General features: G+C 68.4%; 55 protein-coding genes (2 of these 55 cut by a window edge). 23 read left to right on the forward strand and 32 right to left on the reverse strand.

What is annotated here, in order from left to right; genetic code table 11:
• The 3 genes in view from NVV32_RS00825 to NVV32_RS00835 are tightly spaced (at most 8 nt apart) and all read left to right on the forward strand, a layout consistent with a single transcriptional unit that may run on beyond the window.
• On the forward strand, window positions 1-79 hold the end of the coding sequence (locus NVV32_RS00825; RefSeq protein ID WP_200914762.1) for a FecCD family ABC transporter permease. Its footprint begins 980 nt before the window's first position; 79 of the gene's 1,059 nt are visible here — the last part of the coding sequence; its start codon lies beyond the left edge, outside the window; the stop codon is at window positions 77-79.
• A complete protein-coding gene (locus tag NVV32_RS00830) occupies window positions 76-885 on the forward strand; it encodes an ABC transporter ATP-binding protein (protein ID WP_422391030.1) in 810 nt (269 codons plus the stop codon). Before NVV32_RS00825 ends, NVV32_RS00830 begins: the two co-directional genes overlap by 4 nt.
• 8 nt (window positions 886-893) lie before the next feature.
• Complete coding sequence (locus NVV32_RS00835; protein ID WP_422391031.1) at window positions 894-1,190, forward strand: hypothetical protein; 297 nt, start codon at window positions 894-896, stop codon at window positions 1,188-1,190.
• A gap of 98 nt (window positions 1,191-1,288) precedes the next feature.
• Here NVV32_RS00835 and NVV32_RS00840 read toward each other — a convergent pair whose 3' ends face one another.
• Window positions 1,289-2,242: a manganese catalase family protein gene (locus tag NVV32_RS00840; RefSeq protein ID WP_422391032.1), complete on the reverse strand. Its 954-nt coding sequence runs from the start codon at window positions 2,240-2,242 to the stop codon at window positions 1,289-1,291.
• Window positions 2,243-2,463: 221 nt separating this feature from the next.
• On the opposite strand from NVV32_RS00840, the gene NVV32_RS00845 reads away from it, so the two are divergent.
• Together NVV32_RS00845 and NVV32_RS00850 are read left to right on the forward strand one after the other, a co-directional pair.
• Window positions 2,464-2,709: a hypothetical protein gene (locus NVV32_RS00845; protein ID WP_152817054.1), complete on the forward strand. Its 246-nt coding sequence runs from the start codon at window positions 2,464-2,466 to the stop codon at window positions 2,707-2,709.
• A complete protein-coding gene (locus NVV32_RS00850; protein WP_422391033.1) occupies window positions 2,706-3,479 on the forward strand; it encodes a CPBP family intramembrane glutamic endopeptidase in 774 nt (257 codons plus the stop codon). Before NVV32_RS00845 ends, NVV32_RS00850 begins: the two co-directional genes overlap by 4 nt.
• A 33-nt stretch (window positions 3,480-3,512) precedes the next feature.
• On the opposite strand, the gene NVV32_RS00855 is transcribed toward NVV32_RS00850, so the two are convergent.
• From NVV32_RS00855 to NVV32_RS00880, 6 genes are all read right to left on the reverse strand, one after another.
• A complete protein-coding gene (locus tag NVV32_RS00855; RefSeq protein WP_152817056.1) occupies window positions 3,513-3,749 on the reverse strand; it encodes a hypothetical protein in 237 nt (78 codons plus the stop codon).
• Between the two features lie 88 nt (window positions 3,750-3,837).
• A complete protein-coding gene (locus NVV32_RS00860; protein ID WP_422391034.1) occupies window positions 3,838-4,674 on the reverse strand; it encodes a sigma factor in 837 nt (278 codons plus the stop codon).
• Between the two features lie 47 nt (window positions 4,675-4,721).
• Entirely contained in the window at window positions 4,722-6,098 is a 1,377-nt protein-coding gene (locus tag NVV32_RS00865) for an ABC transporter permease (RefSeq protein WP_422391035.1), read from the reverse strand.
• Entirely contained in the window at window positions 6,095-6,772 is a 678-nt protein-coding gene (locus NVV32_RS00870) for an ABC transporter ATP-binding protein (RefSeq protein WP_152817058.1), read from the reverse strand. The genes NVV32_RS00865 and NVV32_RS00870 overlap by 4 nt, the downstream gene beginning before the upstream one ends.
• The gene (locus tag NVV32_RS00875) at window positions 6,769-8,367 is read right to left on the reverse strand and encodes a hypothetical protein (RefSeq protein WP_422391036.1); all 1,599 of its coding nucleotides are present in this window, start codon (window positions 8,365-8,367) and stop codon (window positions 6,769-6,771) included. Before NVV32_RS00875 ends, NVV32_RS00870 begins: the two co-directional genes overlap by 4 nt.
• Entirely contained in the window at window positions 8,368-9,393 is a 1,026-nt protein-coding gene (locus NVV32_RS00880) for a hypothetical protein (protein WP_422391037.1), read from the reverse strand.
• Window positions 9,394-9,668: 275 nt separating this feature from the next.
• Here NVV32_RS00880 and NVV32_RS00885 point away from each other — a divergent pair, with 275 nt between their 5' ends.
• Window positions 9,669-10,016 (forward strand): cytoplasmic protein, encoded by a 348-nt coding sequence (locus NVV32_RS00885; protein WP_422391038.1) that lies wholly within the window; start codon window positions 9,669-9,671, stop codon window positions 10,014-10,016.
• 78 nt (window positions 10,017-10,094) lie between these two features.
• On the opposite strand, the gene NVV32_RS00890 is transcribed toward NVV32_RS00885, so the two are convergent.
• From NVV32_RS00890 to NVV32_RS00910, 5 genes are all read right to left on the reverse strand, one after another.
• Window positions 10,095-13,283, reverse strand: coding sequence for an RICIN domain-containing protein (locus NVV32_RS00890; RefSeq protein WP_422391039.1), 3,189 nt, complete (start codon window positions 13,281-13,283; stop codon window positions 10,095-10,097).
• A gap of 37 nt (window positions 13,284-13,320) precedes the next feature.
• Window positions 13,321-15,363, reverse strand: coding sequence for a beta-galactosidase (locus NVV32_RS00895; RefSeq protein ID WP_422391040.1), 2,043 nt, complete (start codon window positions 15,361-15,363; stop codon window positions 13,321-13,323).
• 187 nt (window positions 15,364-15,550) lie between these two features.
• Window positions 15,551-16,903 (reverse strand): ABC transporter substrate-binding protein, encoded by a 1,353-nt coding sequence (locus tag NVV32_RS00900; RefSeq protein WP_055765736.1) that lies wholly within the window; start codon window positions 16,901-16,903, stop codon window positions 15,551-15,553.
• A 51-nt stretch (window positions 16,904-16,954) separates the two neighbouring features.
• Window positions 16,955-17,893 (reverse strand): carbohydrate ABC transporter permease, encoded by a 939-nt coding sequence (locus NVV32_RS00905; RefSeq protein ID WP_422391041.1) that lies wholly within the window; start codon window positions 17,891-17,893, stop codon window positions 16,955-16,957.
• 2 nt (window positions 17,894-17,895) lie between these two features.
• Window positions 17,896-18,834, reverse strand: a complete 939-nt coding sequence (locus NVV32_RS00910) for a carbohydrate ABC transporter permease (RefSeq protein ID WP_055765734.1) — start codon at window positions 18,832-18,834, stop codon at window positions 17,896-17,898.
• A gap of 89 nt (window positions 18,835-18,923) precedes the next feature.
• On the opposite strand from NVV32_RS00910, the gene NVV32_RS00915 reads away from it, so the two are divergent.
• Window positions 18,924-19,958: a LacI family DNA-binding transcriptional regulator gene (locus NVV32_RS00915; protein WP_422391042.1), complete on the forward strand. Its 1,035-nt coding sequence runs from the start codon at window positions 18,924-18,926 to the stop codon at window positions 19,956-19,958.
• 94 nt (window positions 19,959-20,052) lie between these two features.
• On the opposite strand, the gene NVV32_RS00920 is transcribed toward NVV32_RS00915, so the two are convergent.
• Entirely contained in the window at window positions 20,053-20,928 is an 876-nt protein-coding gene (locus NVV32_RS00920; RefSeq protein ID WP_422391043.1) for a TPM domain-containing protein, read from the reverse strand.
• 292 nt (window positions 20,929-21,220) lie between these two features.
• On the opposite strand from NVV32_RS00920, the gene NVV32_RS00925 reads away from it, so the two are divergent.
• Entirely contained in the window at window positions 21,221-21,604 is a 384-nt protein-coding gene (locus tag NVV32_RS00925; RefSeq protein ID WP_422391044.1) for a hypothetical protein, read from the forward strand.
• Between the two features lie 58 nt (window positions 21,605-21,662).
• On the opposite strand, the gene NVV32_RS00930 is transcribed toward NVV32_RS00925, so the two are convergent.
• The gene (locus tag NVV32_RS00930; RefSeq protein WP_422391045.1) at window positions 21,663-21,998 is read right to left on the reverse strand and encodes a hypothetical protein; all 336 of its coding nucleotides are present in this window, start codon (window positions 21,996-21,998) and stop codon (window positions 21,663-21,665) included.
• A 145-nt stretch (window positions 21,999-22,143) separates the two neighbouring features.
• Between NVV32_RS00930 and NVV32_RS00935 the strand changes: the two genes are divergently transcribed.
• From NVV32_RS00935 to NVV32_RS00945, 3 genes are all read left to right on the forward strand, one after another.
• Window positions 22,144-22,752, forward strand: coding sequence for a DUF1349 domain-containing protein (locus NVV32_RS00935; RefSeq protein WP_422391046.1), 609 nt, complete (start codon window positions 22,144-22,146; stop codon window positions 22,750-22,752).
• Between the two features lie 540 nt (window positions 22,753-23,292).
• Complete coding sequence (locus NVV32_RS00940) at window positions 23,293-23,601, forward strand: hypothetical protein (protein ID WP_422391047.1); 309 nt, start codon at window positions 23,293-23,295, stop codon at window positions 23,599-23,601.
• A 346-nt stretch (window positions 23,602-23,947) separates the two neighbouring features.
• A complete protein-coding gene (locus tag NVV32_RS00945) occupies window positions 23,948-24,247 on the forward strand; it encodes a hypothetical protein (RefSeq protein WP_422391048.1) in 300 nt (99 codons plus the stop codon).
• Window positions 24,248-24,309: 62 nt separating this feature from the next.
• Here the strand turns inward: NVV32_RS00945 and NVV32_RS00950 are convergent, their stop codons facing one another.
• The 3 genes from NVV32_RS00950 to NVV32_RS00960 form a co-directional block, all read right to left on the reverse strand.
• Window positions 24,310-24,537, reverse strand: coding sequence for a hypothetical protein (locus NVV32_RS00950; protein WP_422391049.1), 228 nt, complete (start codon window positions 24,535-24,537; stop codon window positions 24,310-24,312).
• Window positions 24,538-25,066: 529 nt separating this feature from the next.
• Complete coding sequence (locus NVV32_RS00955; RefSeq protein ID WP_422391050.1) at window positions 25,067-26,377, reverse strand: nucleotide-binding domain-containing protein; 1,311 nt, start codon at window positions 26,375-26,377, stop codon at window positions 25,067-25,069.
• Between the two features lie 2 nt (window positions 26,378-26,379).
• A complete protein-coding gene (locus NVV32_RS00960; RefSeq protein ID WP_422391051.1) occupies window positions 26,380-26,973 on the reverse strand; it encodes an SLATT domain-containing protein in 594 nt (197 codons plus the stop codon).
• 654 nt (window positions 26,974-27,627) lie between these two features.
• Between NVV32_RS00960 and NVV32_RS00965 the strand changes: the two genes are divergently transcribed.
• From NVV32_RS00965 to NVV32_RS00980, 4 genes are all read left to right on the forward strand, one after another.
• Window positions 27,628-28,707 (forward strand): TerC family protein, encoded by a 1,080-nt coding sequence (locus tag NVV32_RS00965; protein ID WP_055765719.1) that lies wholly within the window; start codon window positions 27,628-27,630, stop codon window positions 28,705-28,707.
• A gap of 285 nt (window positions 28,708-28,992) precedes the next feature.
• Window positions 28,993-29,880 (forward strand): NADP-dependent oxidoreductase, encoded by an 888-nt coding sequence (locus tag NVV32_RS00970; RefSeq protein WP_422392074.1) that lies wholly within the window; start codon window positions 28,993-28,995, stop codon window positions 29,878-29,880.
• 137 nt (window positions 29,881-30,017) lie between these two features.
• Entirely contained in the window at window positions 30,018-31,004 is a 987-nt protein-coding gene (locus NVV32_RS00975; RefSeq protein ID WP_422391052.1) for an alpha/beta hydrolase family esterase, read from the forward strand.
• Between the two features lie 195 nt (window positions 31,005-31,199).
• The gene (locus NVV32_RS00980; protein ID WP_422391053.1) at window positions 31,200-31,406 is read left to right on the forward strand and encodes a hypothetical protein; all 207 of its coding nucleotides are present in this window, start codon (window positions 31,200-31,202) and stop codon (window positions 31,404-31,406) included.
• Window positions 31,407-31,480: 74 nt separating this feature from the next.
• Here the strand turns inward: NVV32_RS00980 and NVV32_RS00985 are convergent, their stop codons facing one another.
• The 6 genes from NVV32_RS00985 to NVV32_RS01010 form a co-directional block, all read right to left on the reverse strand.
• Window positions 31,481-32,455 (reverse strand): class I mannose-6-phosphate isomerase, encoded by a 975-nt coding sequence (locus NVV32_RS00985; RefSeq protein WP_422391054.1) that lies wholly within the window; start codon window positions 32,453-32,455, stop codon window positions 31,481-31,483.
• Window positions 32,452-33,651 (reverse strand): ADP-dependent glucokinase/phosphofructokinase, encoded by a 1,200-nt coding sequence (locus NVV32_RS00990; RefSeq protein WP_422391055.1) that lies wholly within the window; start codon window positions 33,649-33,651, stop codon window positions 32,452-32,454. Before NVV32_RS00990 ends, NVV32_RS00985 begins: the two co-directional genes overlap by 4 nt.
• A 93-nt stretch (window positions 33,652-33,744) precedes the next feature.
• Window positions 33,745-34,608, reverse strand: coding sequence for a ketose-bisphosphate aldolase (locus tag NVV32_RS00995; protein ID WP_055765696.1), 864 nt, complete (start codon window positions 34,606-34,608; stop codon window positions 33,745-33,747).
• A gap of 44 nt (window positions 34,609-34,652) precedes the next feature.
• Complete coding sequence (locus NVV32_RS01000; protein ID WP_055765693.1) at window positions 34,653-35,498, reverse strand: carbohydrate ABC transporter permease; 846 nt, start codon at window positions 35,496-35,498, stop codon at window positions 34,653-34,655.
• Window position 35,499: 1 nt separating this feature from the next.
• The gene (locus NVV32_RS01005) at window positions 35,500-36,426 is read right to left on the reverse strand and encodes a carbohydrate ABC transporter permease (protein ID WP_152816012.1); all 927 of its coding nucleotides are present in this window, start codon (window positions 36,424-36,426) and stop codon (window positions 35,500-35,502) included.
• Between the two features lie 70 nt (window positions 36,427-36,496).
• Window positions 36,497-37,792, reverse strand: coding sequence for an ABC transporter substrate-binding protein (locus NVV32_RS01010; protein WP_422391056.1), 1,296 nt, complete (start codon window positions 37,790-37,792; stop codon window positions 36,497-36,499).
• A gap of 215 nt (window positions 37,793-38,007) precedes the next feature.
• Here NVV32_RS01010 and NVV32_RS01015 point away from each other — a divergent pair, with 215 nt between their 5' ends.
• Window positions 38,008-38,823, forward strand: coding sequence for a DeoR/GlpR family DNA-binding transcription regulator (locus NVV32_RS01015; RefSeq protein ID WP_055765682.1), 816 nt, complete (start codon window positions 38,008-38,010; stop codon window positions 38,821-38,823).
• A 13-nt stretch (window positions 38,824-38,836) separates the two neighbouring features.
• Here the strand turns inward: NVV32_RS01015 and NVV32_RS01020 are convergent, their stop codons facing one another.
• From NVV32_RS01020 to NVV32_RS01055, 8 genes are all read right to left on the reverse strand, one after another.
• Window positions 38,837-39,760, reverse strand: a complete 924-nt coding sequence (locus NVV32_RS01020; RefSeq protein WP_422391057.1) for an alpha/beta hydrolase — start codon at window positions 39,758-39,760, stop codon at window positions 38,837-38,839.
• Window positions 39,761-39,930: 170 nt separating this feature from the next.
• Window positions 39,931-41,331: an MFS transporter gene (locus NVV32_RS01025; protein ID WP_422391058.1), complete on the reverse strand. Its 1,401-nt coding sequence runs from the start codon at window positions 41,329-41,331 to the stop codon at window positions 39,931-39,933.
• Between the two features lie 59 nt (window positions 41,332-41,390).
• Entirely contained in the window at window positions 41,391-42,548 is a 1,158-nt protein-coding gene (locus tag NVV32_RS01030; RefSeq protein ID WP_422391059.1) for an ABC transporter ATP-binding protein, read from the reverse strand.
• Window positions 42,549-42,583: 35 nt separating this feature from the next.
• Window positions 42,584-44,323 (reverse strand): ABC transporter permease, encoded by a 1,740-nt coding sequence (locus NVV32_RS01035; protein WP_422391060.1) that lies wholly within the window; start codon window positions 44,321-44,323, stop codon window positions 42,584-42,586.
• Between the two features lie 50 nt (window positions 44,324-44,373).
• The gene (locus NVV32_RS01040) at window positions 44,374-45,432 is read right to left on the reverse strand and encodes an ABC transporter substrate-binding protein (RefSeq protein ID WP_422391061.1); all 1,059 of its coding nucleotides are present in this window, start codon (window positions 45,430-45,432) and stop codon (window positions 44,374-44,376) included.
• Window positions 45,433-45,590: 158 nt separating this feature from the next.
• A complete protein-coding gene (locus tag NVV32_RS01045; RefSeq protein WP_422391062.1) occupies window positions 45,591-46,280 on the reverse strand; it encodes a response regulator transcription factor in 690 nt (229 codons plus the stop codon).
• Window positions 46,280-47,260: a sensor histidine kinase gene (locus tag NVV32_RS01050; RefSeq protein ID WP_422391063.1), complete on the reverse strand. Its 981-nt coding sequence runs from the start codon at window positions 47,258-47,260 to the stop codon at window positions 46,280-46,282. The genes NVV32_RS01045 and NVV32_RS01050 overlap by 1 nt, the downstream gene beginning before the upstream one ends.
• A 42-nt stretch (window positions 47,261-47,302) precedes the next feature.
• Window positions 47,303-48,766: a protein adenylyltransferase SelO gene (locus NVV32_RS01055; RefSeq protein ID WP_422391064.1), complete on the reverse strand. Its 1,464-nt coding sequence runs from the start codon at window positions 48,764-48,766 to the stop codon at window positions 47,303-47,305.
• A gap of 160 nt (window positions 48,767-48,926) precedes the next feature.
• Between NVV32_RS01055 and NVV32_RS01060 the strand changes: the two genes are divergently transcribed.
• Together NVV32_RS01060 and NVV32_RS01065 are read left to right on the forward strand one after the other, a co-directional pair.
• Window positions 48,927-49,568: an HAD family hydrolase gene (locus NVV32_RS01060; RefSeq protein ID WP_422391065.1), complete on the forward strand. Its 642-nt coding sequence runs from the start codon at window positions 48,927-48,929 to the stop codon at window positions 49,566-49,568.
• 39 nt (window positions 49,569-49,607) lie between these two features.
• Entirely contained in the window at window positions 49,608-50,630 is a 1,023-nt protein-coding gene (locus NVV32_RS01065) for an NAD(P)-dependent oxidoreductase (protein WP_422391066.1), read from the forward strand.
• Here the strand turns inward: NVV32_RS01065 and NVV32_RS01070 are convergent.
• Window positions 50,623-51,636 carry a sugar-binding transcriptional regulator gene (locus NVV32_RS01070; protein ID WP_055765653.1) on the reverse strand — a complete coding sequence of 338 codons (1,014 nt, stop codon included), beginning with the start codon at window positions 51,634-51,636 and terminating at the stop codon, window positions 50,623-50,625. The two genes, NVV32_RS01065 and NVV32_RS01070, sit on opposite strands and share 8 nt — an antisense overlap.
• A gap of 238 nt (window positions 51,637-51,874) precedes the next feature.
• Here NVV32_RS01070 and NVV32_RS01075 point away from each other — a divergent pair, with 238 nt between their 5' ends.
• The 5 genes in view from NVV32_RS01075 to NVV32_RS01095 are tightly spaced (at most 44 nt apart) and all read left to right on the forward strand, a layout consistent with a single transcriptional unit that may run on beyond the window.
• Window positions 51,875-52,966 carry a substrate-binding domain-containing protein gene (locus NVV32_RS01075; protein WP_422391067.1) on the forward strand — a complete coding sequence of 364 codons (1,092 nt, stop codon included), beginning with the start codon at window positions 51,875-51,877 and terminating at the stop codon, window positions 52,964-52,966.
• 44 nt (window positions 52,967-53,010) lie between these two features.
• Window positions 53,011-54,033, forward strand: a complete 1,023-nt coding sequence (locus NVV32_RS01080) for an ABC transporter permease (protein ID WP_422391068.1) — start codon at window positions 53,011-53,013, stop codon at window positions 54,031-54,033.
• An 8-nt stretch (window positions 54,034-54,041) separates the two neighbouring features.
• Entirely contained in the window at window positions 54,042-55,019 is a 978-nt protein-coding gene (locus NVV32_RS01085; protein ID WP_422391069.1) for a sugar phosphate isomerase/epimerase family protein, read from the forward strand.
• Window positions 54,995-55,951: a PfkB family carbohydrate kinase gene (locus NVV32_RS01090; protein WP_422391070.1), complete on the forward strand. Its 957-nt coding sequence runs from the start codon at window positions 54,995-54,997 to the stop codon at window positions 55,949-55,951. The genes NVV32_RS01085 and NVV32_RS01090 overlap by 25 nt, the downstream gene beginning before the upstream one ends.
• A gap of 4 nt (window positions 55,952-55,955) precedes the next feature.
• Window positions 55,956-56,297, forward strand: partial view of an ATP-binding cassette domain-containing protein gene (locus NVV32_RS01095; RefSeq protein WP_235498615.1) — the start only. The gene runs 399 nt beyond the window's last position; only the first 342 of its 741 coding nucleotides appear in the window; its start codon is at window positions 55,956-55,958; its stop codon lies off the right edge, out of view.

Genomic DNA, 56,297 nt, shown 5'->3' on the forward strand with positions numbered 1-56,297 from the left:
CGTCATCACCGGTGTGCTGGGCGCGCCCTACCTCGTCTATCTGATCGTGCGGACCAACCGCTCGGGAGGCTCGCTGTGACCACTGCCCATACGCTGAACGCCCTGGACCTGACGGTCGGGTACGGGGACCGGACCGTCGTGGAGGGCCTCGATCTGCAGGTGCCCATGGGCGGCATCTCGGTGATCGTCGGGGCCAACGCCTGCGGGAAGTCCACCCTGCTGCGCGCCATGTCCCGGCTCCTCGCACCCCGCGGAGGGCAGGTGGTCCTCGATGGGCGGGCGGTGCACCAGACACCGGCCAAGGAGCTGGCACGGACACTGGGGCTCCTGCCGCAGTCGCCCACCGCACCCGAGGGCATCACGGTCGCGGACCTCGTGGGCCGCGGGCGGCATCCGCACCAGGGCCTGTTCTCCCGGTGGACGCCAGCCGACGACCAGGCCGTGGCGGACGCCCTCACCGCCACCGAGACGGCTGCGCTCGCGGACCGGCCGGTGGACGAGCTCTCCGGCGGGCAGCGGCAGCGCGTGTGGATCGCGATGGCCCTGGCGCAGCAGACGGACATCCTGCTGTTGGACGAACCCACCACGTTCCTCGACGTCAGCCACCAGCTCGAGGTGCTCGATCTCCTCACGGACCTCAACCGGTCCCGCGGGACCACCATCGTGATCGTGCTCCACGACCTGAATCTCGCCGCGCGCTACGCGGACCACCTCATCGCCCTCACCGACGGACGGGTCCATGCGCTCGGCACCCCGGCCGAGGTGCTGACCGAGGACACCATCCGGGCGGTGTTCGGGCTGGACAGCCGCGTGGTCGTGGATCCGACGTCGAACAGGCCGCTCATGCTCCCGCTCGGCCGGCACCACACGACCACGGAGCGCTGACCCGCCGGATGCGGGGCGGGGGCGCCGCCGTCGCGCCGCCGTCGGAGGATACCAAGCCTGCTGATGATAGGCGTAGGCTGACGGGACGACGTCGGACGAGCACCGCTGCCGCGTCGGACCGACCAGGCACCATCCCACCGGAAGGACGTCCCATCAGTACTCACGACGAGAAGCCCCAGCACGATCCGAGCGCCGACCAGCAGCTGTCCGAGTCCCTGGAGGGACATAAGGAACTGGCCGACGAGGCCGAGGAGGGCTCACCCCTCGAGGAGACCGACAGCCCGGTGCGCACCGAGAACAGCTGACCCGCTCCGGCCGGGCCGACGTAGCGGCACGGCTGGACGGGGTAGACGCAGAAGGGGCGCCCGCAGCAGCGGGCGCCCCTTCCGTCGTTCGGGCAGGACTACTTCTCGACCGGTCCGAACATCGCATCGATGTCCGCCATCTCCAGGTCCGCCGTCGCCTGGATGAGCTCGAGCAGCGCGGGGTCCAGCCCGGGGGCGAACTCCTCCAGGCGCTCGGGCGCGATCTCCGACGGCACACCCTGCGGGGCCTGCTCGCTGGCGTCCAGCTGGGTGCCGTCGTTCGACGGGGACAGCCCCTGGTAGATCTTCCCGGCCTCCGACTGCCCCTTGAGGTCGAAGGTGTACTGCTTGCTCTGCAGCCCGAGGTCGAGGAGCTTCTTGACCTCCGGGAACTGCTCGGCGTTGGTCTTGGGGATGGGCAGCAGTGATTGCCACTTCACACCGAGCGTCTCGAGCGCCTTCGCGTAGCCGTTCTCGTGCGCCTGGTCGCGGACGATCAGGTAGGCGATGGTGGAGCGGGCGGTCTTGTTGTCCGTCATCTCGTACATACGGCACTTCTGGAGCCGGCCGGTCGCCTCGAGCATCAGGTTGTACAGGAGGTCCAGCGGCAGGTTGCCCGAGTTGTAGACGTAGCTTCCGCTCCAGGGATTGCCGGCCGAGTCCACCGGCATGGCACCCTGCGCTCCCACGAGGTAGTGGTGGATGTTGCCCTGGGACAGGGCGAGGTTCAGCGGGATCGCGCCGCCGGCGCCGGGGGTGTCCAGCGGATCGTCGAGCGTGCCCTGGTAGCGGGGTGAGCCATCGAGGAGCCGGGAGATGGTCGTGCCGATCAGTTCGACATGGCTGATCTCCTCCGTGCCAATGCCCTGGATCAGGTCGCGGTAGGGCTTAGCGGCCGCGCCGCGGAAGTTCATGCTCTGGAACAGGTACTGCATCATGGTGCGCATCTCGCCGAATTGTCCGCCGAGGCCCTCCTGCAGGGCGTTGGCTGCGGCGGGATCCGGCTCGTCGGGGATGATCTCGTTGATGAGCTGCTGGACGTGGAAGAACATGGGACCTCCTCAGGGAGCGGCAGAATGCCACTCAATTTCCACACTCGTCCCGAAAAGTCGACCCCACAACCACCCTTGCTTTTCTGCGGTGGGGGTTGCCATAACCACGCTGATCGGCGGCACCGGCGGAATCATCACGACGGCGGCAGCCCGCGGCTCCGTCGGGATCGGTCCATCCCGCCGCGCCCCGTAGGCTGGGAGCTCACCATGCTGGGGGGTCCATGATGTCCGGGAAGAAGTACGTCTGGTTCGTCGTCGCGGGAGGATGCTTCGTGGCGGCGGCACTGGTCTTCGGGGGGCGGTCGCTGCTGCTCGACTGGCTGGGCACGTCCCCGGCGTACCGCACGGTGATCGCCGCCGGCTGGGTCCTCCTCGCCGCGGGGGCGGGCGCGGTGGCGAGGGGATGTACCGCCGAGGCGCCCGACGGCGATGCGTCCCGTGGGGCGACCGAGGGCAGCACGCCGTGAGCCCGTTCCCCGGCGGTGTCGGGCCGGCCCCCTACGTCCCCCAGAACCATCGCATGTATGGCGCCGATGCCGGGCCGGTGGTGACACTGCAGCAGGCGGGCTGGGCCCTGATGTTCGTGGTGCTGTACGTGGCGGCGGCGTGCGGGGTCATTCTGGTCCTCGGGCTCACAGGCCTCGTCGACTTCACGCTGGAACTCCTCGTGCCCGTGCTGCTGGGAACCGTCACCGCGGCGGCGCTCGCAGCGCTGTCCGTCCACCTCGTCCGCCGCAACCACCTCACGCCGGCCCAGCTGGGCTTCCGCCGCCCGGGCCCACGGATGGCCCACCTCCTCTGGCAGATCCCCGCGGCCATCCTGGGCGCCCTCGTGCTCCAGGGCGTGTTCCTCGCCGTCCTCGGTCTGACGGGGTTCGACATCGGCGCTGCCCCCACGACCAACGATCCGCTGGCGGACCTGGCCGGTCTCCCCGTCCCGGTCGTCCTGTTCGTGGCGCTCGTGGTCGCGGTCCTCACGCCGCTCTGGGAGGAGGCTCTCTTCCGCGGCGCGTTCCTCGACGGGCTCGGCCGCCGCTTCCGCCCCGCGCTCGCCGTGCTGCTGTCCGCCGCCCTGTTCGCCGCCGTGCACCTCGTGGTGGTCGGGTTCGCCTATCTCTTCGCGCTCGGCGTCGCGCTGGCCCTTCTGCGACGGTTCCACGGGAACCTCTGGGCGCCGATCCTCCTGCACGCCGTGAACAACGGCCTCGCCGTGCTGATCGTGCTTTCGGGTATCTGACCGCGAAGGTGCGGACCCCGAAGGCGCCCCCCTTCAGTCCTCCGGGAGCGCCGCGAACGTCTTCTTGGTGCCGTTGTACCAGCCGAGCCCCTTGATCGGGTTCTTCCAGCGGCCCTTCATGGCGTCGCGCGCCGGCTGGTGTGCGGTGTCACCGGCGGCGACGGCGTCCTTCAGGTGCTGGTCCTGGGCCTGGATGATGATGTCCGCGGAGTCACCGGTGAGGGCGAGGTCGCAGGGGCCGCCGAGCTGCTTGCAGGTCATGGTCTTCATGGGGTGTTCCTCCTGTGATTGCGGGCGACCCGGAGCGGTGCCCTACCTGTACGACGACGGCGAGCAGCCGGATGTGACATTTGCCGCGTCATTTCTGCTCCGCACCCGTCCGACGCACGAGGGAGGCGAGGACCTGCGGCTCCGCCCGGAAGGTGATGGCCTGCACCAGGCCGTCCTCCACGGTGAAGTCGAAGAGGACGCGGGCCTCACCCCGGTGGTACCAGGCAGCTCCGGGACGGCCGTCGACGACGACGGGCAAGGCGGCTTTCGCGGCGCCGTCGAACATCGAGGCGACGGCCTCGCGTCCGGAGAGCATCTCGGGGGTCCCGGCGGCGATCGCGGCGGCATCGGCGCGGACGACGGCGTCCGGCGCCAGCAGGTGCAGCAGACGTGCGAAGCTGCCGCCGCGGGAGGCCTCGAGGAAGGCATCGACCACCTCCCAGTCGGCGGGCGCTTCCGCCGGCACCGCCACCGCGACCTTAGAGCGGGCGCGTGACGCGAGTTTCCGTGCGGCATCGGCTGACACATCGAGGACGGCCGCCACGGTGCGGAACTCCACGCCGAAGGTGTCGTGCAGCACGAAGGCGACGCGCTCGGTCGGCGTGAGCCGGTCGAGGACGATCCGCAGCGCGACCCCGACCGCTGCCGCCCGGATCACGCCGTCCGCCGGATCGGGGGAGGAGGGGCCGACGTCGACCCGGGTCTCGACCGGTTCGGGGACCCGTGCGCGCAGCCGGTCGAGGCACAGGCGCGTGGTGACGACCGTGAGCCAGGCCGGCAGGTTCCCGATGACGGCCGTGGTGCCGTGCAGGCGGAGCCAGGCCTGCTGCACCATGTCCTCGCCCTCCGCGCGGTCGTCGAGCACCCCGGCGGCGATCCGCACGAGGCGCGGCCGCTCCGCCTCGAACTGCCCGGTCAGGTCCATACCGCCACCCTAGGCGGCGGAAGCCGTCCGGCGAAGGGACGGCGGCATCAGGTGCCGCGGAGGGCTACGACGGGCTCGATGCGCGTCGCCCTCCGTGCGGGCAGGCTCCCCGCTGCGAGACCGACGATCGCGCCGAGGAGGGCGCCGCCGACGGCGACCAGTGGATGCGTGACGGGTGTCCACTGCTGCGCCATCGAGATGGCGATCACGGCGAACACCCCTGTGGTGGCACCGAGCAGCCCGCCGAGCAGTCCGATGATCACGGACTCCGTGACGAACTGCGCAGCGATCTGCCGCCGCGTCGCCCCGATGGCACGTCGCAGGCCGATCTCACCTGTTCGTTCCATCACCGAGAGCATGGTGACATTCGCGATCCCCACGCCGCCGGCGAGCAGCACGACGACGGACAGGACGACGAAGATCAGGTTCACGTCCGCCTGGACGGACTCCGCGAGATCCGAGCGTCCCTGCGGCGCTGCGACGGTGACGGCCTCGGGAGCATCGGGTGAGAGCGCGAGGGCCGCCTGCTCCGCGACCTGCGGACCGGCGCCGATGACGATCCGTGCCTGCACCTCCCCGGGGGCGGTCAGGCCGAAGTCCTTCCGGGCCGCACCGGTCGGGATGACCACGCTGTCGAGGAGTTCGGCGCGTTGCTGCACGTCGCCGAAGACACCGACCACCGCGTAGGGGATGCCGTTGACGAAGATGGAGGGTTGCGAGTCCACGCGGGTGATGCCGAGGCGTCCGGCGAGCCGCTCGCCGAGGACGGCCACGCGGTCCTGGCGCTGGTCGTGGCCGGCATCGAACAGGCGGCCGTAGCGGACGGTGCCCTCCAGCGCGTCGACGAGGCCTGCGGACGCCGCGAAGATCCGCGGTGGCACGGTCCCGGGAGCCGAGGGATCGTTGACGGGAACCGCCGTGACGGTGCCCTCGGGCAGGCTCACCTCGCTGATGAGCGCTGCCTGCTCGATCCCGGCGAGGCGCTCCATGCGCTGCACCGCGTCCCAGGGCAGTGCGCTGGTGTTCACGCTGTCGCCGTCGGCGGTATGCGCCTGGGCGGGTGAGGCCACGATCTGCGTGGCGGCGAAGGCGTCGAACTGCTTGCTGAGCTGCCCCGCCGTCGTCTGGGCGAAGCCGATCGTGGCCACGAGGGCGCCGATGCCGAGGATGGTCCCCGCGAGGGTCATCAGGAGGCGGCCGGGGCGGGTCCCGAGATCCGACGTCGCCTCGATGAGGAGATCGGTGACGCCGAAGCGGTCCGCGGCGGGCACGGGGTGGAGCAGGTCCGGCAGGCCGTCGGCGGACTCGTCGCTGATGCCATCCGCTATGCCATCGGTCGTTCCATCCGTCGTGTCATCTGTCGTGTCATCTGTGGCGTCGTCCGGTGTGGCAGGCGGGAGGTCGGGGGCGAGGTGTCGTGTCACGGGGCGCTCGTCACCCGCCCGTCGGCGATGCCGACGCTGCGGGGTGCGCGGCGGGCCACCGCGGCGTCGTGGGTGATGATGACGAGCGCCAGGCCGTCGGAGACCAGCTCCTCGAAGAGTTCCATGACGTCCGTGGACGTCACCCCGTCGAGGTTGCCCGTGGGCTCGTCCGCGAGGAGCAGGCTGGGCCTGGTGACGACGGCGCGGGCGACGGCCACGCGCTGGCGTTCACCGCCGGAGAGCGTGCCGGGCAGGAACCCGAGGCGGTGCCCGAGCCCCACGCGTTCGAGGGCCTGCCTCGCCCGGTCCTCCCGTTCGTCCCGCGGTGTCCCGCTGTACAGCATGGGCATCATGACGTTCTCCAGCACCGAGCGTCGTGGCATGAGGTGGAAGGCCTGGAACACGAACCCGATGCGCTGGGCCCGGACCGCGGCGCGCGTGTCCTCGTCGAGGGCGCCCGTGAGGTGGCCGGCCAGCCGGTACTCGCCGACGCTGGGCCGGTCGAGCAGGCCCAGGATGTTCAGCATGGTGGACTTGCCGGACCCGCTGGGACCGACGATCGAGACGTAGTCGCCGTCGTGCACGGTCAGGTTGATGCCCTTCAGGGCCTGCACCTCCGGCGGGCCGGGAAAGGACCGGGTGACGTCCCGCAGCTCGACGAGCGGTGTGCTCATCGCCCCACCACCACGAGATCGCCCTGCTCCAGCTCGCCCTCGAGGGGCGTCACCTCCACGGCGCCCGGCGTCGCCAGCCCGCTGCGGACCACCACCAGGCGCGTCGTCGTCTCCTCACCCGCCCGCGGGTCACCCTCGGTGACCTCCACGCGCGTCTCGCCGCCGGGCCCTGCCGTCAGAGCGGCGTACGGGACCGAGAGGACGTCGCCGTCGGTGGCGCCCACCGCGATGGAGACCCGGACGTTCGAGCCCTGCAGCTCCCTGATCTGCTCCGGGCTGAGCGGGTCGGGCGTCAGCTCGATGGTCCACCGCTGGGAATCGCCCTCGCCCGGCGTCACCGCCGTGATGGTGGCCGGGTGGGGCGTGCCGTCCGGCAGTTCGAAGGACGCCGTGTCCTCGACCTTCAGGAGCCGGGCGTCGCCCTCGGCGGCGGATCCGGACAGGCCGACGGTCGCACCCGAGACGGTCATGGCAGGGCCGTCGAGGACGCTGCCGCGCTGTGCGGCCACGGCATCGACGCGGCGGGGCAGTTCGGTGAGGTAGAGCACCTCGCCCGCGGGCAGCGCGGGCAGGGCGGCCACGTCGGCGCGCGCCAGCTCCTCCTGCGCCGCGATCAGCTGCGCGGTCGCTGCGTCGACGGCGGCACGCTGCGGTGCGTCGGTGCGGTCGGACCCGACCTGCTGCCGTCGCAGTTCCGCGAGCTTCAGTGCATCGGCCGCGGTGCCGATCTGCAGGGGATCCTGCGGGTCCGCCTCCTGGGCGGCGGCGAGTTCACGGCGGGCGCCCGCCACGGCGTTGTCGGCTTCGAGGATCTCGACGGCGGTGGCTCCGACCGGCGTGGCCGCGAGGTCGTTCTGGGCCGTGATGAGGCCCTGCTCCGCGGAACGGACGGCCTCCTGGGCGGCCCGGAGGCTCTCCTCGCTGCCCTCCTCCGAGGCGGGGGCGCTGTAGCCGGCGTCCGTGTAGAGGGTCGCGACGGCGTTGGCCGCCTCGACGCCGAAGACCGGGTCCGCGGGATCGCCGGCGTCGATGCCGATCGTCCGGAGCGCGGTCTTGAACTGCACGACGTCGGGACCGGACACCCCGATCTGCAGGGTCCGGTACGCCGGCAGCTCACCGGGCAGGACGATCACCGGACGTCCGGCCACCTCGAGGGCGATCGAGAGCGCCTTCAGTTCCGCCCCCTCCTCCGGTACCTGACCCGTGACGACCGCCGCACCAGAGATGGACGACGTGTCGATGCGGACCTCCACCGGATCGGCGTACGCCACCTCGCCCCGGATGGTCACGTCGTTGCTGAGGCGCCCGAACTCGACGGGGACGGTCACGAGGCCGGGTGCCGGCGGCTCCGCCGTCGACGCGGCGTCGGCGGGGGAGACGAGGAACCGGCCGAGCAGTAGCCCGGCGACCAGGCTGAGGACGGCGGCGACGGCCACGATCCACAGGGTGCGGTTGCGGCGGAAGACGGCGGCCACCCCGGCCCCGGATGCGCGACGCGGGCCGTCCCCCTCGTCCGGGGCAGGAGTCAGGATCTCGTCGAGGCTCCGGGTCTCCCCCGTGGCTTCAGCGGTTCGGGCTCGCCGGAACCGTGCCACTCAGCTTCCCTGCTCGAGATCGGCGCGGAAGGCCTCGAGCTCGGTCTTGTGGTCGTCCACGAACTGCTGCTCCTGGGCGAACTGCACCTCCTGCTGCTTCTGCCGGTAGTCGGTCTCCTCACGGCAGTCGAGGTCCACCAGGGCGAGCTCGATCTCCTTCTCGCCGAGGGCGTCCATCTCCGCCTGGTTCGGCATGCCCATCCCACCCGTCATCGCCGTGTCATCCGTCGTGCCGATCTCACCGGTGCTCTCGTAGAGCTTGTTCATCTCCTCGTTGATGCTGGTCTGGGCGTCCATCTGGGCGGAGAACCCGGGGTGGCCCGCGTCCGCCATGCAGGAGGACCACTCCGCATCGATCCCGGTGAGCTCCGGCGAGGTCATCATGGTCTCGTAGAACGTGTTCATCGCGTCCATGAGGGGCTTGTGCTCGTCCGAGGTGGAGGGGTCCTCCGCGGTGCCCCGCTCGTTCTCCGCCCACCCGTAGCAGCCGGCCGTGGTCCAGTCCCACTCCATCGGCTCACCCTCGGCGGGCATGTCCTCCGGATCCGGCATGGGCCCGTGCAGGGCCTCGTTGAATGCCTGCTGCTCCGACTCCGAGAGGCTCGCGACATAATCGGCATTGGCGTCGACGTATTCGCCCTCCCCGCCGGACTCCATGTCGTCGCGCCCGGGGTAGTTGATTATCCCGTACCCGTACTGAGCCACCCATTCGCGGGAATCCGGATCCCATTCATCACCGCTCACCGGCATGGACATCGAGGCGGACTGCAGATTCGGTGAATATTCGAATCCCTCCTCCGACATGCATTGCGCCACGAGTTCCTCCCGCTCGCGCTCGTCCTCCGCGAATTTCTTCTCCTGCTCCTCCTGGCTCAGGTCCCCGCCATAGGCGGAGGCGAAGAAAGCGGACAGCGGGGATTCCTTCTCGGCGGCGGGAGCTTCCTCCGGCGACGCGCAACCCGCGAGCAGGGCCGAAGCACACATCGTCGTGGTCAGGGCAGTGATGGCGCGGGATGACAGTCGCACGGGTCCTCTTCCTCCATATGGCAATAGTGAGGATGCTATTGCCTGGAATCGTCCACGGAGTCATACCCAGGGAGGACATCGCGGCCCGTTCGATAACGATTGGGAACCGTGTCCTTTTCGTCCCGTCAATGGTAGGCAATCAGGCGGTCTCCCCTTGATCGGATAACCCCGGACCGAATTCCTGCGGCAGACCCGAGGGGCCGGTATGTCAGCGCAGCCGTGGGCCGGGTCCGGGGCCTCTGGTCATCGAGGCTCCGCGGGCGTACAGTCCGGCCATGGCAGAGGACCCGGTGCAGAGCAATCCAGGCAACTACCGCGTGGTTCTCGAGAATGACAGGGTCCGCGTCCTGGAGTACACGGACGAGCCCGGTCACACGAGCGTCGAGCACCACCACCCCGACAGCGTCATGATCACTGCGAGTTCCTTCCGGCGTCGCCTCCACGCCCGGGGCGCCAGCATGGAGGTGGACCTCCCGGACGGTGCGGTCCGCTGGCTTCCCGCGCAGGACCACCACGGCGAGAACATCGGCGATACGGCGACCCATGCGTACTTCATCGAGTTGAAGGAGACGGGCCCGCAGGCGGAGGAGACGATCGATCAGCTCGGCCCGTCGGCACCCTGAGGCTGCTGCGGGATCCCGCAACGACGACGGGGCGCCCGCTCGTGCGGACGCCCCGTCGGTCGGATGGAGGGAGGGTGCCTAGCGGGTCAGCGTCACCCGGTAGGTGCCCGTCGCCGTGCCGTCCTCGCTCGTCACCGTGATGACGGCGGTCCGGTCACTGCCCTTCGGCTGCGTCACGGAGACCGTGGCGTAGGGATCCGCCGCTGCGGCGGACACGGCGGGCAGCTTGCCCTTGACCGGCACCGCGTAGGTGGTGACCGCCGGGTCGAAGCCGGCGATCGGCGTAGCGCCCACGCTGATCGAGGAGAGCGTGGCGTCCGAGGACACCGCGGGAACGGCCCCGAGCACCTGGATCTCGCTGACCACCATGTGCGTGTTGGGCCGGGCCGTCATGACCACCCGCACGGACTGCGCCGTCACCCCGGTGAGCGGCAGGGTCACCGCGGGAGCCGGAGCGCCCGAGGGGACGGCCACCGGCGCGCCGGCCGAGGTCCAGACGCCGTCGGCGCCCTGCACCTGCAGCTGGAGGTTCTGCGCGTAGCTGTCCGTGGTGCCGTCGCGGAAGAAGTTCACCACGACGCCGCCCAGCGGCCGGGCCGACGGCAGGGTGACCGTCAGGGTGTCCGAGGTGTTCTTCGCGCTGGACTTCCAGTTGGACCAGGCCTTGTCGCGGAGATCGCCGTTGAACAGCCCGGCCGTGCCGTAGCCCGGCTCGGTGAACGTGGCCGTGGCGGTGGTGCCGCCGTCGTCGGCCACGTTGTCGAGCGTGCCTTCGGTGACCTGGATGCGGACGGTCGCCGGGAGCGTGCCGCCCGCGCCGTCGTCCGCCCGGCCGGCGAGCTCGTACACGCCGGGGGCGGGGTAGCTGACGGCGGTGTCCCAGGTGACGTCGCGGTCCACGGTGCCGCCGAGGCGGCCCACGGCCGTGACGGTCGGAGGCAGGGCGGGAACGGCTCCGACGACGGCCTTGGCGCGTGCCGGCTGCGTGGAGACGAGGGTGTCGACCGTGACGGTCAGTTCGGCGGGGAACTGCGCGCCGGTGACGTCCGTCGCGGTGCCCTTGACCTTGACGGTCCCGGCCTTCTTCCAGCGGTTCTCGTTCGGGATCTTCCACTCGACGGGGATGGCTCCGCGGGCGCCGTCGCGGTACACCGGCGTCACGGTGTCCGGCAGCACGGGTGCGGTGCCGGGAACGGTGAAGGCGGTGGCCGGTTCGACGCCGAGGACGGTCTCGTCGACCAGTGTCCAGCGCTGGTTCGCACCCGAGTTCGCGAGGTACAGCGTGACCGCTGCGCCCTCGGCGGTCGATCCGCCACCGACCTCGAGCAGGAGGTCGGTCTCGGCGTTGACGAAGGTGTAGGTGCCGTCCCCGGTCGTGGAGGCGATCCACTCGGCCCGCGGGTTGCCACCGGCGGGAGCGACGACGGCGGCGCCGCCCTCGTCGGCGAGCTGCGCGGCGCCGTCGAGGGTGGTGATCGCATAGCGCTCGCGGTTGGTGTTGTCCTCGCCGAGGCTGGTGACGCGGAACAGCTGCTGCGCGTCGGCGGGGTCGGTGGCGCTGATGACGGCGGTGCCGCCGGCGGTCTCGATGGACTTGCCGCTCTGCACGCCCTGCAGCCGGTACACGTGCCCGTCCTGGAGGGCTGCCGCGTCCCCGGCGATGCCCGAGACGCCGTCGACCACGAAGGTCGTGACGGACTCGGCCGGTGCGGTGACGAGGGCGCTGCCGCCCTCGATCGCGACCGGTTCACCCTCGACGAGGGCGCCGTCCACGTCGCTGACCACGGGGGTCACCGTGGCACCCCTGGCGACGGAACCGAACTTCGAGAAGTCCAGGACCACGGACTTGTCCTCGGCGTCCTCGTTGATGTGCACGACGGCGGCACCGGAGTCGGTGATCGCGGCGGTGGTGTCCTCGTCGTCCACCTGCACCAGGCGGTCCCCGGGCTGGATGTAGTGGGTGTAGTTCCGCACGGTGTTGAATTTGGTGTTCGTGTAGATGGGGCACGTCTCGAGGGTGTCCACGTCGGTGCAGTCGAAGGGCATCTGGATGCTGCCCCAGTTGGCGCCGGCGGCGGACTCGCCGCCGGGTGCCATGTTGTCGTAGTCCTCGACGGGCTGCCAGAACACCCAGGCGCTGGGCTCCAGCTCGCGGAGGTCGTCGGTGATGCGCTTGGCCATGCCGAGGCCCGGCTCCATGCTGGTGAAGCTCTGGCCGTCACCCCAGGAGCCCTCGACCTCGCTCATCCACAGGGGCTTGTCCTCGGCCTTGGCGATGTCCCGGACGGTGGTGCGCTGCCCGGTGCCGTAGGTGTGCACGTTCAGCTGGTCCACGAGGGCTCGGACGTCCTCGGGGTAGGAGTTCCAGTTCGTGGCGAAGGTGCCGGGGTTGGTCTCGTCCATCGCGGAGATGGTGGCGTCCGTGTCGGCGTCCTGCAGCTGGGCGGCGAGGTCGCGGAGGACCTGCTGCTGCAGCTGCGGGCCCATGTGGGCGCCCTCCTGGCGGCCGCCGGTCGGTTCGCCGGCGGCGTCGAGCTGCGTGCTCCAGTAGTTGGTGTTCGGCTCGTTGAACGGATCGAGGGTGTCCACCTCGATGCCGTGGGCCTTCTCCAGCTCCTCGGTGACGCGCACCAGGTAGGCGTTGAAGTCGGAGATGCTCCCGGGCTTCAGCTGGTCGGCGGTGGAGTTGAACCCGCCGGACGTGTAGCCGCTGACGGTCTGGAACCACGGCGGGGAGTTGCTGAACGTCTCCCAGTGGGTGATGTCCTGCTTGATGCGGTCGATCCACCAGCGCTGCGTGGCGTCCGCCTCGAGGTTCCAGTCCGCGGGGTCCTCGGGGGACCACCAGTCGGTGTCCTCGCGCGTGGTGCCCTCGGGGGCGTTCCACCAGCCCTCGACGGCGCCGCCGGGCCGCAGGTAGTCCTTCACGTCCGGGGCGTTGCCACCGCCGATGTTGTAGCGGGCGATGTTCAGGTTCAGGCCGTCGGGCCCGAAGACCAGGTCGGCGAGGCGGTTCCGGATCTCGTCCGGGTAGTCGCCGGTGGCGTTGGCGAACCAGACGAGGCTGGTCCCCCAGCCCTCGAACTCCTCCCCCTGGTAGGAGGGGTCCGGGGTGAGGGTCAGTGCGCCCTCGGGTGCCGCGGGCGGTGCGGGTGGGGCCGGAGGTGCGGCCTGCGCCGCACCTCCCATGAGGGAGGCTGCCGCCAGGACGGCGGCAACCCCTGTCGCGGCAGCTCGTGTGGCGGCGCGCCTGGATCGATTCGTCATTGAACGTGGTTCCTTCCAGCGAGGGGTGGTGCAGGTCTTACGAGACGGTGGTGCGGGCCTTCCTCGTGAGGACGGCGACGGAGCGGGGAGCCAGCTTGGACTCCTCGCCGGTGAGGGTGTCGCCGTCGACGCCCGTGATGTCCACGGGTGCGTCGGTGCGGTTGATGAGGAAGACGTGGTCGGCGTCGTCGCCGGTGCGGATGACCTGCTCGACGGCGCCGCGGAGTTCCGCGGGCAGCTCGCTGGTCACGCCGGCGCGGGCCGCGAGGTCCGCGAGGACGGGCTCGAGACCGTCGGCGCCGAGGCGTGCACCGACGTACGCCGCGCTGCCCCGGCCGGCGGCGCGCCGCGTCACGGCGGCGTCTCCCGCGTGGTCGCCGGTCGTGTAGCGGGAGAGGACCTCCACGCCGTCGACGCGGGGGAGTACGCGGTCCGCCCACAGGGTCGCGGTGGTGCCGTTGTCCAGGGCGACGGACTCGCCGTCGAGCAGGGGGCCGAACTCGTCGATGCGGATGCCGAGCAGGTCCGCGAGGGCCCCGGGGTAGCCGCCGAGCCAGATGTGGTCGTTCTCGTCCGTGATGCCGCTGAAGTAGCTCGCCACGAGGTGCCCGCCGCCGGCCACGTAGTCCTCGAGGCGCGTCTTCAGGGCGGCCGGGACCACGTGGAGGACGGGGGCGACGACGAGCCCGTAGCCGGTGAGGTCCGTCGCGGCGGGGATGACGTCGGCGCGGATGCCGAGGGCGAGGAACGCCGAGTACCAGTCCAGGGCCTCCTGCCGGTAGCGCAGGCGGTCGGAGGGGTGGGAGTCCTGCTCGGAGGCCCACCAGGAGTCCCAGTCGAAGAGGATGGCCGCGGGTGCCTGGCTGCGGCGGGAGCCGACGACGCCGGACAATGCGCCGAGCTCGCGGCCGAGGGCGACGACGTCGCGGAAGATGGGGCTGTCCTCGCCGGCGTGGGGGACCATCGCGGAGTGGAACTTCTCGGCGCCGGCCTTGGACTGCCGCCACTGGAAGTAGCAGACGGCGTCCGCGCCGTGGGCCACGTGGGTGAGCGAATCGCGGCGGAGGGCGCCGGACTTCTTCGGGGTGTTGACGGGCTGCCAGTTCACCGCGCTGGTGGAGTGCTCCATGAGGAACCAGGGCTTCCCGCCGGCGATGTTGCCGGTGAGGTTCGCGGAGAAGGAGAGCTCGTCCACGGCCTGGGGGTCGGGCACGAAGTAGTGGTCGTTGGCGACGAAGTCCACCTCGGCGGCCCAGTCGGCGTAGTCCATGCCCTTGGTCTCGCCCATGACCATGAAGTTGGTGGTGACGGGGATGTCCGGCGTGATGCGGTTCAGGATGTCGCGTTCGGCGCGCAGGTACTGCTTGAGGGCGTCGGAGGAGAAGCGCTTGAAGTCGAGCTGCTGCGTGGGGTTCGGGTGCGAGGCGGCCTGGCGCGGGGGCAGGATCTGCTCGAACCGCGTGTAGCGCTGGGACCAGAAGTCGGTGCCCCAGGCGTCATTGAGGGCGTCGATGCTGCCGTAGCGGTCGGTGAGCCAGGTACGGAAGGCGCCGGCGGCGTCGTCGGAGTAGTCGTAGATGTTGTGGCAGCCGAGCTCGTTGGAGACGTGCCACGCGCAGACGGCGGGGTGGTCGCCGTAGCGCTCGGCCATCGCCGTGACGAGCTTGAGGGCGTGCTCGCGGAACACGGGGCTGGTGGGGCGCCAGTGCTGGCGGGCGCCGGGCCAGAGGGTGCTGCCGTCGACCGTGACGGGGAGGATCTCGGGGTGCTCGGTGGCGAGCCACGGCGGCGGGGAGGCGGTCGCGGTGGCGAGGTCGACGGCGATCCCGTTCGCGTGCAGGAGGTCGATGACCTCGTCCAGCCAGGCGAAGTTCCATTCGTCGCGCTCGGGCTGCAGTCGGGCCCAGGAGAAGATCGCCAGCGACACCACGTTGACGCCGGCTTCGCGCATGAGGCGGACGTCCTCGTCCCATGTCTCGCGCGGCCACTGCTCCGGGTTGTAGTCGGCGCCGTACGCCATGCGGGGGCGGGCGGGCTCGGACGGCCAGCGCAGCCAGCGGTGGGTGGTGGGTGTCGACACGGTGAAGCTCCTTGGGTGATTCTCGAGACGTGTGGCGCGCGGGTCGTGCTGCCGCCGTCGTCGTGCCCATCCCCTGACGGAGGGGCGGGGGACGACGACGGCGGGTCCAGCGGGGATGAGCAGGGGTGGAACGGACCGGGCGGGTGCGCGCGAGCTCCCGCCCGGCCCGGGTCCGATGGGGCGGGGACTACTCCGAGACGGTGAAGCCCTGCTCGTTGCCGTACTTGACGCTGGCGTCCTGCCAGTTCTTCAGGCCCTCGGACAGCGGGGTGTCCGAGACGTACGCCTGGCCGGCGGTGTCGTTGAAGATGCTGTTCGCGTAGACCTGGAAGGGCAGGTAGGACCAGCCCTCGGGGACGTTCTGCGCGGATTCGGCGAAGATCTCGTTGGCCTTCTGGCCGCCGAAGTACTCGAACTCGGTGTTGAGGAACTCCTCGGACTGGAGCTGCGCGGACGTCGCCGGGAAGGCGCCGCCGTCGATCCTGGTCTGGACGCCGTCGCCCACGTTGGCGTAGTCGAGGAAGGCGTACGCGAGGGCGCCCTGCTCACTGGCCGCGGGGATGGTCAGCGAGGAGCCGCCGTTCTCCGCGCTCGCGGTCTGGCCCTCTTCCCACTGGGGGAGCGGCGCGGCACGCCACTGGCCTGCGGCCTGGGGGATGCCGGAGGTGAAGTTGCCGGGCATCCAGGCGCCGGTGGAGAGGGTGGCGATGGTGCCGTTGCCGAGGCCCTGGTACCACTCGTCGCTCCAGGAGCTGATGGGGGCCAGGAGGTCCTCGTCGAGGAGCTGCTGCCAGGTCTCCGCGAACTTGGTGGAGCCCTCGTCGGAGAAGTTGACGGTGACGTCCGTGCCGTCCACCTGGTAGGGCTGGCCGCCGGCCTGCCAGATGAGGCTGGTGGCGAAGCCGGCGTCTCCCGTGTCATTGGCGATGTACACGTTGGGGTCCGCCTCGTGCAGCGTGCGGGCGGCCTCGACGTACTCCTCCCACGTGGTGGGAACCTCGACGCCGTACTTCTCGAACACGTCCGTGTTGTAGAAGAGGGCCATGGGCCCGGAATCCATGGGCAGGCCGTAGATGCCCTCGTTGGCCTGGACGGAACTCCACGGGCCGGGGCTGAAGGTGTCCTGGAGATCGCCGGCGCCGTAGCCGGTGAGGTCCTTCACGGACTCGGCCAGGGCGAACTGGGGGAGTGCATAGTACTCGACCTGCGCGACGTCGGGCACGCCCGAGCCGGCGGCGATCGCATTCTGCAGCGCCGTGTACTGGTCGTTGCCGGTGCCGGCGTTCACGAGGTCGATGTTGACGTTCGGGTACTCCGCCTCGAAGTCCTCCACAACCTTCTCGAGGGTGGGCTCCCAGGCCCAGACGGTGAGGTCGCCACCGGTCTCGAGAGCTGCCTGGACGTCGTCCGCGCTGACCTCTTCGGGTGCTGCGCCGCCGGCGTCGTTGCCGCCGCCGCCACCGCAGGCGGAGAGGGTCAGGGCGGCCGCGAGGGCCAGGGCCGAGCCGCGGAGCACGGCCGGGGAGATTCTGCTCTTCATGGGGTTCCTTTTCACTTCATCGTTTTCGGAAGGGGGTGTTCGGGAGGGGTTCTACTCTTTGACCGCGCCGGCGCTCAGGCCGGACTGCCAGAAGCGCTGCAGCAGCAGGAACGCCGCGATCAGCGGAATGATGGTGAGGAGGGAGCCGGTGATCACGAGGTTGAAGATCGCCTCGCCGCCGGCGGTGGACGCCTGGTTGTTCCAGGCGTTCAGGCCCAGGGTCAGCGGGTACCAGTCCGGGTCCTTCAGCATGATCAGCGGCAGGAAGTAGTTGTTCCAGGTGGCCACCATGGTGAACAGCAGCACCGTGACGATGCCCGGGCCCAGCAGCGGCAGGGAGATCTGGAAGAACGTGCGGAACTCGCCGGCGCCGTCCATGCGCGCCGATTCCAGCAGCTCGGTGGGGATGGCCTCGGAGGCGAACGTCCACATCAGGTACAGGCCGAACGGGGAGATCAGTGAGGGGATGATCACTGCCCACGGCGTGTTCGTCAGGCCCATCTGGCTGAACATCAGGAAGGTGGGGACCGCCAGGGCGGTGCCGGGGACGGCCACCGCGCCGAGGACGACGGCGAACACGGCCTTCTTGCCGGGGAACGTGAACTTCGCGAGGGCGTACCCGCCGAGGACGGCGAGGAAGGTGGCCCCGCCGGCGCCCGCCACCACGTACAGCACGGTGTTGAGGAACCAGCGGCCGAAGATGCCGTCGTCGTACGTGACGGTGTCGCCGATGTTGCTGAACAGGGCGAAGTCCCCGCTGAACCAGAGGCCGAAGGAGCTGAACAGGCTCTCCTGCGTCTTCGAGGAGTTGATGACGAGCCAGACGAGCGGGACGAGGCTGTAGACGAGGACGATCCCGGTGAGGACCGTCAGCAGGACGCTGCGCTTCGGGATGTCCACGCTGCGGCGCGAGCTCTTCATGCGCACGTAGCCGGGCCTGGTGGTCCGCTTGTCGCTGCGGGGGCGGGTGGGTTCGACGGCGACGCTCATGGTCAGCCCTCCTTCCGCATGCCGCGCAGCTGCACGGCGTAGGCGATGACCATGGTGATGATGCCCATGACGATCGCCACGGTGGCGGAGTAGTTGTACTGCTGGCCGGAGAAGCTCAGCGAGTAGGCGTACAGGTTGGGGGTGAAGTACGTGGAGATGGAGTTCGGCGCGAGGCTCTGCAGGATCGCGGGCTCGTTGAAGAGCTGGAAGCTGCCGATCACCGAGAAGATGGCGGCCACCACCATGGCACCGCGGATGGCGGGCAGCTTGATGGCGGTGACGAGGCGGAACTGGCTGGCGCCGTCGATCTCCGCGGCCTCGTAGAGGGACTTCGGGATGACGCTGAGCGCCGAGTAGAAGATCAGCATGTTGTAGCCGATGAACTCCCACGTGACGATGTTGCCGATCGAGGCGAGGATCAGGTCCGGGTTCAGCGGGTTGGGGATGTTGGTGCCGAGCGCCTCGTTGATGTTGCCCACCAGACCGAACCGCGTGCCGTACATGAAGCCCCACATGAGGCTGGCGACGACCGCCGGGACCGCGTAGGGCAGGAAGATCGAGATGCGGAAGAAGGATTTGCCGTACAGGCGGCCGCTGTCCAGGGCCAGGGCCACCAGCATGGCGATCAGGAGCATCACCGGGACCTGCACCGCGAGGAACAGGACCACCCGGATGAGCGAGGACCAGAACTGCGAGTCCTGCAGCACCTGGGCGTAGTTGGCGAGGCCCACGAAGCCGTTGCCGCCCACCAGCTGGTTGCGGAAGAAGCTCAGGTAGATCGAGTAGGCGATGGGTGCGAGGAACACGAGCGCGAAGACCGCCATGAACGGGCCGATGAACAGCCAGCCGGACCAGGAGCTCTTCTGGCCGCGCTTCTGCGCTCGTTTCGCGGGCTTCGGCTGCGTGCCGAGCGCGGCGGGTGGGGGTGACGCCGTCGTCATGTTGGTCCTTGTCCTCGATCGATGTTTGCGTAAACACCAGCGTGCGCCCTTCTCGATGTTTACGCAAACATTGTTGTTACGATGGTCACATGTCCACCACGCCGCGTCAACACTCCATCCGGGATGACCGGCGTGTGTCCATGTCCGACGTCGCCCGGCTGGCCGGTGTCTCGGCGCAGACCGTGTCGCGGGTGTCCAACGGCAGCGCGGGGGTCATCGACGCGACGCGGCAGCAGGTCATCGCGGCCATGAACGAGCTCGGCTACCGGCCCAACAGTGCGGCGCGGGCCCTGAAGCGGGGAAGCTTCCGGACCATCGGCGTCATCCTGTTCACGCTCTCGACCACCGGGAACGTCCGCACGCTCGAGGCCATCGCGGCCCGGGCCGCGGAGGAGGACTACGCCATCACGCTGATCCCCGTGGCCGCGCCCACGCAGGCCGGCGTGCGGGGTGCGTTCTCGCGGCTGAACGAGCTGGCGGTGGACGGCATCATCGTGATCATGGAGGTCCACCTGCTCGACGCCGCCACGGTGTCCCTGCCGCCGGGCGTCCACGCCGTGGTGGTGGACTCCGATGCCAGTGACGGCTTCAGCGTGATCGACACGGACCAGGCCGACGGCGCCCGGAAGGCCGTGGAGCACCTGCTGGACCTGGGGCACTCGACGGTGTGGCACGTGGCCGGGCCGTCGGCGTCCTTCGCATCGGAGCGGCGCGTGAACGCGTGGCGGTCGGTGCTCTCATCCCGGGGGTGCGCCGAGCCTGCATTGCTGCGCGGAGACTGGTCGGCGGACTCGGGCTACCTCGCGGGCCTGACGTTGGCGGGCTCCGACTGCACCGCGGTGTTCGTCGCAAATGACCAGATGGCACTGGGAGTGCTGCGGGCCTTCCACGAGAAGGGCATCCGCGTGCCGGAGGACGTCTCGATCGTCGGCTTCGACGACATCCCGGACAGCACCTCCTTCAGCCCGCCCCTGACCACCGTGCACCAGGACTTCGCGGAGGTGGGCCGGCGCTGCGTGGACAAGGTGCTGAAGCAGATGCGGGAGAACTCGACGGAACCGGGGCTTGACCTCGTGCCGACACGGCTCGTGGTGCGGGAGAGCACCGCGGCACGCCTGGGCTGACCGACGGGCCTCTGCCCGGATCTGCATCAGCGTTGCCCACCCTCGCCTGCACCTCCACCATGTGTGGGTTGGCCTCCCGATCGGGGCCGCCGGGTCAATAGCTCCCCGATGACCCGCCGCCGCTGAAGCCCCCGCCCCCGTTGAAGGACGACCCTGAGGCGTTGGTCCCGCTGCCACCGGAGTAGAGCGCCGGGTTGGCGGCGTAGAGGGGAAGCCATATGGCCGGGTTGGAGACGGCGTCGTCACCGCGGTGGCTGTACCGGTATTTTCGGTATGCATCGCGCTGCTCCTCGGTCAGGCGCAGGTCCGGGTCGGCGTCCTCGGCCGCGCGGATCTCCTCGTCGGCCTCGCGGCGACGGCGTCGGGAGTTTGCGACCCCCCACCACATCAAGGCTCCGATGAAAACGGCCACACCACCGGCCACTGCTGCGAGGAGACCCCAGTCGAACGGCTCCTTCACCGGATCCTGGCCCTGGGCGTAGCCGTAGATCTGGCCGACGGCCTCCGTCATGCCCCGGGCGTACTCCTCGTCGGCGAAGGCCGGTTCGAGGACGTCCTCGATGACCTGCTCGGCGTTGTCGTCGGAGAAGGTCTCGCGGGCACCGTCGGCGGTCTCGATGCGCAGTTCGCGCTCCCCGGTGTCCGCGACCACGAGCACGCCGTTGTCTTCGCCGTCGTCGCCCACACCCCACTCCGTAGCGACGGACCGGGCGTAGTCCTCGATGGAGCCACTCGCGTCCTCCACGGTCAGGATGGCTACGCGTGCGGCGTCGGTGCGGGCGTTCTGCTCATCGATGAGTGCATTGAGCTCCTGCTCCTGAGCAGCGGTCAGGACGTCCGCTGCGTCGAGCACATTGCCGTCAGCCGGGGGCTCCGGAACCGCTGCTGTGGCGCCAGCACCGCAGCCCGTGAGGGCGATCAACAGGAGGGAGACGCTCGCGGTGGCGACGGCTGCGCGGTGGTTCGTCATGATTGCTCCCCTGCATCGACGGTGGCGCGGGCCGGCCGTGGGGTCCCGCTCACGGACAGTCTAGGGGCCCGCCTCCGGCAGGCGGTGGGTTGCCGGTGCGGGTCGGAGATGGGCTACCAGGGTCTCGTGCTCGTCTGGTCCGAGGCTTTCAGAGCTAGGGCGAAGACCATCGCACGAGGCGCCAAGTACAAGGCTGTTTGCGGCGAACGGGTTTCGCCCTCCTCGACGGCTGTCCCATATGAGGATCCATCACCGGACACTTCGGTTATGTGGATCCTTCTAGGATCAGTCCATGAGCGAGCATGAAGCGTCATTTCTTATCCCGAATGCCTTGGTCTTCGTTGAATGCCGCGACGGTGGAGAGCTACCAGCGGCGCTAGCGAGCGGACCAGTGTCGGCCACTAGTTCGAGCATCGCTGTCGGCACCCGGCATGGTGCCAACGGCCCGACATCGCTTCGCATTCTGGACCGCTCAGCGTCTCCCGGCGTTAGGGTGGGCAATCACCTGATTCACGCTCAGGCGCTGTCAGTACCCTCGGGTGTCCTCACCATCAAGGACACTCACCTCGAAGAACTCGTCGAACATCGTGTGCCTCGCCGGCTCAGGCTGGAAGTCTACGTAGATGATCCAGCAGAACCATCTGACGTCAGCGTGGTCTTTTCAGCGATCGAGTGAGTTGCCCGTAGTAGCTTCGTCCCGCTCGAGGATCGGCGTGCGGTCAGAACGTAGCTGGCTAGGGCAGGTTGCGGGGGACTCGAAGCTCTCCCCACCCGAAATGACTTTCGGCAATAAAGTCTTGAAGCTCGCCTTGCATAAAACGAATGAGCGCGTCTACGCCATCGTTAAGGCGGAGACTGCCAGATCCGCCCTCTTCGCCAAGCACCTGCCACCTGGCCCAAGTGTCGTTCGTCCTGATGATGGTGTCGGCGGGGAGGCCTCTGCCATTCGCTCCGTCGGCGACCCTCTGCAGCCGAAACGTCAACGATTCCAGCTCTGCGACGTTGAGCATCGACTCGAAAATGGGCTCAAGGAGTCGCTTTACGTCTCGCGCGTACTTCAATTCGGCCATGTGCTCACAATAGTGACCCCAAAGCTGCCTGCGCCTGACTTGACTGCCCGTACGCCGCGCGGTCAGCGGACCCTCGCCGTCGTGCCGGGTGTGACACTGCTTGAATGGAGCTTACGAATTGAGCGATCGAGCCAGGGGATGCGACATGACACCAGCAAGCGGAGAAGCTCCTGATGACTGGGGCCGGGGAACGTGGCGCAACCCGCCCGTAGGTGTGGTCGTCAATGGTACGACCCTGCAGGTAACCGCAGCCGAGAACAGTGACGCCTGGAGGCACACCTCGTATGGCTTCGTCCATGACAGCGCGCATGTCCTGCTGGCACCGCTACCCGCAGAAGGGGCGATGGAGGTCTCGTTCCTTTTGGATTACACCGAGCAGTTCGACCAGGCAGGGATCTATCTTCACGTTTCGGAATCCGTCTGGATCAAAGCCGGTGTAGAGGTGTCCGACGGGATCCCACAGGTTGGGGCCGTCGTCACACATGGGGTCTCGGACTGGTCAGTAGCACCTGTCCCTGAGTGGATCGATCGGGAGATCACAGTGCGCCTCAGCAGGGCTGGTAACGCTGTCACCATCAGAGCCCGCGCTGGAAATGAGCCTTTCCGGCTCGTCCGCGTCGCCCCTCTTGACGAAACCGCGAGCGCCGAAGCGGGCCCCTTCTGCGCCTCTCCCACTCGGGCCAACCTCACTACCACCTTCACCCGATGGGTCGGAACCAATGCAGATGCGACGCTGCACCCTGGACACGACTAGAGCCACAACCCATCCGCGGGGCGTGCTCGCAACGGTACGGGATCCCTCAGCGGGCAGTCTTAGTAGAGAGTCGCTGGAGTTCAAGATGAGTAGCGAGTTCCTTGGTCGTACCGTGTTCCGACTACCCAGCTGAAGTGAATCACCCCGTTCGGGAACCGGTCCTGGATGTCGTCCGCCAGGCTCCTTGCCTCCGCTTCTGTCGCGAACACTCCTAAAGACGGTGTTGTGGGGCGTTTCGTCCTGACACACGATCCAAACCGTTTGAGCCATATCGCGAGCTTAGGGGTTACGTCATCATCTACCGCGATCACCGTCGGAGGTAGCCGTAAGCCGATCCCTCAAAGGTTCAGGCCACCGTTGCAACTCTCGATTGCTGATGCATACGGAGGAGGCTGAGGACTGGGTGTCTAAATCGGATCGCTTGCAGCGCTGGCTATACGGTTGTGCATGCACAGCGTGCCGTCGGTCCCTGTCGGGGCGCTGCGGTGGGCCTCATTGAGCTCGCTGTAAGCGAGCACAAGGATCAGAACGGTGTGGGTGATGGCTGGGAAGCCAGAGGAAAGCCTGTGGTCGAACGCAAAGTGGATCTTGGACTGGCTCGTGGGGACCGGCAAAGGCAGATTGTGGTTGGTGCTGATGCTGGCCTACGGCGTCGTTGGCCCAATCGTCCTCTCATTTATCCTGCCGGCGGAATCGGAAGGCGGGTTCTGGGCTGACTTCGGCCGGAAGTTCATGGAAAGCGGACCGTACGGACTCGGCGGCATCCTGCTCGCAATCTTCATCCTCGTCCCACTGATGAAGCGACGCCGCCGACAGAAAGCCGCCAAGAGGCAGTCCTGCGATCAATGAGCTGCGGGTGGAACTCCACCCCCACACGCGAATGGAGCCTCATGCGAACACCGACCCATCAATACTTGATGACCAGGAACAAGAGAACGAACATTACTGCGATCAAGACCCAGGCACCGGCCTGTAGTCGATGACGCCTAGCTGGTGTGTCGTTCGGGGAATAGTCGTGCGATACAGCAGGAGGAAGGCGGGCACTATCAGTAGGGCCGCTGCCACAGTCAAAATCCAGTCAACCGTTGTCATTCGTTAGATCCCCTTAGCCTCACATTATTCATGACCGCTTCTGAGAACGTACCTCATGGGCGCTCGTTGGGGATCGTAGACCGGGTCATCCGTGGTGCATCCTGTGAAGATGCAAGCTGGTGCGCAAAAGTGGAGAGACCTGGCTACCTCCGTCACAGCGCTACTCAACGACCTGGATCCGTACGGCTTGGAACCGGGCACCGCAGAGGGTGCACCCCAGGATGAGTACGAGCTCGAAGTGAATCCCTTGGTTGATTTGCTGCTCAAGGAAGGATCAGTCAGTAGCGACGAAGTAGACGCAATTTGGCTGAAGTGGTTTCAGGAACCTCTGAGCGAAGTCATTGGCTCGGAGGAAATGAACCGCTTTTGCGCCAGCCTCAACTCTTTGAACACCTCAGCATGACGCGGGGACAACGTCCGTAGGCCGATCGGTGTTCGGGTTGTCGAGCAGATCGGCGAGGCCGCTCATTCCCCAGCTGTTTTCGTCGTCGTCTCCGGGTGGGTCGTCATCTCCGGGTGGCTGGGCTCGCCCGCTGCCTTCCACTTGCGCCTGGACAGCGGCTTTTCCCCCGGCGGCACCGCATCGACGTAGGCGTTGTACTCATGGCGGTCGGCGGGCCACCAGAACCAGATCACTTCGAGCAGCACCTCGAAAGCGACTCGCGCTACCAGTCCTAAAATCTCGAGCATCATCGGACCCGACCTGAGTTCTCCCCCGCCATCATGACTCGCATCCTACGACCGACATACCCGCCAAACCTGGGGCTGGACGCAGGATTTTTCGGCGCTGATCTGCGCAGCACCAGCGCTCACCCCGGCGCAGTTGGCGATCGCTAACTAGAACATTTGTGCTTGGGTTAGAGTCCGCCGAATCAGGTAGGTCGAGGAAGGGGGCGTCGTGGGTGGTGATGCGTCACAGCGAAAGAGAACGCAGGCTGCTGGTCTGGTGGCCGTGCTGTGCCTCCTTATCGCGTCATTGTTCTTGAGAGCTCTCGTTGACGGCGACAGTCCTTGGGTCTGGGTGGGCGTAGTCATCCAAGCGATCGCAGTCGTCACGGTCGTGGTCTACCTGGTCAGAGCCGTCCGGAGACAGCGCGGCGACTATTGGAAGGAGCGAGGCCGTAACCCTCGTGATCCAAAGTGACCATCATCGTGAGGAACCATGGAGGATCCTCCATCGGGCAACCCCGAGACGGGTTCCTACGGCGGCGGTCGAGTCGGGTCAAGTGTCTGAGGTAGTTGTGATGGGTACGTCGATGCGGTCCCGGGCGACCACGATTCCGTCCCTGATTAAGTAGCACTCCACGATGTGCTCACCTCGAAAAGTTGAGCTCTCCCTCCGGATGCCGGGCTCTGTCGAGCCGACGATGTCGCCGCGTATCATGCGGCGACGCTCCGCCTCCGGTCCCTGATTAAGCACCTTCCATTTCAGCGTGTATGGCTCGGGGACCGTGCAGCCGGTGACCTCAAATTTCAGACGCTTACCAGCGATGAGCGGCACTCCGGCACGTCCCATCTCGCGCAGCCGCCACGGGCGCCAACCGTTCTGCGTGACCTCGCAGTCGATAGACACACTGCCGGTGATGTCGACCGGGTACCGATCCTCGATGAACTCCTCCGTGCGCTTGGGCATATTGCTAGCCGAGGCCTCGATGACGTTGTCGGTGACCGTGAGCGGGACGTTGGTGCCAAAGATCTCCCGCCACTTTTTGATCGAGATGGTCTTGCCCTCGGTCTCGATCGCAGAGACACATCGCTTGTAGGCCTTCTTGGCCTTGGCCTGGAACTTCGCCTTAACGTAGACGCGCTGCCGGCTACCGAGCGCTAAGTAGTAGTCCTTCTCCGGCTCGTCGACCAAAAACGAAAAGAAATCCCGTGACATCAGGTCAAACGAGCTGGTCTCCGCGGAATCGTACTCGTTGGTTTGCGCAAAGAAGTTGTATACCAAAGTGTCAATGACCAGGCCGCCGAGGTTCACGCCGTTCGCGTTCTTCCAGGAACGAACCATCCGGGAGAGGTGACGCATATTCGTCGAAGTGCGGTCATTGCACTCCTTCGTCGCGATAATCTCCGCGCGCGGCTTCGTGGTCCTCCAGGACTCCGACTTCGTGTCTGGATAGTCGAAGCTACCGTCGGTATTGTCGAACGCTGGCTGAACCTCGAACTTGAACTTATCGGACGTGAACTGTACGCGGACGACGCATTGGTCGACGCGGATGTCTGTGTTCTTATATCGCGCCTTAAGCACGTCGCGCACACGCTCAAGGATCCGACGAGGACCATTGGGGTCGTTGTAGTCGTCTCGCAGAGCCGGCGGCAGGATGAAGATCATATCGAGGTCGGAGATGGACTTAATCGCTGTGTGTCGTCCGAAAGAACCGATCATCAGCCTGTAGTCAAGGCAACCATCCTTATCTCGGAAGTTCTTATTGAGGGATTTGGTGATCTCATCCCGACGGGATCGGATCGTCGCTACCTTCTCTCCCACCTTGAGGTTCGCCAGCAGCCCGTCAAAGATCTCGGAGGTCTCCATTCTTAGCCTTCACCTTCGTTCAGTCGTAACTTTTCAGGAAGCAGGAGGTCGAGCTCACGGGAGGAGAAGGTCAACTCCTCGTTGTCCTTTAGTCCCTTTTTGGCGCGGTCATACGCCTTCGCGGTGGTGCGCGGAGAAGACAAGTAGACCTCGCGGGTGGTCTCCTGCAACTCGTCTCGGCGCATCCGGGCGTCGGAGTCAGCGATGGTGGCGGACATCAGATCGGCTATAAGCGAGACGAAGGACTCGCGCACATCCCACAACCGCGAAGCGATGTCCCGGTGAGCCTCGGCTTCCTCATGGAACCGGAACGTCTTTGAGCCAAGCGTGACCCAGGTGACCAAGACAGCGATGGTCGAAGTCACCAGGCTTGTCACCGTTGTACTCGCGATCGGGCTGACGACGGCGACCAGGAACGTGCCGGAACTGATCGCTGTCAGCGCGATGAGCACGCCCTGCTGCCAGCGGTGCTTCGTGAAGCAAATATCCGCCTGCTTCTCGTGAGTCTTGTGGCTATAAGCCACTCGCCCGAATGCCTCGCGCACCTGTGCAAGCAGGTATTGGCCAGGTTCGCGCGTCTCATTCTCGTCGGTCAATTTGCTCCGATCACTCCTCGATGGTCAAACACCCCTCCACCAACGAGTGGACTGATCCGAGTATGGCCGAGACCTCGGACATTCTCGAAATGGTCAGCCTGAGTTCTAGCCAGAATTGGGGTAGCGCGGTGGTCGAACGGGCAGTTCTTCGTTGTCCGAGTTGCTGTTGTCTGTGTAGTCGCCGTCATCGCTCGCCCAACAAGCACGGCAAATCAGTGCAGCTAGTCGCCGAATAAGAGGTGGATGCCTGTGGAAGAGGTCGTCCGCAAGCCGGTCCTCCACTGGGACGCCTGCCGTCAGGAGAATCGACTAGACACGTTCCGCGTAGAGCCTGACGTGGTCGATTCCCGTAAGACCCGCCCGAGAAAATGCCCGATGAAGGTGCCCTAACTGGGACAGGTGTCGCCGGTCGTTGGCGTCCGGGTCATCTGCAGGCCAGTGAGGGTGGCGCCGGGTATTGAGCTGCTCAGCCGGCTCGGGGAACAGGCACCCCACTTCATGCGTTAGCATCGATGTATCAAGGGGAGTACTCCCGTCTGTGATCGGCCCGTCAATACGGATGCACTGAAGCATCCCGGGCCCGTCGGTTCCGGTTCGTCCGGGCGGAGGAGACCTTGGCGACCATCCGACGCCGACCCCCTTTGGAGTACCTCCGTGGACATCTCTCCCACAATCTGGCTGATCACCATCGCGGTGACCATCGCCTTCTTCGTCTATGAATTCTTCGCGCACGTGCGCACGCCCCACGAACCGACCATCGGTGAATCAGCCCGCTGGTCCGCCTTCTACATAGGCCTTGCCCTCCTCTTCGGTGTGGTGATCGGCCAGGTGTGGGGCTGGGACTTCGGCGGTGAGTACTACGCCGGGTACCTGACCGAGAAGGCACTCTCGATCGACAACCTCTTCGTGTTCTTGATCGTCATGACCGGCTTCGCGGTTCCGAAGAAGTACCAGCAGAAGGTGCTGATGATCGGCATCATCATCGCGCTGATCCTCCGCGGAGCGTTCATCGCGATCGGCGCCGGCCTGATCGAGAACTTCTCCTGGATCTTCTACATCTTCGGCGCGCTGCTCCTCTTCCTCGCCTACAAGCAGGCCTTCGGCAGCCACGACTCCAACCCGGCCGACGGCAAGTTCATGCAGCTGGTCCGCCGCGTGCTCCCCGTCACGGACGAGTACCACGAGGACAAGCTCACCGTGAAGAAGGACGGCAAGCGCTGGGTCACCCCGATGCTGCTCACCATCATCGCGATCGGCTTCGTGGACCTGATCTTCGCCGTCGACTCCATTCCCGCGATCTACGGCCTCACCGAGCAGGCGTACATCGTGTTCACGGCCAACGCCTTCGCCCTCATGGGCCTCCGCCAGCTGTACTTCCTCATCGGCGGCCTGCTGGAACGCCTCGTCTACCTGGCGCAGGGCCTCGCCGTGATCCTCGCCTTCATCGGCGTGAAGCTCGTGTTCCACGCCCTGCACGTCAACGAACTGCCCTTCATCAACGGCGGCGAGCCGCTCCTCTGGGTGCCCGAGATCCCCATCTCCGTGTCGCTGCTCTTCATCCTGGCGACCATCACCGTGGCCACCATCGCGAGCCTCATCAAGACCCGGGGCGACGCGGCGAAGAAGGACCGCGACGAGGTCGAGGGCGAGCCCGTCATCGCCGCCGACGCCGAGGGCACGGACATCGAGTCCGGGCGCGACGACGACAAGAGCACGGCAACCAGCCGGAAGTAACCCCGCTCCATGACGAGACGTCCCGGTCCCTGATGCAGGGACCGGGACGTCTCGCGTGATCTAGGTGGAATTCTTCGTGCCGGATCCCGGTTCTGGAGAGCAGAGGTTTGAGCTCGACGGCGCGGGCGCCGACCGCCTGAAGGTGGTAGGCAATCGCACCGACGGAGCCACCCTCTCGTCTTGATCGCCGGGACCACACCGTCCCCGGCAGCACCGAACACCGCAACCTGGAGTTGATGCGCTATCAAAGCAATCGGAGTCACCGAATTCGGCGGACCGGACGCCCTGACCGTCCACAACCTTCCCGAGCCGCACCCGGGCGAGAAGGAGGTTCGCATCCGCGTAAGGGCAGCCGCGGTCAGCCCGACGGACACGAATGTCCGCACGGGCGCCTATGACATGAGCCAGTCCGAGCCGCCCTACCTACCCGGCATGGATGCTGCCGGCGTCATCGATGAAGTAGGGCCCGGCAGTGCGTGGAAGGTCGGTGACGAGGTCATGGCCATCGCGCTGCCTCTGGGGGAGCACGGCGGTGCGTACGCCGAACACCTCGTGGCTGCCGATGATTCGATCGCTCGGATCCCTGCCACCAGCACGCTCGAGGAGGCAGCCACCATTCCCATGAACGGGCTCACTGCCGTACAGGTCCTCGAGTTCGCCGCTCTCACGCCCGGGCAGGTCATCGCCGTCACGGGCGCAGCCGGGACGCTCGGCAATTACACGATCCAGCTCGCCAAGCAGCAGGGCCTGACGGTCATCGCGGACGCGGCACCCAAGGATCGCGAGTTGGTGCAGAGCCTCGGCGCCGATCACATCCTCGACCGCGGTCAGAACATCGCCGGTCGCGTCCGGGAGGTTTTCCCGGACGGCGTCGACGCGATCGCCGACACAGCGCTGATGCACGACGACGTCGTGCCGGCCCTCCGCGACGGTGGGGTCTTCATCTCCGTGCGCGGCTGGAAGGGTGAACCGACCCGCGACATCCGCTTCGAGGCTGCGTGGGTGTTCGACGAGTACCACTCGCAGGCGAAGCTCGACTCCCTGCGGCAGGCCGTCGAGGACGGCGTGCTCACCCCGCGCGTGGCAGGCACCCTCCCCGCCGAGCAGGCGCCTGAGGCCCACCGGCGCCTCGAGGCGGGCGGCGTCCGCGGCCGGTTGGTGCTGACGTTCTAGCGGAGCCCTCACGAGGAGCGCCCCCGAGCCGAGAGCTCGGGGGCGTTTCTGTTTCCTGCCGGCATGGCACATTCATGGGGGCGCGAGCCCTGCTGCTTGGCATACTGGGCGGATCACCCTCGACGAAGAGAGCAACGATGCCCCGCACCCTGCCTGTCCTAGCCCTCGCCGGTCTTGTCCTCACCGCCTCGCTCGCGGCGGTCGCACCCGCCCACGCCGCACCGGGACAGGGGAGAGCGCCCTCGCCGGCGTCGACTTGCGCCCTTGACGACGGGCGCACCACGCTGACCATCCCGTCGGGCGGACTGGACCGCACCGTCGTCGTGCATGTCCCGGAGTCCGCGGGCACGCGGGCAGCGCCCCTGGTCCTCGATCTCCACGGCAGCAACAGCACACCGGCGGAGCAGCTGACGCGGTCGCAGCTGGACCGCACGGCGGACCGCGAGGGCTTCATCGTCGCCGCACCGCAGGGCGCCCTCCCGGCAGCGGCGGGCTTCGTCTGGAACGTGCCGAACACCGCGACGGACGTCGCGGGAGCGCCCGACGACGAGGCCTTTCTCCAGGACGTCATCGACACGCTCGTCGACGCGGGCTGCGTGGACGAGCGCCGCGTGTACGCGGCAGGCTATTCGGGCGGCGGGCGCATGGTGTCCCAGTTCGCGTGTGACAACCCGACAGCCGTGGCGGCGATCGCGCCCGTCGCCGGCCTGCGGGCGGGTGCCCCGCTCGCCGTCGACGGCGGTCTCGCGCCCGATCCGGCAACCTGCGCGCCGGGCGACGGCGTCCCGGTCATCACGTTCAACGGCACCGCCGACCCGGTCAACCCGTTCGTCGGGGGAGGAGCGGCGTACTGGGGGTACGGGGCACTTGCGGCGTCCGAGCGCTGGGCGGACCTCAACGGGTGCCACACGGTGAAGGAATCACGCGTCAGTGAGAACGTCACGCTGACCGACCACCGCGGCTGCCCCGGCAACGCCGCAGTCCGCCAGTACGTCATCGCCGGGGGAGGGCACACCTGGCCCGGCGGCAATGCTGCCGCGTTCCCGGGAGCGGGCGTGACGACGACGGAGATCAGCGCCAACGACCTCATGTGGGACTTCTTCGAGCAGCGTCGCACCCGCTGACACGCAGGGAGGGCTCCGGGACAGAACGTCCCGGAGCCCGATGCTGGTTTCGGGCGCTGTAGCCGGGGGTTGTGGTCGTTACGACGACTCGCTAGCGTGAAGTGCTCGAACTGACGTCACCGGAGTCCGCGGCCACACGCCGAGATGCACCGCCGCGAAGCTCTCGGTATTGCTGATGCGACGACGGAGGAGACTATGCGGAACACGACGAACCGGATGCTGCTCGGCCTGGTGATCTGCCTGTCCCTCTCGGGCGCCGCCCTGGTACTTTCGCTCCCGGCGGTCTTCGGGCCGCATGAGCCCTACCAGGCCTGGTTGGCCATGATCCTGGGAGGCGTGACCGCGGTCCTCGCGGTCGCCGTGATCCTGATGCGTCCACCGAGACGCGGCGTGAACCACTAGATCGCCGAAGGGGCCCTGCGCACTCCGCGCAGGGCCCCTTCCTCACGTCAGGGCAGCCCCCGCTCGCGCCGAGGTCAGGGGGCCGGAGGCCGCGCGACGAGGAGCTCGCCGGTGCCGTCGAGGTCGAGCGGGCCCTCCCCCGCCGGTACCAGCCACGTGCTGCCGCGCGGGGCTTCCCGGCCGGACAGGGTCACCGGTCCGTCACTGACCACCAGAACCGCGAAGCCCGGATCGAGCCGGGCCGGGCCGTCCACGGGCCGGCGCTCCAGCCGGAAGAACGCGTCCGCGCCGGACGGGAAGGCGGAGCCCGACGGCGGTGACGGGCGCACCAGCCCGCCGAGCGCTTCGCGGGGCAGCGCCGTCCGGTCGACCGCCGTCAGGGCCACGCCGAAGCCGAGCCCCAGATGCCCGTCCGCCGTTCCGTCGAGGGCGAAGTCCCGCCATTCCAGCAGGATCGAGAGGTCCTCCGGCTGCTGCAGTTCGAGCAGCAGAACGCCCTCTCCGATGGCATGCAGCACCCCCGGCGGGACGAACACCACATCGCCGGGGGCCACGTCCACCTGGTGCAGCAGGCCGAGGAGCGCATCGACGTCCTGAGCCTCCACGAGTGCCGCCAGCTCGTCGTCACCGACGCTCCGCACCAGTCCGAGGTGCACGGTGCCGCCGGTGAGGATGTACCAGGCCTCGGCCTTGCCGTGGCGGTGGCCGAGGTGCTCCGCCGCGAAGGCATCGTCGGGATGCGCGTGGACCGGGAGCCGCTGACCGGCGTCGAGCAGTTTGACCAGGAGCCGCACGTCCGCGCCCCAGCGCGCCGCGTGATCCGATCCCAGCCAATATCCGGGATCGGCCGTGACGGCGTCCCGCAGGAGCCGGCCGTCGGCGAGGCGCGTCAGGCCGAGGCCCTGCTCACCGAAGATCGTGGTGGTGGACCCGATCCAGTCCTCCGGCTCGAATGCTGCGTCCGACGCCTCGCCGCGGAAGGACGAGATCTGCGCCCCGCCGCGGTAGAAGCGCTCGGGCGGGCGGTTGGACGGCAGCCGTTCGATCATGGTTGCGGTTCCCGCACGGGTGCGTGGACCACCAGGAAGCCACCCACGAAGCTGTCACCGAGCCCGATGGTGGTGGGCGTCGCGGTGTCGATGCGGTAGGCGGGCACTCCCGCCGCTCCGGTGATCATCCGTTCCACGCCCTCCACCACGTCCTCGCCGCGCGCGCTGCGCGAGAGGAGCGCCGTCGCCTCGAAGTCGGACTCCGTGAAGCCGTCGCCCAGGCGGAAGCGGGTGGCCGCCATCTGCACGGCGCTGGCCACCGCGTCGCGGTGCCCGGCGGCGGCCGGGCCCACGGCGATGGCCCAGTGCTGCGTGTGCACCAGCAGGGCAGGGACCGGGATGAGGCGATGCGCCGCGAGGAGCGCGGCGGCGACATCGGCCGGGTCCAGCAGGTCCACGGGTCGGTCCACGTACTCCTGCAGTTCGTCCTCGTTCATCCCGTACACGTCGATGCGCTGGAGCAGGTGCGCCCAGATGCGTTCGGCGAACCGCCTCACGTAGAAACCCGCGTCCTCGTAGTACACGAGGGCGTCCGCCGGCAGGTGCTCCAGGGCGGCGTCGAGGTCGGTGAGCCGGCGTTCGAGCAGGGCCTCGTCCTGCATGGTGTTGAACCCCGAGACCAGGAAGGCCCTCGCCTCGGTGAGGGCGTCCCCCAGTTCGGGGGCGATGGCCATGCTGCGGTTCGGCGGATCATTGGCGAAGATCAGGCGGTTCGACGACGGCGAGACGATCTCGCCGTCGTCGAACCGGATGACGGTGCCGGATGGGTACTGCACGATCAGATGCGGGTCCAGGGTGTCCCCGGTGGCCGAGCTGACCCAGGAGATGGACGCCGGCATGAGCCGGCGCACGTGGTCGTCGATGCTGACGAGGTGCTGGACGCTGGGGATGCCGAGCCGGTCCAGGGCTATCCCGGCCCGGACCCCCGTGCCGCCCAGCGTGATCTCCGTGGTGAAGCGGTCCGCGAACTGCTTGACCACCTCGGAGGACTCCACGAAGCGCTCGCCACCGGCGCCGTCGAGCACGAAGGCGAGGATGGTGACCACCAGGGAGCGTTCGTCCACGATCGGTGCCATGGTGGTGAGCTCCGCGCGCCGGATGCCGTACTGCACGGCCAGCGCGCCGAGGACCTCCGCGTCCCAGCGCACCTCGTAGTCGACGGTTCCGCCGAGTCCGAGGACGAGCGTGGTTCCCATGGCACCGATCCTTTCCTGCCGACCTGCGCCGGCGTCCGTCACCTCTGTCTGACCTCTGTCTGCCTCCTGCCAGCATGGTCCCGCGGGCAGGCCTCAGTACAGCTTGGCCTTGCCGTCCGCGCCGAAGAGGTCGATCTTCTCGGCTGCCGTGACCTTCAGGGCGGCGATGGCCTCGGGCTGGATGGCGTTCGGCTCGCGGAGGCGCTCGTCCGTGCCCAGGATGCGCCGCATGGCTTTGTGGTAGGAGACCTTGATGTCGCTGGAGATGTTGATCTTGTTGATGCCGAGGCTCACCGCACGCGACAGCTCGCTGTCCGGGTTCGCCGACCCACCGTGGAGCACGAGGGGGATGCCCACGGCGGCCTTGATCTCCTCGAGGAGGTCGTGCCGCAGCTCCGGGTTCTTCTCCGCCGGGTACAGGCCGTGGGAGGTGCCGATGGCGATCGCCAGGCTGTCCACGCCGGTCTCCTTGACGAAGCGGACGGCGTCGTCGGTGTTCGTGTAGATGATCTCCGCCGCACCGGACTCGCCGTAGCTGTCATTGGCGCCGATGGTGCCGAGCTCGCCCTCCACCTGGATGCCCACGGCGTGCGCTGCCTCGACGACCTTGCGGGTCAGGGCCACGTTCTCGTCGAAGGGGAGCAGTGAGGCGTCGATCATCACGGAGGTGAAGCCGGCCTGGATGGCCGTGATCATCTGCTCGTAGGTTCCACCGTGGTCCCAGTGGATGGCCACCGGGACGCTGGAGCGGTGGGCGCGGCTGCGCATGGCGGCCACGAGGTCGGTGCGGATGTGGGAGACCTCGTCCGGGTGGATGGCGATGATGACCGGCGCCTCCTTCTCCTCGCTGATGTCCATGACGCCGTTGAACATGGCCCAGTCGCTGATGTTGAACGCGGGGATGGCGAAGGTGTGTTCGTTGGCGATGTCGAGGATGGACCTACCGGTGTACAGCACTGTGATTCTCCTTGTTTAGATGACGTGCGAGGGGTGGTGTGGGGTCAGCTCTTGACGGAGCCGGCGGTCAGGCCGCTGATGAAGAAGCGCTGCAGGACCAGGAAGAGGATCAGCACCGGGATGGACCCGAGGATGCTCATCGCCATGATCTGGTTCCACTCGTACGAGTGCTGGCCCATGAGCAGCTGGATACCGATCGGGACGGTGCGCATCTCCGTGGTGCGGGTGAGCGTGAGGGCGAAGAGGTACTCGTTCCAGGCGATCATGAACGTGTAGATGCCGACCGAGACGATCCCGGGGATCGAGATGGGGACCAGCACGCGCCACAGGGCGGTGAGCGACCCGGCGCCATCCACCCGGACGGCCTCGTCCAGCTCGCGGGGCAGCGTGTTCATGTAGCCGGTCATCATGATGATCGCGTAGGGCAGCGTGAACACCATGTAGGTGAAGATCAGCCCCGGGTAGGTGTTGTAGAGGCCGAGGGCCACCACCAGGCCGAAGTACGGGATGAGCAGGGTGATGGGCGGGACGGCCTGCACGCTGATGATCACCACGTTCAGCACGCGCTTGCCGCGGAACTCGAAGCGGCTGAACGCGTAGGCGGCGTGGATGGCCACCAGCAGCGTCAGGATGGTGACGGCGCCGGCCACGAGGTAGCTGTTGAAGAAGAACCGCAGCGTCTCGGAGTTGGTGAGGATCGCGGCGTAGGCGTCGAACGAGAACGTGTCCGTGATGAGCCGGGGTGGCAGCTCGAAGATCTCGGTGTTGGACTTGAACGAGCTGGACAGCATCCAGAGCACGGGACCCGCGGCGAAGACGGCTCCGAGGACGAGTCCCGCCAGGACCCCGGACTTCGCCAGGAGGGTGCGGCGTTGCGTGGTGATCGCCATGTCAATCCCTTGCTTTCTGGTGGCGGACGTAGAGGACGGCCAGGACCAGCGACATCAGCAGGATCAGCACCGCGGCGGTCGCGGCGAGGGAGAAGTCGTAGTTGGCGAAGGCGAGCTTGTAGGTGTAGGTGCTGAGCATCTCGGTGACGTCGATGGGACCGCCGCCGGTGGTCAGCCAGATCAGCGCGAACTGCTGGGAGGTCCAGATCAGGTCCAGGAGCAGGAGACTGATGATGATGGGGCGGAGCTGGGGGATGGTCACGTTCCAGAAGCGCTGCACCTGGCTGGCGCCGTCGATGCTCGCCGCTTCGTGGAGGTCCTGGGGGATGCCCTGCAGGCCCGCCAGGAGGCTGACCATGAAGAACGGGTAGCCGGCCCAGATGTTGATGAAGGTCACCGTGCCGAGGGCGAGCTGCGGATCGGCGAGCCACTCCACGTCCGTGTTCAGCAGGAAGTTCACGATCCCGTTGGGGGACAGGAGCATGCGCCACAGGACGGCGATGACGGCCGCGGTGAACAGCCAGGGCAGCACGTACAGGGCCCGGAAGATGGCGCGGGAGGTGACGCTGATCAGTGGGCTGTTCAGCAGCATCGCGAAGGTGAGGCCGAGCACCAGGTGCACGGCGACGCTGACGGTGGAGAAGAAGACGGTGTTCCCGGTGGCCTTCCAGAAGGCCGGATCCGTCAGCACCGTGACGTAGTTGTCCGCGCCGGCGAACTCGGAGGACGACTTCAGGATCACGTTGTCCTGGAAGGAGTAGCCGATCACCATCACGATCGGGACGATCATGAGGACGAACAGCAGGATCAGAGTGGGGGCGAGGAAGCCGTAGGACTCGCCGGCGCGGCGCAGCTGGCGGCGCTTGCGGGGAGGAGCTCCCTGGAGGAGCGTCTGGGGATCGGGTGGGGTGACGGTGCGGAGGCTCATGGGAGTGACCTTTGTGGGGGATCGGGCACCGCGCGGGGGCAGCGGTGCCCGATCCGGTTCGGGGGAGGACCTAGAACTCGCCTTCCCATTCCGTCTGCGCCTTCTCGAGCGCTTCGGAGAGGGACTGCTGGCCGTCGAAGGCGGACTGCAGCTGGGCGCCGAGCTGGCGCATCAGCTCCTCTGCCACGGGGAGCCCGACGAACTCGTTGGCGGGGTAGCCCGCCTGGTAGATGTCGAAGGCGGTCTTGAACAGCTCGTCGTCCTCGACGAACTCGGGGACGGAGCCGGTGTTGCCGGGGAAGGCGTTCGCCATGGTGGAGAGCTCGGAGTTCGTGTCCTCGCTCATGAGGAAGGAGACCAGCTTGGCGGCGGCGTCCTTGTTCTCGGAGTTCTCGGCGACGCCGATGCCCCACGAGGCGTAGGGGATGCCGCGCTCGCCGGTGTAGTCGTCGGCGGCGGGGACCGCGGAGATGGAGAACTTCAGGTCCGGGTTGGTCTCCCGGATCAGGTTGATGTGGGCGAGGGAGTCGATCATCATGCCGACGCGGCCGTTGGTGAACTCCTCCACCTTGTCCTGTTCCTTCATGGTGAAGCTGCCCGGGGCGATCACGCCGTCGTCCCACATGCCGCCGATGAAGTCGACCGCGGAGGTGACGTCGTCATTGGTGAGGTCCGGCTGGCCGTCCTTCAGCATGGTGCCGCCCGAGGCCCAGGCCCAGGACATGACGTCGTTCTGGACGCCGTTGGGTGCTTCCAGGGAGAGGGGGAGGACCCAGCCGGAGGCGTCGCCGTCGAGGTCGGAGATGCTCTTGGCGGCATCGGAGAACTCCGTGCGGGTCTCCGGGGGTGCGCTGACGCCCGCCTGGGACAGGAGGTCGTCATTGGTGAACATCGGGTAGACGAAGTTGACCACGGGGACCATGTACGTGCTGTCGTCGACCTTCACCTGGCTCACGAGCTGGCTGTCGTCGAATCCGGCGTCCTCGAGGAGGGGGGTGAGATCGGCGATGACGCCCTGCTCGGCGAAGTCGCTGACCCACGCGCCGTCCAGGCCGACGACGTCGGGCATGGTGCCCGAGGCCGCACCGGCGAAGAGCTGCTCCTTCGTGGAGGCGTAGGGGCCGCTGACGAGGTCCACGGTGATACCGGGGTTCTCCTCCTCGAACGTGTCGATCAGGGAGCGGAACTCGCCGTCGGGAAGCTCGGGCTCCCACCACTGGGCGAACTCGATGGTGACGTCGCCGCCGGCCTCCTCGGACGCCGATCCGCCCGAACCGCAGGCCGTGAGTGCGATGATCGAGGCGGCGGTGGTGGCAATGCCGGTGAGCAGTGTTGCGCGGGAACGCGTGCGCCGATGGGTGGACATCAGGTCTCCTCGTTGAGATGGTGCGATATTTCGCTTGATTCTGCCGTTTCTTGCTGTTTCCTTCTTGAGTGTGCGCGCTGTCACACGGCGCCGTCAAGAGTTTCCGGGAGAAAGACGCGTTAAACGGCAGACCCACCGGCAGATTTGCCGCAAGGATGTGCTGTTATGTGCTGTTTCCCGTGCCGTCGGGGCCCCGATGTGTTACAGATGAAGACATGACATCGCAAGAACTGCAGCGCGTCCGCCAGCTCCCTGCTGGGCGGAAGGCCGATCTTGCGTCCTACGTGGACGAGGTGGGCCGCGTGACCGTCGCCGACCTCGCAGCCCACTTCAACGTCTCCATCGACACCATCCGCCGGGACCTCGACCAGCTGGACCGCGAGAACATCCTCATCCGGACCCACGGCGGTGCGGTCAGCACATCGGAGCGGGCCGGGCGGGACCGGGAGATCGATGTGCGCCTGAGCATGCAGGCGGCCGAGAAGGAGGCGATCGCGCAGTTGGCGGTCGACCTGGTGACGGACGGGTCCGTCCTCATGATCAATGCGGGGACCACGAGCCTCGCCGTGGCCCGGGCACTCCGGAACCACCGCAACCTGACGATCGCCACCAACAACCTGCGCATCCCCGCGGAGATCTCACCGACGGTGTTCCGTGACCTCTACATGTTCGGCGGAGCCGTGCGCACGCTCACCCAGGCGACGACCGGCCCGGTCACCCTCGGGATGAGCGGCAGCACGCCCGAGGTGGACATCCGCTGCGACATGGCGCTGATCGCCGTCGGCGCGGTGGACGGATCGGGCTGCTCGACCTCGAACCTCGGCGACGCCGCCATGATGGCCGAGATGATCAGCCGGGCCGAGCGGACGGCCATCCTCGCCGACTCCACGAAGCTCGACCGGCGGCTCTTCGCGCAGATCGTCCCGCTCGAGGGGGCCGACTACCTGGTGACCGACCGGGCGCCGTCGTCCGGACTGGCCGCGGCGCTGGACGCCGCGGGCGTGACGGTCCTGGTGCCCGAGGGGGAGTGAACCGCCGGGCGGATCAGGCCTTGCCCGCCGAGAAGGCCGCGCGGAGTTGCGCCCCGATGAAGCGCCGGGCGGCGTGCGCGTCCTCGATGATCCCGCCCATGAACACGAAGGGGTGCACCTGGCCGGCGAAGCGGACCGTCGTCACCCTCGTGCCGGCCGCCGCCATGGCCCGCGCGTACTCCTCGCCCTGATCGCGCAGCGGGTCGCACTCGGCGGTGACCACGGTGGCGGACGGCAGGCCGGCCAGGTCCGTGGCGTGTGCGGGTGAGAGCCGCGGATCGGTGCGGTCGGCGGTACCGGCGTACTGGCTGTAGAAGTACCCGAGATCGCGCGTGGTGAGGAAGTGGCCGTCGGCGAACTCCCGGTAGCTGCCCGAATCTCCGGCGAGGAGGTCGGTCACGGGGTAGATGAGCACCTGGTGCACCAGGCGCGGTGTGTGGTCGCGGAGCTGCTGGGCGGTCACCGCGGCGAGGTTGCCGCCTGCGCTGTCGCCCGCGACAGCCACCCGCCGCGGGTCGATGGCCCAGGGCGATTGCCCGGTGAGCAGGGCCCGGGTCACGGCCAGCGTGTCCTCGAGGGCGCCGGGGAAGGGGACCTCCGGGGCCCGGCGGTAGTCGACGCTGATGACCACCGCCTGGGCGTGGACGGCAAGGGCCCGGCACGTGCTGTCCGCGATCTCGACGTCGCCGAGGACCCACCCGCCGCCGTGGAGGTACACGACCGCCGGCTGTCCGCCCTCACCGACGGACGGAGTGTAGACACGCACCGGCACGCCCGCGAGCGTCGCATCGACGACGGAGGCCAGCTCCGCCTTGTCCCCGGTCAGGGGGAGGGCGTTGACGAGATCGGCCCGATTCTGCTCGGCGGTCTGCGTGTCGAGGGGAGGGGCGTCGACGAGCAGATCGAGGAATCGCTGCGCATCGGGGTGGACCGGCATGGTGGCTCCTTGGGAGGGTCGGTAGCGGAGGGTGGGCGCCCGACGGCGAAGCCGGCCCCCGCGCTCCCCGAGCCTAGCCCGGCCGGCGTCGTCGTGCCCGTCCTCGGGCCGACACGCGAAAGCCCCGACCCGCGGGTGACGACCGGCGGATCGGGGCTTTCGTGCGAGGGTCAGACCCGTTCGGCGAGCTTCCGCTCGCGCATGGCCTTCTCGTCGCGCCCCACCGAGTACATGAAGGCGATGGCGAGCAGGACGCACGCCAGGATGAGGACGAACGTGGTGTCCCACCCGAAGTTGTGCACCGACAGGCCGATGCCCGTGGAGGCCAGCGTGGCCCCGAGGACGTAGCCGAAGAGACCCGTGAAGCCTGCGGCCGTTCCCGCCACCTTGCGCGGGCTGAGGTCGAGGGCCTGCAGGCCGATGAGCATCACCGGTCCGTAGATGAGCCCGCCGATGACCACCAGTGCGGCGTAGGAGACCCCGATGGGCCACTCGACCGGTGACAGCCAGTACACCAGGACGGCCAGGAAGACGCCGATCAGGAAGGTGATGCCCGCGGGGGAGCGGCGGCCGCGGAACACCCGGTCACTGATGTAGCCGCACAGGAGGGTGCCCGGGATGCCCGCGAGTTCGAAGAGGGAGAAACCGGCGATCCCCTCGCCGAGGCTCGCGCCGCGCTCGTCCGCGAGGTACACCGGGGCCCACACGAGTACGCCGTACCGCAGCGTGTAGACGAAGACATTGGCCAGCGCGAGCTTCACCATGGTGGCGTTCCGGATGACGTAGCGGTTGACGGTCTCCCAGGTCGAGGCGCTCTCGTCGGCGGCGTCGGACTCCACCGGCGCGGGATCGTTCCTGAACTCCTCGATGGGCGGCAGGCCCTCGGACTCCGGGGTGTCGCGCAGGAGGACGAAGGCGATGCCCGCGATCACGAGGCAGACGATGCCGGGGAACCAGAAGGCGGCCTGCCAGTTGCCGAAGGTGGCCAGGGCCAGGCCCGCGAGGGCGCCGGAGCCGGCACCGCCGATGTTGTGGGCGACATTCCAGAGCGCCGTCTTGGAGCCGCGCTCCGACGTCGAGAACCAGTGGACGAGGGTGCGCCCGGAGGGAGGCCACCCCATCCCCTGCACGAAGCCGTTGAAGATCATGACGACGGCGAAGAACGCGACGCTCGCGCCGATCCCCGGCATGAACCCGATGAAGAGGTTGGCGACCGCGGAGAGGGCCAGGCCGATGGGCAGGAAGAGCCGCGCGCTGCTGCGGTCGCTGACGATCGCGCTCAGGAACTTGCTCAGGCCGTAGGCCACGAGGACCGCGTTGGTGATGATGCCGAGGCCCAGGGTGGTGAAGCCTTCCTCGTCGCGCAGGATCGTCGCGACGAGCGGGACGTTGTTGCGGACGAGGTAGTAGCCGGCGTACCCGATGAAGATGCCCAGGAACACCTGGAGGCGGAGCTTCGGGTAGCGCTTCGCGACGGTGGTGTCGTCGAGGCGTTCGGCGGGTGGGGGCGCGGCGAGGAACCTCATGAGTCCCTTGTCGGCCCAGGTGCCACTGGTCGTGGATCGCGTCATGGTTCCTGTCTTTCGGTGATGCTGCGCGAGTGGTGCAGGCGTGGGGCGGTGCGGGGTGGTCAGTCCTCGGCCGGGAGCAGCCAGGCGCGGTCCTGTTCGAAGGACACGCGGACGAAGGTGCCGGGGTCCAGGATGTCCCCCGGTGCGGGGTCGTAGATCACGGCCGTGACATTGCCGCCGACGGTCTCGATCTCGTACTCGACCCAGGCCCCGTAGAAGACGGACTTGAGGACGCGTCCGTCCTTGCCGGACACCTCGCGGGCGTCCGGTGCCGGGGCCAGGACGACGGACTCGGGCCGGACCATCAGGCAGACGGGGCTGCCGGGTCCGATCCCGTCATGGGCGGGGACCGTGTAGGTGGCACCGAGGGCCCGGACCGTGGCGCGGGCGCCGTCGGCCTCCCTGGTCAGCTGCTCGATCGACGTGTCGAGGAAGTTCGCGCGGCCGATGAAGTCGGCGACGAACACCGACGCCGGCTTCCGGTACACGGTCTCCGGCGTGGCCACCTGCTCGATCCGGCCCTGGCGCATCACGACGATCCGGTCGGAGAGGCTCATCGCCTCGTCCTGGTCGTGCGTGACGTAGACGCTGGTGATCCCGAGCTTGTGCTGGAGCGCCCGGATCTCGGTGCGCATCTGGACGCGGAGCTTGGCGTCGAGGTTGGACAGCGGTTCGTCGAACAGCAGGACCTTGGGCTTCATCACCATGGCGCGGGCGAGGGCCACCCGCTGCTGCTGGCCGCCGGAGAGCTGGTTGGGAGCCCGGTCCGCGAGTTTGGTCAGGCTCATGGAAGCCAGTGCGAACTCCACCTCCTCCTGGACCCGCTTCCTGGGCAGCTTCTGCAGGCGCAGGCCGTAGGCCACGTTGTCGAAGACGCTCATGTGCGGGAACAGGGCGTAGGACTGGAACACCATCGCCATGGGCCGCTTGTCCGGGGTGAGCGACACCATGTCCTCGCCGTCGAGGGTCAGCGATCCGTGGGAGGGCGTCTCGAAGCCCGCGATCATGCGCAGGGTGGTGGTCTTACCGCACCCGGACGGACCGAGCAGGGTGAGGAACTCGCCCGGCCGGATGTCGAGGTCGATACCGGCGACCGCCGGCTCGGCGCTGACGCCGCCGGGGTACTGCTTCACGAGGTTGTCGAGGTGCAGGCTGCCCGAGGGACGCGCCTGCACGGGGGTGCCGCTGCTGGAACTGGTGCTGGTGGTGGTTGCCATGGGGGTTCTCCGTGTTCTACGGCAGGTGGGAGGAGTCAGTTGACGCGCGCGGGAGCGCGGCGGTCCCGGATCAGGAGGTTCATCAGCCCGATCACCCCGAGCACGATCGCGATGAGGATGGTGCAGTAGGCGAAGGCGTTGCCGAACCGGCCGGAATCGACCTCGGACAGGATCTGCGAGGTCATGATCTTCGTCTGCGGCGTGGTGATGAAGATGATCGGGGAGAGGGTGGTCATGGCCCGGGCGAAGGCGTAGGTCAGCCCGGAGAGCAGTGCGGGGCGGATCAGCGGCAGGGTGATGCTGCGGAAGGTCCGCAGGCCGGATGCCCCCAGGGAGGTGGACGCCTCGTCGATCGCCGGATCGATCTGCTGCAGCGCGGCGATCCCCGAGCGCTGCCCGGACGGCATGGAGCGGATGACGTAGACCATCACGATGGCCAGGGCGCCGCCGAAGATGGCGCCGCCCCCGGCCAGTGCCGGCAGCAGCTGGATGTTGCCGATGATGAAGGGCTTGTTGAAGGCCAGGGCGTACCCGATGCCGAGCACGGTGCCCGGCACGGCCAGGCCCAGCATGCCCAGGAAGTCCAGGGCGCCGCGGCCCCGCCGGACCTTCCGGACCACGAGCCAGGCCAGGACCATCCCGAGGACACCGGCCACCGGGGTGGCGATCAGCGCGAGGATGGTGGTGGTGAACATGGCGTCCGACCCGATGCCCGAGAGCACGTACCGGTAGTTCGCGAGCGTGAACGTGTTGTTGACCCCGAGGATCGCGGTGAAGGCACCCACGAAGACGGTGACGTAGATGGCCACGATCAGGGCCGCGATCGCGAGGACCACCGTGAGCAGTGGGATCCGGGCCAGGGGCGAGCGCAGCAGGGTGATGTTGCCGGACGGTTTGCCGGTCACCGACACCACGCTGCGCCGCTCGGCCCAGTAGCGCTGCACGAGGAAGACGAGGAGCCCCGGCAGCAGGAGGACCAGGGAGTACGCCGCGCCGCTCGCGACGTCGTACTCGCCCGTGATGGCGATGTAGGCGCGGGATGACAGGACCGTGAAGTCGCCGCCGATCACGAGGGGGTTCGCCAGGTCGGCGATCGCCTCGACGAAGAGCAGCAGGAAGCAGCTCGCGAATCCCGGGATCAGCATGGGGATGGTGACGCTGCGGAAGATCTTCCAGCGGTTGGCGCCGAGGCTGGACGCGGCCTCGTCCGTGGCGGGGTCCAGGCTGCGCAGCATGCCGAGGAGGTTCATGTACGCCACCGGGAAGAAGGACAGGGACAGCACCAGGGTCAGGCCGGTGAGCCCGTAGATGTTGTAGTCCAGGCCCAGCATCTTGTTGGTGACGAGCCCGCTCCGCCCGAAGAGGGTGATGACGGCGGTGGCGACCGCGAAGGGCGGCGAGACGATGGGCAGGAGCGCGATCAGGTGGAGCAGCTTCTTGCCCCGGAAGTCGAGCCTGGCCTGCGCGTAGGCGAAGGCGAAACCGATCGCCGTGCCGACCGCGCCCACGAGCACGCCCAGCACCACGGTGTTCAGCAGCACCGCCCGGTTGGCCGATGAGGTGGCGATGTTCCGCAGCGTCTCGAGGCCCTCCGCGCCGAACGCCTGGGTCAGGATCCGCACCAGCGGATAGCCGATGAGGATCGCGAGGATGAGGACGACGGCGGTGATCACCAGCTTGGTGACGGTGTCCATCCTCGCCCCGCCCTGGCGGGACCCTCTGCGGGGTGGCGGGGCGGCCGGCAGGGCGGCGGCGGGGAGCGTGTCGAGGCTCACGGGGAACTCCTTCGGGCGGGGGAGGGTTGCGGTCGGCGGGAGGGTGCCGGCTACTCGCGGGGCTGGGCCGCGATCTCCTCGTCGAAGCGCGTGGTGAGTTCCTTCTTGGCGGCGGCAGCGGCCTCGAAGTCGTAGTCCACGAGGTTGGTGGTCTCGAGATCGATCATGCGGTCGTCCTGCACCGACTCGGGATTGGTGAGCACCTGGTAGGAGCCCACCGTGGGGCCGATGTCCTGGGCCTCGGGGGTGAGCGACCAGTCGATGTAGGCCTTCGCCGCCGCGAGGTTGTCCGTGCCCTTCACGATCCCCACGCCGCCCACCTCGTAGCCGGTGCCCTCCTCGGGCAGGGAGACCTCGAGGTCGTTCATGCCCGCTTCCTTGTACTTGACGCAGTCGTGGGTGAACACCAGGCCCACCGCCACCTCACCGCGTCCGGCCGCCTGGCCGGGTGCAGTGCCGCTCTTGGAGTACTGCAGGACGTTGTTGTGGAGTCCGCGCATGTAGTCGAACGCGGCGTCCTCGTCGCCCCCGGCCAGGGTGACCTGTGTCCACAGGGTGGTGAACGCGGTGCCCGAGGTCGAGGGGTGGGCCGTCGACACCTGGCCCTTGAGCTCGGGGACCAGCAGGTCCGACCACGCCGTCGGCACGTCGACGCCGAGGGCGTCGAGCTTCGCCTGGTTGGAGCAGAAGCCGAGGGCTCCGACATAGACGCCTGTCCAGTAGTCGTCCTCGTCCCGGTACTTCTCGGGGATCTGGGCCGCGTTGGGGGACTCGTACTGCTCCAGCAGCCCGGCGGCGGAAGCCGTGCCGTAGCCGTCGGCGGGACCGCCGTGCCACACGTCGAACTCGGGTGAGTCCTTGGCCGCCTCGAGGCGGGCCACCGTCTCGCCGGAGGAGAGCCGGACGAAGTCCGTCTGGACACCCGTCTTCTCGGTGAAGGCGGTGGTCATGGCCTGGCACCAGTCCTCCATGGCCCCACAGGCCACGGTGAGCGTGCCGCCGAGTTCGCCGTCCGCCGATGCCTGCTGGGTGTCGTCGACCACGCAGCCGGAGAGTCCGAGGGTGGCGGAACCGAGGAGGGCCGCGGTGAGCGCTGCGGTGCGCTTCATGGGCTTGCCTTTCGTGGGGGGAAGCGTCGTCGCTGCCCGTCGGTCACCCGGAAGCCGGGTGGAGGATGCACGTTCACCGTATCGACCGGCCAGGGGCCGCAACGGTGACGACGGTCACGCTCGGTCACAGCCCTGTGACCTTCACCCCCGGCTACGCCTCAGTCGCGGCCAGGGTGGGGAAGCTCGTAACCGACACCCCGGACGGCCCGGATGGCCCGCGGCATCCCCTCGCCATGCAGCGCCTTGCGCACGCGGTACAGCGCCGTCTTCAGCATCTCGCGGCCTCCCGGGCCCTCGTCGATCTGCCACCCGGACAGGAGGAGGTCGCGGAAGGAGACGGGTTGGCCCTGGGCGCTCGCGAGCCGCCGCAGGAGCCTGAGCTCCAGGGCGGAGAGGTGCAGGTAGCGTCCGTGGACGGTCGCGGCGTCCTGCCCCACGCGCAGCGGCCCGTGCACCAGTTCCACCGGCGCGGGCGCGACGGCGGTGCGGCGGACGATCGCCTCGGCGCGCAGGGCGAGCTCGCGCGGGTGGAAGGGCTTGGTCACGTAATCGTCCGCCCCGGCCTCGAGCCCGGCGATCCGGTCCTGCACACCGCTCTTCGCCGTGAGCAGGAGGACGGGCACCGCGCTCACCTCCCGGATGCGGCGGCACAGCGAGAGACCGGAGGACTGCGGGAGCATGACGTCCAGCACCACGAGATCGAACCGGCGGTTCCGGAAGAGGCCCCACGCGGACTCGGCGTCCTTCGCGGAGACGCTCGCGAAGCCCTGGGTCTCGAGGGCGAACGTGACGATGTCCAGCATCTGCGGTTCGTCGTCGACCACCAGGGCGAGGTGTGGGTGCTCCATCACCGGGCGGCCGCCACCGGCCGGGGGAGGGCCGTGCCCGGCGTCCGCTCCGGCAGGCTGAACAGCATGGTGGTCCCGCGCCCCGGCGTGCTGTCGACGAAGACGTCGCCCCCGTGCATCTGGACGATCTGCCGCGTGATCACCAGCCCGAGTCCCGTGCCGTCCTGGAGGGGGCGGCCGCTGGCGAAGCGGGTGAACAGCTCCCGTCGCTGGGCCTCCGCCATGCCCTCGCCGTCGTCACTGACGGAAATGAGCACCTGGTCGTCGGCCCGGACGATCCGCACGGTGATGAGGCTGGCGTTGGCGGCGTGGGCCACCGCGTTGTTGATCAGGTTGGTCATGGCCTGCCGGATCAGGGCGTCGTCGGCCCATGCCCTCGGTGGGGCGCCCGGGCAGTCCAGTGCGAACTGGATCGGATGGAGCTGGCGCAGCTCGGCGATCACGGTGGAGGCCAGCGTGCGCAGGTTGACCCGGTGGAGGTGGAGTTCGAACATCCCGGCGTCGATGCGCGCCTGGGTCAGCAGGTCCTCGGCGAGGGCGATCACCGCGTGGCAGTTGCCGCTGATGGTCGTGACGAACCGGGCCTGGCTGTCGGTCAGCGGACCCGGCGAGCGCTCGCCGAGGAGGTCCGCCGCGCCGCGGATCAGCGCGAGGGGGGTACGGATCTCATGGCTCACCACGGAGATCTGGTCCGCGTTGCGCTGCGCGATGCTGCGCAGGCGGCTGATCTCGGCGCGGTCCGAGAGCCAGGAGCGCACGATCAGGAACAGCGCGATCATGGACCCGATGGCCAGGGTGTCGAAGGTGAGGGCGGCGAGGGTGTCACCGGACGGCAGGACGGCGCTCGCGAGGAAGAGGCCTGCGAGGAGGACGAAGAACGCCGCGGCCGCACTCCGGACCACCACGGGCAGCGGCATCCGCCACACCAGGAAGAGGCCGAGTGCGGCCCCTGCGGCGGAGCAGTAGTAGAGCCAGGTCACGTTAGCAGTGTAGGGGGACGTGCGTCGGGCCGGTCCGCTCCCTCAGGTCCCGCAGTAGGTGGTGTACCTCCCGAAGTCCTCCGGCGGTCCGGCCGCGTAGCGCTCCAGCCCGGGGCGCTCCTCGAACGGACGGCGGACGACGTCGACGAGCCGGTCCAGCGGGCCGAGGTCGCCGGCGGTCGCGGCCTCCAGCGCCTCCTCGACGAGGTGGTTCCGCGGGATGTACACGGGATTCACGGCATCCATGGCGTCGGCGTCGGGCCCGAGCGCCAGCCACCGCTCCGCCCAGGCGTCGAAGGCGTCGACGTCGAGCACCCTGTCCCGGGCGGGCCGCGGGTCCCCGCGCACCACCGAGGAGAGCCCCCGGAAGAACGACGTGTAGTCCACGTGGTTCTCCTGCAGGAGGCTGAGGGCATCGTTGACGAGCGGTGAGGCGACGTCGTCGGGGACGCCGTCGGGCAGTCCGAGCTTCGCACGCATCCCGGCGAGCCACGCCGCGCCGTACTGGGGGCGGAACACCTCGAGCGCTGCCACGGCCGTCGTGACGGCCTCCTCCTGGTCCTCCCCGATGAGCGGCAGCAGGGCCTCGGCGAGCCGGGCGAGGTTCCACTCGGCGATCAGCGGCTGGTTGGCGTAGGCGTACCGGCCCGCGTGGTCGATGGAGCTGTAGACCGTGGCGTAGTCGAAGACGTCCATGAAGGCGCAGGGCCCGTAGTCGATGGTCTCCCCGGAGATGGTCATGTTGTCGGTGTTCATGACCCCGTGGATGAACCCCGCGAGCATCCACTGGGCCACGAGCCGTGCCTGCGCGCTGACCACGTGCTCGAACAGGGCGAGGGGAGGATTCACGGCATCCGCCGCCGACGGGTGGTGCCGCCCGATCGCGTGGTCGGCGAGGCGACGCAGCAGGTCCTGGTTCCCACTGGCTGCGGCGTACTGGAAGCTGCCGACGCGCAGGTGGCTGCTCGCCACGCGGGTGAGCAGGGCCCCCGGCAGCATCGTCTCGCGCCGGACGTCACGGCCCGTCGCGACGACGGCGAGGGACCGGGTGGTCGGCACCCCGAGGGCGTGCATGGCCTCGCTGACGACGTACTCGCGCAGCATGGGCCCGACGACGGCGAGCCCGTCGCCGCCGCGGGCGAAGGGCGTGCGGCCGGAGCCCTTGAGGTGGATGTCCCGCAGGGCGCCGGTGTGGTCGGTGAGCTCGCCGAGGAGCAGTGCGCGGCCGTCACCGAGGCGGGGGTTGAAGCTCCCGAACTGGTGGCCGGAGTAGGCCTGCGCCACGGGTGTCGCACCCTCGGGGACGGCGGTCCCCGTCAGGAGGGCCAGCCCGTCGGGCGAGCGGAGGAAAGCGGCGTCGAGGCCCAGTTCCGCGGCGAGTCCCTCGTTCAGGGCGAGGAGCCGGGGCCCGGGCGTGGGATCCGCCTGCCAGGCGGCCGCCATCTCGGGGAGCTCCTGCGCGAAGCGACCGTCGAGGGTGACTCTGGACCGGAGGGGTACGCTCATCCGTCCACGGTACGCCGCGTGCCGCCGGGCGCGTCCCGGGTCCGCCCCGTGGATGACGCGCTTGCGCCTCGGAGGATTGGCCCACCCGCGCCTGCGACCCTACGATGGCCGACATCGGGACCGGCACCTCCGCCCCGTCCGATCCACCGAAGGGTCCCGCATGCCGATCGGCGACGCCGCACACCCGGACCTCGTCCGCGAGATCCTCGACCGGGCCCGGGACGGCCGGGTGATCTGGGACTTCGACGGTGTGGTGGCTCATACCGAGCCGCTCCACGAGGCCAGCTATCGGGTCCTCGCCGAGCGGCGCGGCCATGTCTTCGCGGAGGACTTCTTCGACGACCTCGTGGGCCACACCGAGCAATGGATCTGGGAGCGCGTCATCCGCGAAGGGTTCCCTGCCGGCGCGGACGAGATCGCGGCGCTCCACCGGGAGCGTGGTGCGGTGGTGGCGGAAGCCGCACTCGCAGACCTCCGGCCCTCCTGGCTCGCGGCCGCCCTGATGCCCGCGCTCGACGGGACGGCGGCCGAGCAGGTGGTCGTCTCGAACGGCGACCCGGACCTGATCGAAGCGCTGCTGGAGCGCTGGGGCCTGGCCGGTCATGTCCGTGTGGCCCGGCGGGAGCCGGGGCGGGACAAGGAGACACTCTTCCGGGAGGTGTGCCTCCGGCCGTGCGTGGTCCTCGAGGACAGCGACACCTATCTCGGACTCGGTCGGTCCGCAGGGGCGTTCACCGTGGGCGTCCGCCACTCCCACAATCCACGCGCTGCCCTCGCCGCCGACCTCCGCACCCACCTGTGAGCCGGATCCGCCTCACCCCTCCGAATCGAAGGACCCGCCATGACCGACGCGAAGCCCGTCGTCCTGCTCGCCCCCGCACCCCAGAAGAGGGACAGGATCTTCACGCCGGAGGCCCTGGCGCGGCTCCGGGCCGCCTTCACCGTCGTCGACCTCGAGGACACTCCCGGTGAGGCCGTGCTGGAGCAGTATCTTCCGGACGCCTTCGCCGTCGTGGGGCAACCCGACCTCGACGCCGGACGCCTGGAACGGGCCCGGAGTCTCCGGGCCGTCGTGAACGTCGAGGGGAACTTCTTCCCCAATGTGGACTACCGGGCCGCCTTCGCGCAGGGCGTGCGGGTGCTCGGCTGCGGATCCGCGTACTCGCAGGCCGTCGCGGAGTTCTCGCTGGGACTGGCCCTCGACCTCGCGCGGGGGATCAGCGGCCAGGACGGTGCGATGCGCGCCGGTACCGAGCAGTACGTGGGGGGCTCCTCGTCCGACGCCGTGCTGCTGCACCGCTCCAGTGTCGGGATCCTGGGGTACGGGAACCTCGGCCGAAGCTTCCACCGCCTGCTGCAGCCCTTCCACGCGACGGTCCGCATCCACGATCCGTGGCTTCCGGACGCCGTCATCGAGGACACCGGCGCGCAGGCGGCCGGCCTCGAGGAGACCCTGCGGACCAGCCGTTTCCTGTTCGTCTTCGCGACGGCGACCGCGGACAACGCGCACCTGCTCGACGGCGACGCGCTGGACCTGCTGCCCGACGGCGCGCGGGTCGTCCTCGTCAGCCGCGCCGCGGTCGTCGACTACGACGCACTCCTCGACCGGCTGCGCGCCGGCCGGTTCCTCGCGGCGATCGACGTGTGGCCCGAGGAGCCGCTCCCCGCCACCAGCCCGTTCCGGGACCTGCCCAACGTGGTGCTCTCACCCCACCGCGCGGGCGGCATCCCCCAGGCGTTCCACAGCATCGGGGACATGGTGGTGGATGACCTCGTCCTGATGTCGCGCGGCCTTCCACCCGTCCGGCTGCAGGCGGCGGCACCGGAACTCGTGGGGCGCTACCGCAACAAGCCGGTCACCTGACGCGGGGCGGTCCGGCGTCGAGCCTCGGTGGTTCGAGCAGCTGGCGGGCCACGTCGGAGTCCGTGATGAGCACGTTGATCCACCCGCCGTTGATCGCGCCGCGGATGGCGGCGAGCTTCCGCATGCCCCCGGCCACGCCGATCCGCCGGGGGATCCGCAGCATCGCCTCCGAGGTCATCGAGATCATGCGCTCTTCGACGGCCGGGTTCATCGGGACGCCGTCGATGTCGAAGTAGCGCAGGCAGATCTCCCCGACGGCGCCGGAATCGAGCAGTTCCTTCTCCTCGGCGGGGGTCAGCGCGTTGCCGCTGGCCCGCCACAGCGGCGACGCCGGGAAGGTGCCGATCCCGACGAGGGAGGTGGTGACGCGGTCCCACGCACCGGCGGTGCTGGCCACCGCGGGATCGTCGAGGAACGCCTGCCGAATCCCGTGGTTGGCGACCAGCCCCGGGGCCGCCATGTAGGCCGGGCGCGCGGACGTCAGCTCGGCGAGGTGCGAGACCAGACGGGTGGCCTGCACCTGCGCCTGCGGGCTGCCGACCCCTCCGATCATCTGAATGACCTCGCTGAGGATCTTCCGGGGCCTGGACCGCATGGCCTCCACGGTCTGGAGCAGCGTGGTGCTCCACGACGAGATGCCGACGACGTCGTTCACCTCGATGGTCGTCTCGAGGTACGTGGCAGCGCAGGAGCCCAGGCGCATGCCGAGCGAGGCGTCGTCCACCATGTCGGCGACCACCACCTCCCGCAGCCCGTACTTCTCCTCGAGCGCCTTCTCCAGGCCCACGTAGATGCCGGCGGGCTGCACCACCGAGGTCCGTACGATCCCGAGTTCGGCGGCCAGCTTCAGGCATCTCGACACCCTCGCCTGCGAGAGGTTGAGCCTGGTGGAGATCTCCCCCTGGGCCAGTCCCTCCTCGTGGTAGAGCACGGCGATCTTGGTCAGGAGCCGGAGCTGGTCGGGAGTCGCCGTGGAGAGGGATGTCGGCTCGTTCGGCGGTGTCATGAACCGGGACCTTTCGACGGCGGAGGGCGGGCTCTGAATATATATGCAGACGTGATTCGCGGTACTGCCCGGGGCGCACCTGAATGCCTATTCATCGGTCACGAATCGTTACAACCGATTGCGCCGAGGGCCTGTCGCCGTGTGATTCCGCTCATAGACTCCGAGCACCCATCCAGCTTCAGAGCCGAAGTTCCGTGAGGAAATTTCTCCACTGATCCACCCGTCCCGGGAGAGAACCATGAAGTCATCGACGACTGCACCATCCGCCCTCAAGACCGCAGGACTGCTGTCCGTCCTCGCCCTGGCGCTCGCCGGCTGCGGTCCCGCCGAGTCGGCCCCCGGCGAGGCGTCCGCCGCCGATCCCGCTGCGACGACGTCGTGCTCGGTGGACGGCGAGCCGTTCAGCACCGACGACGCCGAGGACAGCGTCGAGTACGACGCCCTCGAAAGCACCCTCGGAGCCGTCCCCGACGCTCCCGAGGGGACCGAGATCGGCTCCATCATGAAGTTCCTCGGGAACCAGTACTGGGTGGCGCTCTCCGAGGGCCAGACCGCTGCAGCCGAGGAGTACGGCGTGGGCGTGGACGTCCAGGCGGCGGCCACCGAGTCCGACCAGGTCGGCCAGCTGAACGCCGCGGAGACGATGCTGCAGAAGAAGTACACGATGCTCGTCTCCCCCCAGACCGACACCAATCTCTGCCCCGCCGTGGAGAAGGCCGAGCAGCAGGACCTGCTCGTGATCAACGTCAACGACGCCGTCCTCCCCGGCGCGAAGCAGTGGGTCGGACCCAACCAGATCCAGAACGGGATCACCGCCGCCGAGTTCGTCCTCGAATCGGCGCAGGAGGGCGACCAGGTCGCGGTGATCGAGGGCCAGGCCGGCGTGTACGCCGCGAAGCAGCGCACCGCCGGCTTCACCACCACGGCCGAGGAGGGTGGACTGGAGGTCGTCGCGAGCGTCCCCGGCGACTGGGACATCGCGAAGGCGCGCGACGCCGCCACCACGATCATCGGCCAGTACCCCGACCTCAAGGCCATCTACGCGAACAATGACGGCATGGCCCTCGGTGTGGCCGAGGCCGTGAACGCGGCAGGGAAGAAGGGCCAGATCATGGTGATCGGCACCGACGGCGTGGAAGCCGCCTACGACGCCATCCGCGCCGGCGACCTCACCGCCACCGTGGACTCCTACCCGTACCTCACCGGCCAGGTGTCCGTGAACGTCGCGCTGCGCATCCTCGGCGGCCAGGACGTACCGCGTGCGGTCTACACGCCCCAGGCCCTGATCACTACCGAGAACGTCGACGACGCTCCCCCCACGCTCGACTGACGCACTGCGTCGACCCCACCCGTCCCCCACGAGAAAGTCCCGCAGTGACACTTCCCATCAAGCAACCCGCACCCGCAGCGCAGGCGGCCCGGCCGGCGTCGCCCCCGCCCGCCGGGAGCCCCCGGCGCATGCCGGACTTCGCCAACAACCGCGTCCTCGGCGTCATCATCGCCCTGGTCATCACGTTCGCCATCTTCACCGCCCTCGTGCCGTCCTTCCTCAGCGTCGCCAACCTCCTCGAGATGGGCGTGCAGTCGGCGATCATCGCCATCATCGCGCTCGGCATGACGCTGGTGATCGTCACGGGCGGGATCGACCTGTCGGTCGGTTCGATCGTCGGCCTTGTCAGCGTGATCTGCGCCGCGAACCTCGAGACCTGGGGCGCGGTACCGACGATCATCGCGGGGATCCTGCTCGGCGCGGTCCTCGGATTCGTCAACGGCAGCCTCTCCGCCGTGTTCTCGCTCGAATCCTTCGTGGTCACCCTCGCCACGCTCAACGTGTACCGCGGGCTGGCCTTCCTCTACACCGACGGGTTGCCCATCTTCGGACTGGACCAGGGCTTCAGGAACATCCTCAGCGGGACCGTCGGCACCATCCCCAACCCGATCGTCCTGCTGGTGGCCGTCACCGTCATCTGCTACCTGATCCTCAACCGCTCCAAGCTGGGCGTCCACCTCAAGGCCGTCGGCACCAACGCCGACGCCTCCCTGAAGAGCGGCATCGCCGTCAAGCGCGTCAAGGTCTCGGCCTTCGTGATCGCCGGCGGCCTGGCCGGGCTCGCCTCCGTCCTCCTGATCAGCCGGATCGGTGCCGCGGAACCGATCTCGGGCACCGGCTACGAGCTCACGGTGATCGCCGCCGTCGTCGTGGGCGGCACGAGCCTCATGGGCGGGCGCGCCTCGATCGTCGGCACCGTGCTCGGGGCGCTGCTCCTCGGCTCGATCAGAACCGGGCTGACCCTGCTCAACGTCAATCCCTTCTTCCAGCTCGTCATCACGGGCCTCATCATCCTCCTCGCGGTCCTCGTGGACCGGGCGGCCTCCCGAACGAAAGCGAAGCGCTAATGCACCCCGTGAAGTACTCCACCCGCCTGAACTCCTTCGCGCTCGGCAAGGGCAAGAAGCTGCCCACCGGCGACGAACCGGTCCTTGACCTCATCGCGACGGCCGGCACCGTTCCCGGCCTGACCTCACTCGAACTGAACTACCCCGAACACTTCAGGCGGGACTCGGTCGAGGAAATCAAGGCCGCCGTCGCCCGGGCCGGCCTCGACGTCCCGGCGATCCAGCTCCGCTGGCCCTCGCCGCGCTTCGCCGACGGTGCGTTCACCAACGCGGATCCGGAGATCCGCGCCGAGGCCGTCCGGATGGTCACGGAGGCCATGGACCTGTGCGCCGATTTCGGGGCCGACCACGTCCTCCTCTGGCCCGCCCACGACGGCTACGAGTACCCGCTGCAGATGGACTACACGAAGTCCTGGGCCTGGATGGTCGAGAGCCTCCGGTCCGTGGCCGATCACGATCCGGCCATCCGCGTCTCCATCGAGTACAAGCCGGCCGACCCGCGGGGCCGGACCATCCTCAACACCACGGGCGCCGTCATGAACCTGGTGAACGACTGCGGCCGGGACAACGTCGGCGTGACGCTCGACTTCGGCCACCTGCTCATGGCCCGCGAGAACCCGGCGCAGTCCGCGGCGATGTGCCTGCAGTCCGGCAAGCTGTTCGGGCTGCAGCTCAACGACTCCCACGGTGTCGCGGACGACGGCCTCATGGTCGGGAGCATCCACCTCTCGGAGACCATCGAACTGGCCTACTACCTCGTGCGCGAGGGCTATGCCGGCACCTACTACTTCGACACGGACCCGGTCCGGGAGAACCCCGTCGAGGAGTGCGGGATGAATATCTCGCGCATGGGTGCCATCATCGACATGGCCCGCAGCCTCGTCAGGGACCACCCCGACCTGCCGACGGGCCATGCCCTGGAATCGACGCCGATCCTGTGGGGGACAGTCATGGGGGAGAAATGGAACACCGCCGTATCTGCGTAGCGGGGTCCATCAACGTGGACCTGATCGCCTATGTCGACGACGCCCCGGAGGCCGCCCGGTACTCCGGGGGGCGTGGTTTCCAGATGTCCGCGGGTGGGAAGAGCCTCAACACGGCCATGACCATCGCCTCGCTCCTGCCCGTGGACCTGATCGGCAGGATCGGTGACGACGACTTCGGCGTCTTCGTCGGGCGGACACTCGGGGCGGCCCGGGTGGGAACCGAGGGCATCGTGGTCGACGACGCCCGAGGCACCGGAGTGGGCCACGTCCGGGTGAGCGCGGCGGGCGAGTACGACACCGTGGTGGTACCCGGCGCGAACGACGGATTCTCACGCGAGGACATCGACGCCTACCTGGACGGCAACGCAGCGCCGCACCTCGCGGTGCTGAACCTCGAGGTGCCGCTGCCGACGGTCCTGCACGCCGCACGGTCCTTCCGTGCAGCCGGCGCCTCGGTGATCCTCAACGCCTCACCGGTCCAGGAGGGCGCCCGTACGCTCCTCGCCCTCGCGGACGTCGTCGTGCTGAACGCCGACGAGGCACGGCTGGTCCTCGATCTCCCGGAGGAGCAGGATCCGCCCGCACTCCTTGCAGCGCTGCGCGCGGCCGGGGCACGGGCTGCCGTCATCACGCTCGGCGCACACGGTGCGGCCTACGTCGACGACGCCGGCACCCGGGGCCGCATCCGCGGCGTCTCGGCACGGGTGGTCAACACCATCGGTGCCGGTGACTCCTTCCTCGGGGGCTTCGTCGCGGCGCTCGCCGCCGGACACTCCTTCCACGACGCTCTGGTCTTCGCCGACCGGGCCGGGCGGATCGTCTGCGGCAAGCAGACCTCCTACCTCGCGTCCACGGACCGGCTGGCCCTGGACGACACCCAGGAAGCCCCCTCCATCCCTTCCCTGAAAGAGCCGGAACCCTCCCATGGCTGAAAACATGATTGAACTGATCGACGTCGAGAAGTACTTCGGCGGTGTGCACGCCCTCCGCGGGGTCTCCATGCAGGTGCCGGCAGGCCAGGTCACCGCCATCATCGGTGACAACGGCGCCGGGAAGAGCACGCTCATCAAGTGCCTCTCCGGTATCCACGAGCCCACCACGGGACAGATCCTGGTCAACGGCGAACCAGCCTCGATCTCCTCACCGCAGGCGTCCCGGGACCTCGGCATCGAGACGGTCTACCAGGACCTCGCGGTGATCGACACGCTCAACGTGATGCAGAACCTCTACCTGTCGCGCGAGATCCGGACCGGGGTGTGGCCCTTCCGGCTCCTCAAC

This window comes from Arthrobacter sp. N1 (assembly GCF_048288285.1).
In the GTDB taxonomy this organism is placed as follows: Bacteria; Actinomycetota; Actinomycetes; order Actinomycetales; family Micrococcaceae; genus Arthrobacter_D.

Excerpts from the sequence above, each read along its gene's own strand:
- NVV32_RS00840 (WP_422391032.1), bottom strand. The coding sequence starts at position 2,242 with ATGTTCTTCCACGTCCAGCAGCTCATCAACGAGATCATCCCCGACGAG.
- NVV32_RS01000 (WP_055765693.1), bottom strand. The coding sequence starts at position 35,498 with ATGGCGATCACCACGCAACGCCGCACCCTCCTGGCGAAGTCCGGGGTC.
- NVV32_RS01075 (WP_422391067.1), top strand. The coding sequence starts at position 51,875 with ATGAAGTCATCGACGACTGCACCATCCGCCCTCAAGACCGCAGGACTG.
- NVV32_RS00915 (WP_422391042.1), top strand. The coding sequence starts at position 18,924 with ATGTCCACCACGCCGCGTCAACACTCCATCCGGGATGACCGGCGTGTG.
- NVV32_RS01090 (WP_422391070.1), top strand. The coding sequence starts at position 54,995 with ATGGAACACCGCCGTATCTGCGTAGCGGGGTCCATCAACGTGGACCTG.
- NVV32_RS00900 (WP_055765736.1), bottom strand. The coding sequence starts at position 16,903 with ATGAAGAGCAGAATCTCCCCGGCCGTGCTCCGCGGCTCGGCCCTGGCC.
- NVV32_RS00860 (WP_422391034.1), bottom strand. The coding sequence starts at position 4,674 with ATGGACCTGACCGGGCAGTTCGAGGCGGAGCGGCCGCGCCTCGTGCGG.
- NVV32_RS00870 (WP_152817058.1), bottom strand. The coding sequence starts at position 6,772 with ATGAGCACACCGCTCGTCGAGCTGCGGGACGTCACCCGGTCCTTTCCC.
- NVV32_RS01025 (WP_422391058.1), bottom strand. The coding sequence starts at position 41,331 with ATGACGCGATCCACGACCAGTGGCACCTGGGCCGACAAGGGACTCATG.
- NVV32_RS01055 (WP_422391064.1), bottom strand. The coding sequence starts at position 48,766 with ATGAGCGTACCCCTCCGGTCCAGAGTCACCCTCGACGGTCGCTTCGCG.
- NVV32_RS01070 (WP_055765653.1), bottom strand. The coding sequence starts at position 51,636 with ATGACACCGCCGAACGAGCCGACATCCCTCTCCACGGCGACTCCCGAC.
- NVV32_RS01020 (WP_422391057.1), bottom strand. The coding sequence starts at position 39,760 with ATGCCGGTCCACCCCGATGCGCAGCGATTCCTCGATCTGCTCGTCGAC.
- NVV32_RS00910 (WP_055765734.1), bottom strand. The coding sequence starts at position 18,834 with ATGACGACGGCGTCACCCCCACCCGCCGCGCTCGGCACGCAGCCGAAG.
- NVV32_RS00930 (WP_422391045.1), bottom strand. The coding sequence starts at position 21,998 with ATGGCCGAATTGAAGTACGCGCGAGACGTAAAGCGACTCCTTGAGCCC.
- NVV32_RS00925 (WP_422391044.1), top strand. The coding sequence starts at position 21,221 with ATGAGCGAGCATGAAGCGTCATTTCTTATCCCGAATGCCTTGGTCTTC.
- NVV32_RS00855 (WP_152817056.1), bottom strand. The coding sequence starts at position 3,749 with ATGAAGACCATGACCTGCAAGCAGCTCGGCGGCCCCTGCGACCTCGCC.
- NVV32_RS01015 (WP_055765682.1), top strand. The coding sequence starts at position 38,008 with ATGACATCGCAAGAACTGCAGCGCGTCCGCCAGCTCCCTGCTGGGCGG.
- NVV32_RS01030 (WP_422391059.1), bottom strand. The coding sequence starts at position 42,548 with ATGGCAACCACCACCAGCACCAGTTCCAGCAGCGGCACCCCCGTGCAG.
- NVV32_RS00950 (WP_422391049.1), bottom strand. The coding sequence starts at position 24,537 with ATGATGCTCGAGATTTTAGGACTGGTAGCGCGAGTCGCTTTCGAGGTG.
- NVV32_RS01045 (WP_422391062.1), bottom strand. The coding sequence starts at position 46,280 with ATGGAGCACCCACACCTCGCCCTGGTGGTCGACGACGAACCGCAGATG.
- NVV32_RS01060 (WP_422391065.1), top strand. The coding sequence starts at position 48,927 with ATGCCGATCGGCGACGCCGCACACCCGGACCTCGTCCGCGAGATCCTC.
- NVV32_RS00835 (WP_422391031.1), top strand. The coding sequence starts at position 894 with ATGCGGGGCGGGGGCGCCGCCGTCGCGCCGCCGTCGGAGGATACCAAG.
- NVV32_RS01040 (WP_422391061.1), bottom strand. The coding sequence starts at position 45,432 with ATGAAGCGCACCGCAGCGCTCACCGCGGCCCTCCTCGGTTCCGCCACC.
- NVV32_RS00890 (WP_422391039.1), bottom strand. The coding sequence starts at position 13,283 with ATGACGAATCGATCCAGGCGCGCCGCCACACGAGCTGCCGCGACAGGG.
- NVV32_RS01065 (WP_422391066.1), top strand. The coding sequence starts at position 49,608 with ATGACCGACGCGAAGCCCGTCGTCCTGCTCGCCCCCGCACCCCAGAAG.
- NVV32_RS00990 (WP_422391055.1), bottom strand. The coding sequence starts at position 33,651 with ATGGGAACCACGCTCGTCCTCGGACTCGGCGGAACCGTCGACTACGAG.
- NVV32_RS00980 (WP_422391053.1), top strand. The coding sequence starts at position 31,200 with ATGCGGAACACGACGAACCGGATGCTGCTCGGCCTGGTGATCTGCCTG.
- NVV32_RS00935 (WP_422391046.1), top strand. The coding sequence starts at position 22,144 with ATGACACCAGCAAGCGGAGAAGCTCCTGATGACTGGGGCCGGGGAACG.
- NVV32_RS00985 (WP_422391054.1), bottom strand. The coding sequence starts at position 32,455 with ATGATCGAACGGCTGCCGTCCAACCGCCCGCCCGAGCGCTTCTACCGC.
- NVV32_RS00845 (WP_152817054.1), top strand. The coding sequence starts at position 2,464 with ATGATGTCCGGGAAGAAGTACGTCTGGTTCGTCGTCGCGGGAGGATGC.
- NVV32_RS00905 (WP_422391041.1), bottom strand. The coding sequence starts at position 17,893 with ATGAGCGTCGCCGTCGAACCCACCCGCCCCCGCAGCGACAAGCGGACC.
- NVV32_RS00920 (WP_422391043.1), bottom strand. The coding sequence starts at position 20,928 with ATGACGAACCACCGCGCAGCCGTCGCCACCGCGAGCGTCTCCCTCCTG.
- NVV32_RS01010 (WP_422391056.1), bottom strand. The coding sequence starts at position 37,792 with ATGTCCACCCATCGGCGCACGCGTTCCCGCGCAACACTGCTCACCGGC.
- NVV32_RS00885 (WP_422391038.1), top strand. The coding sequence starts at position 9,669 with ATGGCAGAGGACCCGGTGCAGAGCAATCCAGGCAACTACCGCGTGGTT.
- NVV32_RS00955 (WP_422391050.1), bottom strand. The coding sequence starts at position 26,377 with ATGGAGACCTCCGAGATCTTTGACGGGCTGCTGGCGAACCTCAAGGTG.
- NVV32_RS01005 (WP_152816012.1), bottom strand. The coding sequence starts at position 36,426 with ATGAGCCTCCGCACCGTCACCCCACCCGATCCCCAGACGCTCCTCCAG.
- NVV32_RS00975 (WP_422391052.1), top strand. The coding sequence starts at position 30,018 with ATGCCCCGCACCCTGCCTGTCCTAGCCCTCGCCGGTCTTGTCCTCACC.
- NVV32_RS00940 (WP_422391047.1), top strand. The coding sequence starts at position 23,293 with ATGGCTGGGAAGCCAGAGGAAAGCCTGTGGTCGAACGCAAAGTGGATC.